Here is a 57,671-nt window from a genome sequence, read left to right on the forward strand (position 1 = left end):
CTCTAGCATCGCCACATCACGAATACCTTGCGGCTTACTGCGGTTCGGCGCTGTCAGTAAAGCTTCTATTTCTTCTATGGAAAGGATATTCGGAAGTTTTTGTTCAATCGTTGGCATTTCTAAATGGACTGTTGGATCTGATTCTGTTCGCTTTTCTCGAAGTAAAAATTGGTGGAAACTACGAATCGATGAAATATGGCGCGCAACAGTACGGCTTGTCTTCCCTTGCATACGCAGTTGTTCTAAATGACGTAATATAGTTGTCCGTTCAACATGCCGAAAATCAGTCATCCCTTCAGCTTCTTGCAAAAAATGTACATAGTTTTCTAAGTCTCGGCGATAGGATGCTAGTGTATTAACGGATAATTGCCGCTCTACCTGGATAAAATGGATATAATCCTCTATTGCATATTGAAATTCATTCATCACAACGCCCCCTCACTGTCAATTATTCTCTATTTTAGCACGCCTATAAAAAAAGTGCGAAAGGGCTCACTTCAATCGAATTGACTAGTTTAATAGAAAGTCCAAGCATACAAGTGAAAAAAACAAAAAACTGCCTAATGCAATCTATACGTAAGATTTCATCAGACAGTTTTTCGTTATTGTTCTTCATTCGTTTCGTCGGTTTTATCATGACAACGCCAGCAAATACCGTGGAAAGTTAGTCGGTGATCTTTTATAATAAAGTTCCAACGTTTCTCAACAACGGCTTCCACATCCTCAAGTAAATCTTCTTGAATTTCATCTACAGCACCGCACTCGATACAAACTAGATGATGGTGGAAATGTGCAGCTCCTTCTTGGCGCAAATCATAGCGTGATACGCCATCGCCAAAGTTGATTTTGTCGACGATTTTAAGCTCTGTTAGTAATTCTAATGTTCTATAAACAGTAGCCAGACCTATTTCAGGTGCCTTATCTTTTACTAAAAGATAGACATCCTCTGCACTTAAGTGGTCCTCTTCGTGCTCTAGCAAAACAGCAACTGTTGCTTCTCGCTGCGGCGTCAGCTTATAACTAGCACTATGCAACTGTTTTTTAATACGATCAATACGGCTTTCCATGTGACGCCCCCCTAAACTCATTTCATTATACCAAAGGAGTAAATCCTATTACAAGATAGTGAGTAGATTTCAAATGCATTTATGCTTTTAGCTGCTTCTTCACTTGAGTACATACGATATTACAATAAACTCAGCAACTATTATGATGAAAAAAGCGATAAAATTCAACAAAATTGTCCGTCCATTCATCTTTTTCCCGATTTTTCGCTTCGACCAGGCGGGTACAAGTAAATTACATAATACTAGCAACAATATACAATAGATAAGCTGAAATGGAAACCACCAAATCGTATATAGCCAAAACGCCTCAAGTTTTTGCAGTAAAAATACGGAGCTAAATCCAAAAAAAGTTGCGCGCATCGCGACTGTAACACGTACTAAAACTTTCAAGACACTATGTGTAGCAAGTAACAATACAATTCCGACTGAAGCGGCGACAGGTAGCACTAAACGAAAAATAGATTGCCTGTCCACATCTGCTAAACGAGGTTCTATAAATAAAATAAAAGGCTCTGCATTCGCCCCTCCAATAATATGAAAGCAGATGACGCCACAAACGAAGCTCACTGCAACAATTGATGCGTGATAAAATAGAGAAACCGTACGAGACATTAGCATGCTCCTTTTCTATCAAGGTTTGTACAGCTTATGCTCGTCCGCTTCTATTATGCTAAACTTTATTTATCTTGTTGCAATGCAAACCAAAGTACGGCAAACGCTGTCTTAGCGTCATATATACGCCCATCAGCGACCATCGCTTGTGCCTCTTCCAACGAAACTTCTAGTAATTCGACAAATTCATCTTCATCTAGTTCTGCTCTATTTTCAATCTGATATAAATCTGTTCCTACAAATAGATGAATCACTTCATCTGCAAAGCCCGGTGAAGTGGCAAACGCTTGTAAATACTCGAATTGATGTGCACCATAGCCTGTCTCTTCTTCTAGTTCTCGACGAGCAGTATAGATCGGTTCTTCACCTATTTCAAGTTTACCAGCAGGAATTTCTACAATAGAACGCTCAAGCGCTTTACGATATTGCTCAACCATAACGAGCTTGCCTTCGTTGGTAATGGCAATGATTGCTACCGCACCTGGATGCTTAATAATTTCACGCTTAGCCGACTTGCCATTTGGTAATGTGACATCATCGACCTGTAACTTAACGATTTTCCCATCATAAATTGATGTCGTTTGTGTCGTTTTTTCTTCAAACTTTTTCATTGCCCATAACCTCGCTTGTTCTTCAGATATGTTCATTGTACCATTACAAGTAGAGAAATCGAAGGAGGGCATTCGTATGAAAAAAAGACAGCTCGGCTCAAGTAATTTATTTATTTCAGAAATCAGCTTAGGAGGTATGTCTCTTTCGACAAACAAAAATAATGCAGCAGCCATTATCGATATGGCACTAGATGCTGGCATTAATTACATTGACACAGCAGATTTATATGATTTTGGTGCCAACGAACAAATTATTGGTACCGTTTTGGGCAAACGTCGACAAGATATGATCGTCGCAACTAAAGTAGGCAATCGTTGGTCACAAGGTGTGGACGGCTGGCATTGGGATGCCTCCCCTACATATATTAAAGAAGCCGTGCATCAAAGCCTGAAAAGACTAGGTACAGATTACATTGATGTCTATCAACTACATGGTGGTACGATAGAGGACGATTGGGATGGCATTATTGATACATTTGAAAACTTGAAAAAAGACGGTGTAATTCGAGAATATGGCATTTCCTCGATTCGACCTAATGTACTAAAACGTTTTTTACCAGCCAGCTCTGCAAAAAGTGTCATGATGCAGTATAGTGCGTTAGATCGTCGCCCCGAAGAATGGCTAGATTTTATTGCCAGTGAAGGTGCTTCGGTAGTAACACGCGGCACCGTTGCAAAGGGCTTATTAACAAATACTTGGAAAGAGCGCTTGCAACGTGTTAACGGTTATCAAACCTATACACTAGATGAATTAACCATGACATTAACAGACTTAGCAAAACACTATGAAGATTTACATGCATTAGGGCTTGCCTTTAATTTGAAGGAACCTACTATTGCTTCAACTGTGATTGGTGCTAGTTCACAGGAACAACTTGTCCAAACACTTACAGCCTACGAAAAAGTCAATTCCATTACTAACTTTGACGTAGCTAACACACTAACAAAAGCAGAACAATACGCAGACCACCGATGAAAAAATGGCTAATTTTACTGCTCCTTTTAGTTATTCTCGCCATTTCCTCTAGCATGAGCTACGAACAACAGTCTATTATTCCTGAGCTTGAGGAACTTTTGGTCAATAAACCTTTTGAAGCACAACTGTCAGTATTAAAAATTCCATATTGGGATACAGTCGTGTCTGTTGAGGAGCGGGGCTACTTTGAATTTGTAGAATTTCTAATTCGAAAGTTTACGCATTTTATAGGTTTTGGATGTATTGCACTCGGAGTCTACTTTGCATGGGGAAAACGGCGTTTTGGCGCGGGCGTCGCCATTGCCCTTACGGCAGTGATTGCGATGCTAGATGAATTCCGCCAAAGCTTTACACCTGGACGAACAATGAACGGGCAAGATGTCTTAGTAGATACAGCTGGTGCTATTATTTTTATTAGCATCGCCTTAGCCGTGAAGAAAATACGGATGTTTAGAAAATAAATATTTATCGTATATAAGCAAGGGATTTCTATCGGCGATTCTCACGAGTCTACCGGCGATTCCAGGCACTCTATCGGCGATTAACAAAAAAACAGTGAATCTCTCATACGAGATTCACTGTTTTTACTAATCTAAGACTAAAACTTAGAGCCTTTATCACCGTACTCGTTTAATAATTCTTCAAACGATTTGTTTTTCTCACGCTGCTTGCGCTCAAAGGCTAGCTGTGCTTGACGCTCTTCCTCTGCCGCCTGCTCTTTCGCTGATAAATCTTGTTTTGCAGCTTTTAACTTCGCTAACACATCGCCACCAAGCTGGTCGGCTAATGTCACAGCTTCTTGCTTTGGTAAACTAGCTGTGAAACTATCATCTACACGCTGCTGTTGTTGTTTTCGTTTTTTTCCCATTACTTCACCTTCTTACTAACATTAAGGGCGTTGAACAACTGTTGCTACACCTTGTCCACCACCGATACATAATGTGGCAAGGCCCGTTTTTGCATCACGCTTCTCCATCTCATGTAGAAGTGTGACTAAAATTCGCGCCCCGCTTGCACCAATTGGGTGACCAAGAGCAATTGCTCCCCCGTTTACATTTAGTTTATCATGATTGAAGCTTAGTTCGCGATCTACAGCAATTGATTGTGCCGCAAACGCTTCATTCGCTTCAATTAAATCTACATCTACTAAAGATACATTCGCCTTTGCTAACGCTTTTTTCACCGCAGTTACTGGACCAGTCCCCATAATTGAAGGATCTACGCCAGAGCTCGCATTTGCTGAAATTTGTGCCATTGGCTTAATCCTTAACTCTAACGCCTTCGCTTTTGACATCACGACAACTGCTGCTGCACCATCGTTAATACCAGAAGCGTTCGCTGCAGTTACTGAGCCGTCCTTTTTAAATGCAGGGCGCAGCTTTGATAAGGATTCCGCTGTAACGCCTGCACGTGGAAACTCATCTTGATTAAAAATAATAGCATCGCCTTTTCGTTGAGGAATCTCTACAGCAACGATTTCATCATTAAATTTACCAGCAGCAATAGCCGCTTCTGCACGTTGTTGTGAACGTGCTGCAAAAGTATCTTGCTCCTCACGTGTAATTTCATACGCATCACATAAATTTTCCGCAGTAATGCCCATATGATAATCATTAAATGCACACCATAAACCATCATGAATCATCGTATCCACGACTTTTTGATCTCCCATGCGGAAGCCTTCACGTGCATTTTTTAATACATACGGTGCTTGGCTCATATTTTCAAAGCCACCAGCTACAATGATGTCAGCATCCCCTGCTACAATTGCCTGTGCTGCTAAATGCACTGCTTTTAAGCCTGAGCCACATACTTTATTAATTGTTAAAGCAGGCACTGTATTTGGTAATCCCGCTGCAATCGATGCTTGACGAGCCGGATTTTGTCCTAGTCCAGCCGATAAAACATTCCCCATGATGACTTCATCGACTTGCTCACCTGCTACGCCTGCGCGCGCTAATGCTTCTTTAATAACGATACTTCCAAGAGTTGTTGCCGGCACATCCTTTAATGTTCCTTGGAATGAACCGATTGCAGTACGCACGGCACTAACAATCACTACCTCGTTTGTCATAATCATTCTCCCCTTTTCCCCGTTCAAAAATCAACACTGCATGCATATGCTACTAGCAGATAACTATATTTTAACAAATATTTTGACGATTTTCGATAACGGAAATAATCGAAGTATTTCAAAGGTTGTTGTAAAATGTTGTCGTGTTTTAAACAAATATAGTTGGGAACATTACAATTAAGAAACATGCATTTACCTTATGATAACTTAGGGACGAATGCCTAGACATACAAAGAAACAAGTCGTGGAGGTATTGAAGATGAAAAAGAAAATGCTTTTATTTTCAGGTATTACAACGACGCTCGCCGCTGCTGCAACGGGGCTGTTCGGCTTTGCGCTTTCTAATAAATTAATGTACATTCAGCAAAAAGACCCCGATTTTATTCGTGAACGCGAAACAACTGCCAAACGTTTTGACGAAGCTTGGTACAATAAAAATTTTAAATGCGAATTAAATATTGACTCTCCTAATGGCTACTCCATTCGCGGCATTATGTTCCAACCACTACAAACAAATAATACGATGATTATTTGCCATGGGGTTACAGAAAATAAAATCAACTCGGTCAAATATGCACGTCTTTTCGAACGACTAGGGTACAATGCCGTTATTTTTGACCATCGAAGACATGGGGAGTCAGGCGGCAAAACAACAAGCTATGGCTATTATGAAAAAAATGACTTAGATGCTGTTGTAAAAACCGTGAAAGCGATGATTGGTGACAATGCCATCCTCGGTATTCATGGAGAATCAATGGGTGCAGCTACAATGCTGTTGTATGCGGGAACGGTTGAAGATGGTGCCGATTTTTATATTGCTGATTGTGCCTTTTCAGATTTTTCAATGCTGCTTAAACAAATTGCAAAGACTGAATTTAAATATGGTTCTATCATTCCAATCCGTTTCGCTGATTTCTTTATACGACTACGTGATGGTTATTCATTTAAAAGTGTAACGCCCTCTGAAGCTGTCACACACATTGAAAAGCCAGTTCTCTTTATCCATAGTATTCCCGATACATTTATTCCAGCTTCCATGTCACTCGATTTATATAATAAAAAGACTGGACCGAAAAAGTTAAAACTTTTTGATAAAGGTGCACACGCTCAGTCCTTTAATGAAAATATGGCTGAATATGAAGATCTGATACATGACTTTTTAGAAAGTTTTATTTATCAAAAAATAAATCACGATTCTTCCTCATCCAATGTCATTCCTTTTCATCGTTAAATGAAAAACCTTGCAAGCAAAATGTCCATCTGACTTAAAGGACATTTTACAATTGCAAGGTTTTTTATTATTCTGCAAAAACGATATGCCATTCATCACGTTTTGCTAAAAATTCTTTTGCAAGTGCCTGTGCACCTTCAAGACTATGACTTGCTGCCCAGCCACATTGCACTTCATTACAAGCTGGTACTGCTGTTGCATTCGTGACATCTGTAAATGTTTTTTCTAGTATCGTTAGCAATTCATCATAATCATTATGATTAATCAACGATACATAAAAGCCTGTTTGACAACCCATTGGACTGAAATCGACAATATGGTCGGAATAATTGCGAATAATATCAGCCGATAAATGCTCTAAAGAATGGAGTGCTGGCATTTCCATATGCTCCTTATTAGGCTGTTTTAAGCGAATATCGTATTTATAGACTTCATCGCCACTTTTTCCTACTTTTACACCTGCTAAACGAACATAAGGTGCTTTAACTTTCGTATGGTCTAAATCAAAACTTTCCACATTTGTTTTTTCACGTTCCATTGCTAACAGCTCCTTTTCTTACAATACTAACTATTATAACCGGTTTTCTATGAAATGTGTAAATTTTTAAAATAGAATGATAATTTAACTGTATCCTACACAAATTTTTAAAATAATAACAGTCTAAATCTTTCCCCTTTTGAAAAAATATTTTCGCACTTTTTATTCCTGTTATGCTGATACCCTAATTAATAAAGGTTTTATCAAGTAAAAAAATTTTTCTTCTCATTTGTCAAAAAAATTTTCTGTATTTACTAACTTTTCTTGAAATAGTAGTATCATAGCAGTTTCAACTTTCTAGATCGCTGAAACCAATGGATGCGGGGGAACCAAATTTTTTGGATGAACATTCAATCCAAGGGGTGAATCCTTGTTAAGGTAGGGCTACTCAAAGGCCCGAATCCGTCAGCTAACCTCGTAAGCGTTAAATGAGAAGGAAGATGGAGCTTGTACTATTTGAAAATGATGTATCTACAAGTCTTAGGGCTTTAAACATACTTATGATCAATACAACCTCCAAAACTCCCCATCATTACTTTTTATTGAATTAGAAAGCGTGATGAAACGATCGTGGGTAACACCATTTATTATGTTAGAGATATTTGAAAACGGATTCAACACCACTTATCTCCATCGTATTGCCCTGATTATTAAGTGAAAACGGAGGAAACCAATATGACTACTCAACAAGGAAAAAAAGGCATCTTTTATGGATGGTGGATTGTAGTGGCATGCGTCATGATTATGACATTTTTGTATGCACCAATTATTAATTTAGTGTCACTTTATACTGTCCCTGTAACAGAAGATTTGGGAATTGGAAGAACTGAATTTATGACGTATTATACGATTATGGCTTTAGTATCAATGATTTTCTGTCCAATTGCAGGAAAAGTGATGAGGAAAATGGACATTCGTCTTTACTTGACGATATTTACAACACTAGGCACCATTTCATATGTAGGATTTTCATTTGCAACGACTGCGATGCACTTTTATTTATTCGCAGTGCTAATGGGGGCTTCATTAGCAGGAGCTGCTCTTATTCCTGCACCAGTATTAATAACAAATTGGTTTAACGAAAAGCGTGGATTATGTTTAGGGATCGCACTAGCAGGTAGTGGTCTTGGCGGTGTCATCCTTAGCCCTGTCCTAAACTGGCTTATTACAGATTATGGTTGGAGAAGTGCTTACCTCATTACGGGCATTTCAATGTTTGTGTTAATCGTACCTATGGCATTATTTGTTATTCGACTTAAACCTGCAGATAAAGGTCTTGTTCCGCTAGGTGAAATAAAAAATATAACGACTTCTTCACAAACAGTAGAAGGGCTTTCACAAAGGGAGGCATTTAGATCCGTATCATTTTGGGCACTTTGTGCGGCAATTGTTGTCGGTGGTATTGTCGTGAATGGTATGATCATTAACCTCGCACCTTATTTAAAGGATATTGGTGGCACACCTCAACACGCTGCAATATTGCTTTCTTTAGGTTCAGCAATGGTCATCGTCGGAAAGTTATTAGTCGGTCGCTTATACGATAAATTAGGTACCATCACAACATTACTTATTATTTGTGGCTCTGGTTTAGTAAGCTTTTTATTTTTGATGAGAGGCGACCTATTAATACCTGGTATCCTGTATACGATATTTACTGGATTTGGTGCGACGGCCGTTACAGTTACACCTGCTTACTTAACTTCATCACTATTTGGGGAAAAAGAATATAGCGCGAAATTCGGGATTGTCTCATTATTTTCATCACTAGGCGCTGCACTAACACCAATTGTTTCTGGCGCAATTTATAATATAAATCATTCCTATGGATTACTGTTAAATGTCTTAATTGTACTTTCAATCGTGTTATTTGGATTGTTTGTCATTGCCATTAAAACAAAACCTAAATTTAATACAACTTCAGATATGGAATATTCATTAGACTAGAGAGGTGTATTCATATGACTAAACATGAAACATTAATATTGGCGGAAAATTTTCAAGAAGAATTCATTCATCATCGCAGACATTTACACCAACATCCTGAAATTGGATTTGAACTACCGAATACAGTCGCATACGTTGAAAAAACATTACTTTCCATGGGCCTAACACCTCAAAAAGTAGGACAAGCAGGGCTAGTTGTAACGATTGGTAATGGCAATGGGAAAACAATTTTACTAAGAGGCGATATGGACGCATTACCAATGGAAGAAAACACGGATTTACCGTTTAAATCAACAAATGGATTTGCACATACTTGCGGCCATGACATCCATACGACGTTCATGCTCGGCGCAGCAAAGCTTTTAAAAGAGAAAGAAAAAGATATTCATGGTACTGTCAAAATTATGTTCCAGCCCGCCGAGGAAATTGGTCTTGGCGCAAAGGATATGATAGAAAATGGCTTACTCGAAAATCCAAAAGTTGATGCTGCCCTTGCCCTCCATGTCACTCCAGATTTAGAAGTAGGGAAATTTGGTTACAAACCTGGCATCGCCGCTTCATCATTAGATGGCTTCTTCCTAAAAGTGCAAGGCAAAGGCGGGCACAGTTCTGAGCCTCAAAATGCCATTGATCCTTTAATGATTGTCAATGCGATATACAATCAAATGAATACATTAGTCAGCAAAGAAATTGATCCTAAAGAAAGAGCCGTTCTCGTTATTGGTAAAATGGGTGGCGGCACAGTAGCAAATATAATTCCAGATACAGCACATTTAGAGGCTACACTACGCTCTTTCAAACCAGAAGTTAGGGATCATCTATTTAATAGAGTTCAAGAAATTATAAATGCGACAGTGAAAATGATGCGTGGAACATATGAATTAAAGACTATCTCTACCCCATCACTTTATAATAATGAAACACTGTGCAAACAAGTCGTACCTTTTGTGAAAGAAATTTTAGGGGAAAACAATTTACAAATTGACGCTGAACCATTAGCAGGCACCGAAGATTTCTCTTACATTAGCCAACAAGTGCCAACAATGTTTATGTGGGCTGGCTCCAACGGATTAGGTGACAACAACTACCCACTACACAACCCAAATATTATGTTAGACGAAGGTGTTATTCCATTAGGGGTAGCGGTCGTTGTGCATAGTGCTATTAGTTGGTTAAATCAGGCTTAGCCTTTCTAAAGTCCAGAAGGTAGAAGAACTCTAAAATTTGAGTTCTTCTACCTTCTTATTTACTGTTCCTATTAAAGCTTATATCATCTACTGACATTTAGCCTCTACAACAAATTTACCGGTATCAATATCCTCTTAAGTAAATGACATAGCAAAACATGCGCTCTATTGTTTCATCTTTCATTATAACGAACGCTACCTTTTCTTCAGCTCTATACAGGAATTTTCCAATCTCGGTTCACAGAAGTTCCTAAATATTCATCTGAGTAATTTGAAACTACTTCTTTTTGCGGGAATTTATTCAAATACCATCGTTTCATTAGTATATAGTAAATGAAAACAGATATAGGGAAACCTACGAAATACATGTAATCTATGAACACTATAGCGAGTACACTACTAATGAGCCACGCTAGCATACCTGCCAAGTTTACCCCACGATTGTATGTAAATTGCCCCTCCTGCCTGTATAAATCTGTCACATGTAAACGACGCTTACGAATTATGTAGTAATCACAAATGATTACACCCGCTAATGCTGACATTGTTGCACCATAATATCCTAAGAAAACAAATAATTTATCTAAAACTAACCATGGTTGAAAAACTGTACCAATAATTCCTGCCAAAATAATGCCCCATGCATAAGATAAATTAAATTTAGCTCCTGCATTTACAAATGTTAAAGATGCGGGTATTAGATTTGCGGCAGAATTGGTTGACCATTGTGCTAAGACAACTAGTAATAAAATGATTACCATAATCCAACCAGTTGCAAGCTGTTGCACTACTTCAATAGGATTCCAGTTGCCAGTAGCTAAAAAACTTACTGCTCCAATTATACCGATAAATGTTTGGACGGTTGGCAAGGCTAACAAATGAGGGATGTAACTATTTGTATTTCTCCGGAACCAATTGCGCTCATTTCTTGGTGCTTTCACATAACGCGTTAGATTTGGTATATCCACTGCAAGTAAAGACCAGAAGCCCATATTAGCAGCCATAATAAGCAACCATGTTGTTTCAGCTGAACTGCCCTCATACGTAAAAATATTTATCCCTTCTACTGTAGCTATACTTGAAATCTTCACAAAAATCCAAATTGAAATCAAAATAATGGAAGGTGCTGCAATAACGGCAAATCGATCGATTGCCTTAATACCAAAGGCGGTATTCGCTATTTGAACACCCGCAAACACAACATACCATACAAACCAAAAATCAAATCCCGTTAAATTTGCCACAATATAGTTAATGGCCGTTGCGCCAAGATATGTTTGAATACCGAACCAAACACAAGCGACTATACCTCTTATTAACGATGGAATATGCACACCTACAGTGCCAAAAGGTGCTCTTAAATAAGCTGCAAACGATAAACCATGCTCAATACCAATATCTCCGGTTAAACTCGCGACAATCGCTATTAGTACATTGGCAACAAAAATTGCGCCCGCTAATTGCCAAAGCGTCATCGATTCAATACCATTTGCGCCAATTTGGAATGTTGCAATAATGACCGCCATTCCGACCCAAATATTAAAAAAACCTAGACCTGTAATAATGCGATGCCTTCTTAAAGTGGGCACGATATCCTTGGTAATTAATGTGTTGCGTTTCATAATTCTCCCCCCTGATTAAAACTTTATTCGCTTGGATGAAAAACGGCTTTATTTAAATCTCTTAAATAAGGTACTTCTCTTCGTTGTTGAATGACTCGTTGTAAATTGATTGTTGCTACAATGCATTCATCCTCCTGTACAGCTTCGGCTAGGACATTGCCTTGTGGATCAATAATTCTACTTTTCCCACCAAAATGTGTTGACTGTTTTTCACTTCCTGAACGATTGGCCGCAATAACAAAACAACCATTTTCGATAGCCCTTGCTCTACTCGCTATGTCCCACACATAGTAACGCTTTTCGCCAAATGCTGAAGGGTATACGAGAATATTAGCTCCTTGTAATGTTAAAATTCTGGCTCCCTCTGGAAATCCAATTTCATAGCAAATTTGTAAACCTATTTTCAAATCATCTTTATGGATAACTGACAGTGCATCTCCTCTATTAAATCTAATATTTTCTTGATCCCAAAGATGTGTTTTTCGATATTTGCCCAATATGCCATTTTTTGCTATGACGAAAGCGGTATCAAAAATTGTACCTTCGATTTCCCCTCGTTCTAAAATACAGCCGATTATTGTAACATCGTGTTGAGTCGCAATACGCTGTAAATAGTCGGTCGTTTCCCCTGGAATCGTCTCAGCATATTGCCAATCTTGTTCTTCAACCCGATAACCCGTATTAAATAATTCAGGTAATACAATGAGTGTTGCCTGTTGTTCAAGCGCTTGTTCAATTAACATTTGCGCCTTTTGTAAATTGCCAGCTTTATTACATAATTCACAATTCATTTGTACAGCTGCTACTACATGTTTCAAAGTCATCACTCCCCATGCTTTAGTAAATTAATGACTGCCTATATCCACTACATACAATAGTCCTCCTTTCCTTTATAATTTTTCTTAGCAAAAATCGTGCCAACTTTTCAAGGTTTAAAATATTGTTAGAAACCCACTTATATTGCCAATTTTTTAAAGGGAAAAATGAAAACTTTGTAGCAAAGTTATGCGTTTTGGCATAGTAGCAATGCAATTTAGTGTTTATACTAGTAGAATTTCTTGAATCGCCGGTAAAACTCGTGTTATCGCCGGTAGAACCATATAAATAGCCGGTAAAACTCGTGTTATCGCCGGTAGAATCATATAAATAGCTGGTAAAACTCGTGTTATCGCCGGTAGAATAACGTGTATCCTGCACTATGCGGAAAGTGACTGACATAAGAGAGACCATCAGAACAACAAAAAAGTGTTAGATTGATTGCAGTCAATCTAACACTTTTCCCCTAACTATAAAATTCATTCTATAAATTTCAAAAATCTGTTACTCCATATATTTTCATAAAAATCAATTGTCTCTTGCGCTGACATAAATGGGTTATGGATGGTAGAAGTCGCTTTACGTACCATAAAGTTTTCATATCCCAAGCCATGGGCGAATTTAATCGTTGCATCCATACAGTATTCTGTTTGAGCGCCGCAAAATTCAATTCGCTGCACAGCTAATTCGTCTAAAATTGTTTTTAAGCTTGTTTCGTAAAAAGAATTTGCATGTTCTTTTCTAACCAAGTAATCTTGCTTTTGCACATCTAGATCGACATGAATCGCCCAAAGCTCCTCTTCTGGTACGAGTTCTTCATCACAATGTTGAACAAAAATAATTGGTTTTTGGTGTTCTCGATATAAAGCGATTCGATTATTTACTTTTGTGAGTAAATTTTGTAAATCAAATAAATGTTCGTTACTGAAACACACGCCATTTTGTAAATCGATAACGATTAAAACATCTGCACTAGTCTTCATTATCTTGCCTCCTCTATTTATACAAAAATTCTATCATTTGAAAACGGTATAAAGATATAGCATGACATTCAATTAGTTATGCTACATTATAATATACATCAGTTAATTTTAATCAGAGGAGGTATTTACTTGAAATTCATTAAAATTAGCCTTACATGTCTTATCGTTTTCATATTTGTGTATAGCCTCATTAAAAATGATTTTTTATATAGTCCAATATCCTCGCTATTACTCGGCTGCTTATTAGCAATTGTAGGATTAGAACAATTTAAAAAAAGACGCAATTGGGGTTATTTATTTTCAGCAGTATCTTTGCTAGTAATCGTAGTAAGTATTTACTCATTTTAACCCCAACTACTAGTCATTTATTATTTCATAAAAAAAGAGAAAATACCTTGCTCGACGTAACGCAAGAGGTATTTTCTCTATATTTTTTACTCGAAGCTTTGTATCTGCATATTAGGACAGCGTTTTCTTAATTCTGCAATGAACTCCGTTTTATTGTCTGGTGAAATCTTTATACTACTAAAACTTGTAGATTCCACACATAATTCGAGTCCTTGATCTGTTGGTGAAATTTTATAACCAGTGAATTCATCTGTTGTCGGAGAAACCTTTGTTATATTTTGATAAAGGATTCGACGTTTGAATGGTCCACCTTTAATACATAAATACTCTTTATAGAAAACATATTGTATCGAAGTGCCATACCACCAAACAAAACCTCCAGCAACAAGAAAGAGAACAGCAATCAGCAGTAAAACTGCAAACGGTAATTGTTTATACAAAGGAAGCAATGGGATTGAACCCATAATGACAACGACTAAAAATATACCGGTTAACAAAAACATGTTTACCTTCGTGCGAAAAACCATTCGTCCATCACCCTTTCTTATATACTTACATTATAAGCAACAATCCACAAAATTGTAATTATTTTCAAAGATGCACTTTGTAATCGAGTCTGAATTACGCTTTTTTATCGAATATTATATTTAGCAATTTTTCTACTAATTGTTGATTGATTCACTTCTAATAATTTTGCCATTTCCACAGTTGTTTTACATGTTTCAAATGCCATCTGCAATAATTCTTTTTCTGCAAATTCTACACACTCTTTTAAGGGCATAATTTCTTTTACGAGTACAGACTTGCTCTTCTTAGTTTCATTCAGTGCAATTGCGAGTGTTTCGCTTGTCAAATCATCTGAGTCGCTTATAACATAACTTCGTTCAACTACATTTTGTAATTCTCTAATATTACCAGGCCACTCATACTCGGTTAACTTTTCGGTAAAGGTTGAATTGAATGTTTTGGATGTATGGTATTTGTTATTTAATGTAGTTAAAAAATGCTTCGCTAAAGAAAGTATATCTTCCTTGCGTTCACGTAACGGGGGTAAATGAATTGGAATAACATTTAAACGGTAATATAAATCTTGTCTAAACTTTCCTATATCAACCTCTTCAGCAAGATCTCGATGTGTTGCTGCTATAAACCGCACATTGATATGGATTGCTTTAGTACTACCAATACGTTGTAGCGTTCTTTCTTGTATTACTCTAAGTAATTTTATTTGAAGTGAAAGAGGCATATCCCCAATTTCATCTAATAACAAAGTGCCGTGATTAGCAAGCTCTAGTAACCCTTTTTTCCCCTCTCTATTTGCTCCAGTAAATGCACCTTTTTCATAGCCAAATAACTCAGATTCTAATAAGTTTTCGGGTATAGCACTACAATTGATTTTAATAAAAGGCTTATTTTTCCGATAGCTCATTTCATGAATAAAATTGGCAAAAACCTCTTTGCCAACACCGGTTTCTCCTAAAATTAAGACGGTCGAATCTACTGCTGCTACACGTTTTGCAAGCTTAACTGCTGCCTCTAGTTTTTTACTTTTATAAACGAGCGAACTCGAAGGGGCCTTCCTATCGTTTTGTAATTTTGACAATTCACGTTGATATTCATTTATTAAACATTTCAACTGTTGTATTTCTTGTTGTAGGTTACTAATATCTGTAATATCCCTCGAAGCATTTACAACCCTTATTATTTCTCCCTGCTTATTTTTTATAGGGGTCCCTACTACTAATAACCTTTTGTTGTTTTTAGTTGATTGGACCGTTGATATTTTCTTTTTATTTTCTAAAACTAGTCTTGTTATTGAAGGTTGGTATACCCCTTCCTTTTCCAACTCTAAAACATTTTTCCCAATAAGCTGTTCTTCACTTACACCCCATATATGCTTGCATGCTGCACTAACTCTTAATGTATTTCCTTTGTGATCGGATACATACAGAACGTCATAAGAAGATTCAAATATCGCTTTTAAATCTTCACTTTCTTCCTTACACCGTTCATAATCTTGTTGCAATGGCCATGACGAATTAATAGAAACTAATATGTAGTTTTTGTCTTTCTCACTTATTCTAGAGAAGAAAAATTGATATGCTTTGTCACCGCAACAAAAACTTTTCATTAATGGAATGTCAGTGGCAAAAGCTTTTTTCAATAGCGGTGCTAATTTTCGATGATTAATAATTTCACGGTTAAGTTGAATGGCTTTTTGTGCTTTGGTATTTAGCATTTTAATAGAAAAATTTTCATCGTAAATAATTGATGCTAATGGTAGCTTTTCGATTGTTTCAGAAGAAATTTTAGTATTTCCAAGCATAGTACCTCTCCATTCTTTAATTTTTTCAGCATTATAACATAAGCTTTATGCAATTGTGCATATTTTCTAAATTATTTAAAAAATTTATTACAAGAATCATTTTTTTCGCTAGACTAATGATAAAAAATCATTAAAGGGATGGATGATAGATGCAACGAGAGATTTTAGTAGCATATGGTATTGACGTTGATGCAGTAGCAGGTTGGCTTGGGTCTTACGGAGGCGAAGATTCACCTGATGATATTTCACGTGGTTTATTTGCAGGTGAAGTTGGAACTCCTAGACTTTTAGATTTATTCGACAAACATAATATTAAAACAACTTGGTTTATTCCTGGTCATTCGATTGAAACGTTCCCAATTGAAATGAAAGATGTTTTTAAACGAGGTCATGAAATTGGAGCACACGGATATTCTCATGAAAATCCTATTGCGATGACACCGAAACAAGAAGAACAGGTTTTGCTCAAATCGATTCAACTTATTGAAGATTTAACGGGCAAAAAACCGACTGGCTATGTTGCACCTTGGTGGGAGTTTTCCAATGTAACGAATGAATTATTAATTAAACATGGCATTAAATACGATCACAGTTTAATGCATAATGATTTTACACCTTACTATGTACGTGTCGGGGATAAATGGACAAAAATTGATTATAGCAAGCAAGCTGAAGAATGGATGAAGCCTTTAGAAAGGGGCGAAGAAACCGATTTAATTGAAATTCCAGCAAACTGGTATTTAGATGATTTACCTCCAATGATGTTTATTAAAAAATCTCCAAATAGTCATGGTTTTGTTAATCCTCGCGATATCGAACAAATGTGGAAAGATCAATTCGATTGGGTTTACGAAAATATGGATTATGCTGTATTTACGATGACAATCCATCCAGATGTCAGTGGTCGTCCTCAAGTATTACAAATGCATCATCGCCTTATAAAGTATATTAACTCCCATGAACATATTCGTTGGGTAACATTTAATGAAATTGCCAACGATTTCGCAAAACGTTATCCACGCACATAAGGGGGCATCCTATGTGTATTTTTTGTGGTGATTTCATTGCGAACGTACATTGGACAGAGTTTAAAGAAGATGCTACATCTGAAATTATTGTTGGTGACTTACAACGTTCTAGACAGCAATCGAGAATTGAGCGCGTTCAATTCATCAACAAAATTTTAGTTTTATATCAATTAAAACTTACTGAATGGAATGGCAGTAAATTTATTCTTAGCGATTTCAAAGGGAATACATCAATCATCCATGATTTAGGGACTTTATGGGCTGAAGTAGAAAAGCTTAACAGCTACGCTATTGATCCACTGAGCGCGGACGTAATGGAAAAAATAACGATAGCGAATTGAGTGAAAGTATATGCCATCTAGAAAAAAAGCGATTACGATTTTAACTGGTAGCTTAGGTAGCGGTAAAACAACACTGCTTCAAAGCTTATTAACGCATCATCAACTAACTGAAAACATTGCGATTATAGTCAATGAGTTTGGCAAAATCGGCTTAGATCATCATTTACTAAGACAAGCAGAAGAAAAAACGACCTTACTACAAGGCGGTTGTATTTGTTGTCATGCGCGTGAAGATTTAGAGGAAGAACTAAAAAACTTGTTATTTAGTTCTGAACAGGGTGAAATTGATTTTGATCGTATTATTATCGAAACAACTGGCTTAGCTGACCCCGCTCCGATTTTATTTACCATCATGACAAATCCCCTTTTACAACATCGTTTTGTTATTGATGGGATAATAACAACCGTCGATGCTAAAAATGGCGCTATGCAAATAAAAAATCATGAAGAAACAGTCAAGCAAATCTCGGCAGCTGATATCGTTGCGCTAACGAAAGTAGATATAGTAACGACAGAAGAACTTGATTTGATTTGTGCAGAAATAATAAGAATTAACCCAACATGTAAAATTTTTCATGTTGAAAATGGCAATGTGAACCCATCTATTTTAAATGTTGAAAGGAAACTTTATAACAATCGTCTACCTAGCAACTATCAGCTACCTCCTCACAACAATACATCGCATATTCATTCAATTTCTTTTGCATTTTTGCAACCGTTAAATTGGAATAGTTTCGGTGTATGGCTTAGCTTATTACTATATGCAAAAGGAGAAAACATACTGCGCGTCAAAGGAATACTCGATGTCGGTGAAGCAGGGCCGATCATCTTAAATGGTGTACAGCATATTATTCGCCCTCCTATCCATTTAAGTGAATGGCCAGAAAATACAAAGGTTTCACATATTGTCTTTATTATGAAAGATATCCCACCTACGTTATTACACCAATCATTATTCTCCTTTCAAACATTTCTTGGTACGGAAATCAATTTACTGCATGTTCATTGCATTTAGGAAACATTGTCGAAAGCTTAATATGAATACGTGCTTAGATGAATCCATTCTTTCCTCGCATCTAAGCACGTTTTTTTATGCATTACTTTAAAAGACCTTCCCTCTATATTCAATTGTTTCATCCATAAACTATCATTTAACATCCATATTTGCCCTCTATTTCCTATCTCTAATTTCTTCTAAAATTTCGATTACTCGATTGTTTTGTTTTTCAATATTTATCAAACTTCGGTAAACCGCTACTGCTTATGAATGCACATGTGCAGAGTAATTTTAACAACGAAAAAAGCAACCGGTTTACAAAACCAGCTGCTCCTTAAAAACTCCAATTATTTCTGGAATTTATTCATTTGAGTCATCATTTGGCGTACTTGCTTTTCAGACGGCGTACGACCCATTTGTGCCATCATCATTCGAATCATTTGTTCGTTAATTGGTGGGTTTTCTTTTAAATATTTCATCATAGCTTGACGTGCAAAATAGAAACCAAGTGCTGCGCCAGCTGCTAATGCGATAATTACAATAATAATCCAGCCCCATGTAGGCATACAACCAACCTCCTCCACTACAATATACCGAGAAAAAAACTCTCCACGCTCCATTATACACCAAATAGTAGCGTGTTACTATATATTATAGTGAAAATTCCTAGTGCATTGTATACTTCATCGGCTTTAACCAACCACACTCATTATCTTGTTTATTAAAGGCAATAAAACGCTCACTCATTTTTGCTAGCATTTGAAATAAATCCAAATCAAGCATTCGCGACCCTTCACAATAGACACAGATTTTACGATCTACTAAATAAATCGCCATCTTTCCTTTTATCGGATGTTCTAAAAATAAAGCATTCCGCGCTCTTTCTAAATGAGCATATTTGGAATCTAGCTGTGCTTCTAGCATTGCAGCAATTTCATCGAAGCGGACAGTTTCACATATATACGCGAGTTCTTTTAAGGATTTCTCATTGGCATCTTCACAGCCCTGCATCATTTCTAATAACTTACGCTCTCTACCGAAAATAAACGTTAAATGCTCTTCTTTTATTTTATATATGGAATAGGTTCTCACCAGAAATCCCCCTTCGCTCAGTTTCTTTAACGTAAGTATAGCTGATTGGAACATGTTAATTTGTCAAACGAAGGAGGGAACCATCTTCTATTTTTGTCGAAAAGCTTCTAGTTTCAGCTTATAAAATAATGCTCAGCCTCAAGACCTAGATGAAAATCCATTTCCAGTCCGTTTTAGATGATCTTTCAAACAGGTAACATAAAGGTACAAACGAAAGGAGCTAAAACAAATGAAAAAATTTCTTTTATTAACTGGAGGTATTATTGCAGCATGTGTCGCACTTGCATTAATTGGTCCAATTACAGGTTTATTATTTTCAGGTGTACTCGTTGCACTAGGCATGCACTTCTACATTGGCAGTAAATCGACATTTGCAAAAATCATTTGGTTTACAGTTGGTCTAATTGGTGTGCTTTCAGCTGTTTCTAATATTCCAGCAATGATTGGTCTTGCAGCAATCGCCATTATTTATGTTATCTACAAAAAATGGAATGGCGAAGACGTTAAAATCCCAACAGTGGAAGCGAAAGAAGAAGATCCGTTTACAAACTTTGAAAAAGAATGGTCAAATTTAACAAAATAAAAGGAGCGAATTAAAAATGAACTTATTCCAACGTTTTAGATACACAATTGAGGCAGATTTACATCAAGTATTTGATAAAAAGGAACAAAAAAATCCTATCGCCATGTTAAATCAATATATTCGCGAAGCAGAGAAGCAAACAGAACAAACAGGCAAATTATTAGAACGTCAAGGCAAGCTAAAAGAAAAAATGGAACTTGAGCTAAAACAAAATGCCGAATTACTAGCTAAACGTGAAGCGCAACTTCAATTAGCATTAGGTAGTGGCGAACAAGACTTAATCGATTTCGCTTCTGACGAAGTAGCAGCTTATACAACTCGCAATCATACGTTGCAATCAAGTATTGAAGCGAGCACGCAAGAATACTTTGAGCTAGAGCGTAAATTTGAAACAATGAAGCACAAAATTAAAGATATGAAAGTTCGTCAATTACAGTTAATGGGGAAAGAAAATGTCACACGTGCACACCATCAAATGGACGGCATGCTTGCCAACAACAACAAGGCGAATTTCGAGGATTTAGAATCTTATATCGATAAGCTTGCTTACCGTATCGACAAAGATCACGAAGTAACAACTTTTGAGGCACGCCTTGCAGCGCTTGAAAAAAATACAGCCGAAGCTACTTCACCTCTACTCATTGAAAAGAAATAACATGTTATAATGGAAAGAAATAAGGGATGCCTCAATTATTGAAGCATCCCATTTCTTTGAGTATAGGGGGAATAAAAAGAGATAAAGGATAATGATCGATGAAAAATAATAAAAGAAGGAAACGGTTTAATCTATTGATTACTATATGTATTTTTGCTTTTCTTATACTTATGTTTCTAACAATCCTATTATTTAGTTATCGTTTTATCGCACAACAACACATTCAACAAAAAAGTAGTGATCTAAACGCCAATGGTGGCATTAGTGAGCTTAAAGAATTAAATGTAAATGGAGACAAACAGTTTCTATTAATTGAAGGTAAAGATAAGAACAAACCATTTTGTTTATTTTTACATGGTGGACCAGGCTCGCCGTTCCCATATGGCGTAAGCGCTCGAACATTGTTTCCGGAAATAACCGATCATTGTGTTGCTGTGTATTATGATCAAAGGGGTTCAGGTAAAAGTTATACTAAAGATTTATCTATTTCTACAATGAACCTTAGTCAATTCACAGATGATGCGAATGTTATCGTTGATTATATTAGAGAAACTTATCATCAAGAAAAAATATTTGTCATTGGTCAATCTTTTGGTACAGTGATTGGAACTCAATTAGTAGCCAACTATCCAGAGAAAATTCATGCCTATATGGGCATAGCACAATTAACGAGCAGTAGTAAAGGGCAAGAACTTGGTTATAATTGGTTAAAGGGTGAAGCTATTGCTAATGATGATAAGAAGACACTCCAAGTATTAGAGACTTTAGGAGAAGGACCGTATTTTGCAGAAGATGAAGATCGATTTAGCGATCTTATCAATCAATATAAAGGCATGAATTATTATGATAATACAATAAAAAAAGTGAATGTCATTAATTTAATAAAAGGGGCGTTTACTTCCCCTGATTACTCACTACAGGATTTATATAAATCATTTATTTCAGGTCCACAATTTAGCCTTATCAAAAGCACCGAACTAAAAAAAGAAATCATTAAGACAGATTTTTTTGAGTCTGTAAAGCGTATCGATGTCCCTGTATATTTTATTCAAGGTAAATACGATAAACAGACTAATTATGAATTAGCACAACAATACTATGAATTTATAGATGCACCAAACGGTAAACAATTTATCACATTAGAGCACTCTGCCCATTATCCGAATGCACTTGATGCTGCTATAATACCAAACGCCATCAAAACGATGGTAGAAGCTCATTACTAGGAATCTGACATTCCTCAGAAATAAATTTAGTAGAAAGAAGGGTGACCCTCTTGCAAAACTTTACAACAAATAAACTTACATTTTGGGTACTATGCTTCTTTTTACTCGTTTTTGTAGAGCTCACAATTTTCAATAATGGTGGCGCTTTTTGTTTAATAATTGGAGCTGTATTGCTCTATTTAAGCTTTTCGAAAAACATACGATTTTTAAAATGGACTGGAATTTTCTTTATCGCCATCTCCCTCTTTACGATGTGGAGTTTGCGCCTATTTATCGTTATTTTGCTCTTATACATGCTCTATCAATACTTACAACGAGAAAATGAACCGAAAATCGTTACATTAGAATTCGAAAAGCTTCCAGCAAATAAAAATGAACTATTTGGTACAATACCTGCACCTGTCGATGCCTATAAATGGCAAGATGTACAAATCCAACGTCTTGCTGGTGACATTACAATCGATACAACCCAAACGATTTTACCTGCTGGCCCAAGTCTAGTTACAATACGACAAGGAATTGGCAAAGTGCAAATATATGTTCCTTATGAAATTCCATTTCGATTACACTACACGACGTTATTTGGTGAATTTACGTGTCTACAAGGCGGTCCACAGCGGCTCCTGAATGAAAGCATTGTGTTCTCAGATGGCAACCATGAAGATGCAAAGCGTACCCTCGTTATACACGTTGCTACATGGCTAGGAGATTTGGAGGTGCTACGTAAATGATTGCATTTCTTTCAAGAGTATTTACTTTATTTTTCATATTAATTGGTGCAGCATTCGGCCTTCTCTTTGCTGTCTGGGGCGAACCAAATGAAAAAGTTTGGCAACCTTTATGGCAACAAAATTATGATAATATGCCGCTAGGTGGCGTAATTTTAATAAGTCTGTTTGCTCTTAGTTTCATCATTTCATGCTGGATTAGTATGACAGCTCGAGCGCGAGAGGCACAAGCTACTCGCTTTGTGAAGGAATTAATCGAGCCAGATTTCGTTCTTCCAAAAAAACAGGCATTACCGAAACCGTTGAAAAAAGCACTTGTTCAAACGAGCGAGCTAATCGATACACAGCGAAAAAGTTTACAGCGACTTTCCAATGAACGCGCGGAAGCGAATGATAAAGTCATCCAAGAGCGCATTATTGCCGAACGTCAACGTCTTGCACGTGAACTGCATGACTCCGTTTCACAGCAATTATTTGCCGCTTCCATGTTACTTTCTGCTCTAACAGAAAGCGATGAAAATGCTAAAAGCTTAAAGCAAGTAGAAAAAATTGTACAGCAGGCACAGCTTGAAATGCGGGCATTATTATTACATTTACGTCCTGTTGCACTGCACAATAAAACACTCGCCCAAGGCTTAGAGGAATTAATTATCGAGCTTCAACAAAAAGTATATTTTCATATTGAATATGAGCTAGAGGAAATGTCTTTATCGAAGGCAGAGGAAGATCATTTGTTCCGCATTGCGCAAGAAGCTTTATCAAATACGTTGCGTCATTCTAAAGCAACTGAGGTTGAACTACTTCTTGTTGCTCGAGATGGTTTAGCGATATTACGTATTCAGGATAATGGCCTCGGCTTTGATGTGGAAGCTGATAAATCGACTTCCTATGGACTACAAAATATAGCCGAGCGAGCGGTTGAAATTGGCTGTACGTATAAAATTGTTTCTGTTCCTGGAGAAGGTACAATTGTAGAGGTAAAAGTTCCCCTACAGAAGGAGGTTGTTGAAGTTGATACAAGTATTAATAGTGGATGACCACGAGATGGTCAGAATTGGCGTATCTGCCTACTTGTCAGCACAGCCTGATATTACCGTTGTTGGTGAAGCAGAAAATGGTGCAGAGGCTGTAGAACGTGCCCTCGCCCTTCGCCCCCATATTATTTTAATGGACAATGTCATGCCTGTAATGACAGGAGCAGAAGCGACTGCCAAAATATTAGAAGCCTGGCCAGAAGCGAAAATTATGATGGTCACAAGCTTTTTAGATGATGACAAAGTATATCCGGCTTTGGAGGCTGGCGCGGTCAGCTATATTTTAAAAACATCCAACGCTAAGCAAATTGCTGACGCCATCCGTAAAACAATCGGTGGGGAAACCGTTTTGGAGCCAGAAGTCACAACTAAAATGATGCACCGTATGCGCTACGGTTCGAACACACCACTGTATGAACAATTAACTGACCGGGAAATGGAAGTGCTTCTATTAATGGCAAAGGGCAAAGCAAATCAAGAAATTGCCGACGACTTATACATCGCATTAAAAACTGTGAAAACCCATGTCAGCAATATTTTAGCCAAATTAGATGTTCAAGATCGTACACAAGCCGTCGTCTACGCCTTCCAAAATGGATTGGCCAAGTAATATTATGAGTGTCACGAGATTACCTGCGATTTGTGCTGTTTCATTGGCGATTCTCTGAGTTTTATCGGCGATTCGCCACGTTCTATCGGCGATTTCCCTCGTGCTATCGGCGATTCATGCCCTTATATCGGCGATTACTCATAAATTACTCAAAAAAATACCGCAGCGCTCAATTAGAGCGTTGCGGTATTTTGTATTATAGCCAAATCTTATAGCGCTTTTACTTTCGTTACAACATTTTCTACTGTGAAACCGTATTTTTCCATTACTAATTCACCTGGTGCAGAAGCGCCGAACTTGTCGATAGCAAGAACGTCTCCTTCAAAGCCAGTGTATTTATGCCAACCGAATGATGCACCCATTTCGATTGCAAGACGTTTAGTCACAGCTTTTGGAAGAACTGATTCTTTATAAGCTGCATCTTGTTTTTCGAAGCGATCCATTGACGGCATTGACACAACTGCTACATCCATACCATCAGCTTTTAATGCTTTTTGTGCTTCGATAGCAAGTGAAACTTCAGAACCTGTTGCAATTATAATTGCATCTGCTACTTCTTTAGAAGCAGGTGATACAGTGTAAGCACCTTTTGTAACACCTTCGCGAACTGTTTCAATTGACGCGTCAAGCACTGGTAAGTTTTGACGAGATAATACTAATACAGTTGGTGTGTTTTCAGAAGATACAGCAAGCTCCCATGCAACTGCAGATTCATTTGCATCTGCTGGACGTACAACAGAAAGATTTGGCATTGCACGTAATGAAGCTAAATGTTCGATAGGTTCATGTGTTGGGCCATCTTCCCCTACAGCGATTGAGTCATGTGTGAATACATATGTTACAGGAAGACCCATTAATGCAGAAAGACGAACAGCCGGACGTACGTAATCTGAGAATACGAAGAATGTACCACCAAAGACGTTTAGACCACCGTGAAGAGCCATACCGTTCATTGCTGCGCCCATTGCAAATTCACGCACACCGAACCAAATATTGCGACCAGCATAATCGTCTGCTGAGAAATCGCCTGCGCCTTTCATCGTCGTTTTGTTCGAGCCTGCAAGGTCAGCTGAACCACCAAAGAATGATGGAGTTTTCTTCGCAATCGCATTAATAGCATCACCTGAAGAAGAACGTGTTGCTACAGATTTACCTGCTTCATATACTGGCAATTCTGCTGCAAAATCTTCTGGTAACTTACCATTCATAGCATTTTCGAATTGAGTTGCTAATTCAGGGAACTCAGCTTTGTATGCTTCAAATTTCGTATTCCAAGCCGCTTCTGATTGTGCACCTTGCACTTCAGCAGCTGCATTGAACGTATCATATACTTCAGCAGGAATTTGGAATGGTTCATGCGCCCATTCGTATGCTGCTTTTGTTAATACAACTTCATCAGTACCTAGTGGAGCACCGTGAGAATCAGATTTACCTGACTTGTTTGGAGAACCGAAACCAATTACTGTTTTCACTTCAATAAGTGTTGGCTTGCCAGTAGATTTTTTCGCTTCCTCGATTGCTTTGTTAACAGCTTCTACTTCTGTGCCATCAGCAACTTTTAAATAGTTCCAGCCATATGACTCAAAGCGTTTTTGTACGTTTTCAGAGAATGATTTTTCTAAATCACCATCTAATGAAATATCGTTTGAATCGTATAATACGATTAATTTTTCAAGTTTTAAGTGACCAGCTAATGAAATCGCTTCAGCTGCAACACCTTCCATTAAGTCGCCATCGCCACAAAGTGCAAATGTATAGTGATCGACAATATCATGTCCTGGTTTATTATAAGTAGCAGCTAAATGACTCTCTGCCATTGCCATACCAACTGACATGGCAATACCTTGTCCAAGAGGACCTGTAGTTGCCTCTACTCCAACAGTATGACCGTATTCTGGATGTCCTGGAGTTAATGAATCCCATTGACGGAAGTTTTGAATTTCTTCCATTGGAAGGCCGTAACCTCCAAGGTGAAGTAGGCTATATAAAAGCATAGAGCCGTGACCTGCTGAAAGTACGAAACGATCGCGGTTATACCACTTTGGATTAGCCGGATTGTGGCGAAGTTGTTTTGTCCAAAGCGTATAAGCCATTGGCGCTGCCCCCATCGGTAAGCCTGGGTGACCTGAATTTGCTTTTTCAATTGCATCAATTGACAATGTTCGGATAGCATTAATCGCTAGTTGATCCGCATGTTGAGTCATTATGTTGTGACATCCTTTCTCGTCCTATATATTGTTCTACTACAGTTTAGTCAACATTGTCCTAGAAAACAATGCTTTTGTTATACTATTTAAGATTTATGTCATACTTTATCATCATTTTGTAACTTGCCATTTAAAATGTAAGAATTGAATGATGAATATTATCCAGCTATAACAATAGAAAATCCAAATGTTCTAGTACTGGATTAAATGTGACATATTAATTTAAAAATTTATTTTTTTTCGCTTGTTTTACCTTCTCAGGTGTAACGTCATTACCTTCTTCATCGACAACTTTAACATTTTCAATCGTATCGCGCATTGACGCTCTAAATGTATCTAAATATTCTTTGCGAAGAGAAGTACGCTCTTTCGCTTCTTCCTCTGTTAAGTTGCCCGCTTTTGCTTTTGCTGCTAATTCATTAATTCGATTAATTTTTTCTTTTGATAACATTGTTACACACCTTTCAATACCTTTATCACTTCAGTATGCAAAGTATAGCATGGTTTCCCTTAAAATGCAGTTATACCAACCCTTAAAAACACTTCTTAGCCATAATTTACATGACTTCCAGATGTTAGTCGTGTATAACTAATTATACAAGGAAAAAATTTATACTTTATTGGAGGAAATAAGGTGAACATCACAACACAACGATTACATATCCGAAAATTTGAAGAACAAGATTTGCAAGCTGTTTATAGTTATATGTCTGATAAATCGGTGATGCACTATATGCCAGAAGGTGTTTTAACTGTAGAACAGGTACAAAAATTTATAACAGATAATAGCGGTGAGCAAGCACAACATTTTGCTATTGTTTTACATGATCAGCAACAAGTCATTGGTCATCTAGTTTTCCATCCCTACTTTGGCGAACATACATATGAAATTGGATGGGTGTTGAATCCTGCATATTATCGTCAAGGCTATGCTTCAGAAGCAGCGCACGCCCTATTGGATTACGGGTTTACGAAAATGAAGCTTCATAGAATTATCGCTACATGCCAGCCTGAAAATATTGCCTCCTACCGAGTGATGGAAAAAATCGGTATGCAACGTGAAGGATTTTTTAAAAAATGCATACCATATGGTGACGGTTGGTGGGATGAATACTATTACGCTATTTTGCAAGAGGAATGGGTAGCTTTAACATGAAATTAATCTTGCCCTCCTACCTACTTGGACAGCTTATTTTCCAATCAGGAGTGTTTTTAAACATGAAAAAAGATTAGCAGGGCAAATTAATTGCCCGCTAACCTTTCTTGATGTTCTTGATAACGCCTATGTACGGTTGCCTTACTTACATCGAAGCCAAGACCTCTTAGTGTCGTAGCAATTTCCTCATAGGTAAAGCCCCGATTTCGTAGCTTCACAATTTCTTCTATAGGCACTTCCTTACGCTCCTGACCATTTGGATTACCACGATTGGAAAGGTTATGTTCAGGACGATAGCCATTTTCTACTGCACGGCGCATACCACGACGAATTTTCGCATTATGGATTTTACGTTGATATTCCTCAACAATAGCTAAAATTTCGAGCAACATCGTATCCATCTCATTCAATTGTACAGGCCCTGCATCACGCATGGAAAAAACATCTGTTTCCGTTTTTTGCAATAAATGAAGTACAGCCATTCGTGCATTACCACGCCCTAAACGCGTTTCATCTTGCACAAATAATGCGTGTATCTCTTTTTCTTTAATATAATCGAGCATTTCAAGTAATCCTTCGCGCTCAACATCATACCCACTATGCTTATCCAAAAAAACATTTTTCACATCGTAGTTTTGTTCCTTAGCATAACGAAGTAATTCTTCTTGTTGACGCTCCAATGAAGAACTTTGTGTCTCTTTTTCGGTGCTCACACGGCAGTAAATTACAGCCGTTCGTTGTTTATTCATCATCTTTCACTTCTCGCAATTTCAATTGAATTGGTGGGTGTCTGATTGTCACCCACTACTGGTATAACGAGTGATTTTCCAGCAACTATTTTTACGCTATGTAATTCGTTCTCGGCTTTCACAAGTTTTATCCAGTCGTCCATACCCATTTTACCACGGTATTGCTCAGCTAACGACCATAAGCTATCGCCATGTTCGATATAAATTTCAGTGTAAGTAATGTCTCCAGGATCAGTTATAACAAGATAACCTGCAAATAGTAAAAATGCGCCTAATAAAATTGAAATATGTGTATTTTTTTTAAACCAATTCATTCATCATATCCCCTTTTAAGAATGTTTGTTCGGAATGTATGTTCTTATGATAAAGCGAACAGACGTTTTTGTCAAACACTTTTCGAACCTATGTTTGCATAAGTGTTCGCATTCTGCTATACTATCTAGTAAGAAGATAGTAAGAAGAATGATATAAAAAAAGAGGTGAGCAATCATGAAAAAAGTTTCGAAAAGACAAGAGGATATACTAGCGTTTATCAAAGAAGAAGTACGTGCAAAAGGGTATCCGCCATCTGTACGTGAGATTGGGGAAGCAGTTGGACTTGCATCAAGCTCAACGGTTCATGGACATTTAGCTCGTTTAGAGCAAAAGGGCTTTATTCGACGAGACCCTACTAAGCCACGTGCCATTGAAATTTTAGAGCCAGAAGATTCAATTCAAAAGCAAAGCGTCATCCATGTACCGCTTGTTGGTAAGGTAACAGCTGGATCACCGATTACTGCCATCGAAAATATCGACGAATATTTCCCATTACCTGATATTTACGGTACAAGTGAAGATCAACTATTTATGTTAGAAATCATGGGTGAATCGATGATCGAGGCGGGTATTTTTGATGGTGATTTAGTCATCGTTAAGCAAAAAGCAACAGCTGATAATGGTGATATTGTCGTTGCAATGACAGAAGAAGATGAAGCAACAGTTAAACGCTTCTTCAAAGAAAAAAATCATTTCCGCTTACAGCCAGAAAACGCTACAATGGAACCGATTATTGTAGACCAAGTTTCAATTTTAGGACAAGTAGTCGGCTTATATCGCCGTGTACACTAATGCATTCTCATACTTATCAAACAAAAAAGAGAAGCACTCATGCTTCTCTTTTATATTTTAAGCTCTCCTCAGTAAAGGCTGTAAAAAGCTTCTGTGCAGCTAAATCCCCTACAACTGCTTGTTCTTCTGGGTGCCACTGCACTGCTAAACAAAACGGATAGTCTTCGTGCACGAACGCTTCAACTAGACCATCACTCGATTTCGCTGCAACGATTAGCTTCTCTGCTAATACATTTACAGCTTGATGGTGAAATGAATTCACAGCAATTTTTTCTTCCTCGATAATTGATTTTAACAACGTATCTGGCGTAATTTGTACATAATGTGTAGCAACACCCCGAGCTGCTTGTTGCGTATGCTTTAACAGCTTACTACTATGATATTCGCTATCAATATCTTGGTATAAAGTTCCACCTAACGCAACATTAAGTATTTGCATGCCACGGCAAATCCCCAAAATTGGCATTTTCCTTGTAAAAGCCGCATGAATTAAGGCAAGTTCCACCTTATCTCGTTCTGGATGTATTTGTCCTAGCTTCGGTAGAGGCTCCGCTCCAAATTCAAATGGATGCACATCATGACCACCAGATAATAATAAGCCGTCCGTCAACGATAAAATTTGTGCTACATCTTCCTCTACCCCTAGTGGAATAATAAGTGGAATGCCACCAGCCTCAATGACACTTTTACTATAGGCTACATTCAATCTTGACGATAAATCGTCCTCTGCAAATGCTGTAATACCAATAATCGGTTTCATCCATATACCCCCTTACCATAATCCTACATACCAATCAATTATGACATCCCCATAGAAATACACGATAATTGCAGCTAAAGCAATGGATGGTCCAAAAGGAATCGGCGTTTTTCGACCTTGTTGCCGTACTTTGAGCACGATTATCCCGACAATCATACCAATTACCGCCGCTACAAATAATGTCAATAATGTATTTATTGTACCAAGTACAAGTCCAAGTAAAAAGAATAATTTAATATCGCCACCGCCCATACCACCACGTGATACAACAGCGATACCATATAATATGCCAAAGCCAACGACGGCACCTACGATACTATCCCACCAAGGCGTTAATGGCGATAGCATACGTCCAATAGCTAATAATGGCAAAAAAAACAAAAGCACTTTATCAGGAATAAGCATATATGCAAAGTCCGATACGACAAGGATTACTAATAATGAAATTAATAATATCGCTACGATAAACTCTTCACTAAAGCCCAATTGCCAATATGAAAAGGCGAATAATACACCTGTTAACAACTCCATTAGTGGATAAATCCACGAAATTTTTTGTCCACAGCTGCGACATTTACCTGCTAAAAAAACATAGGACAAAACGGGCACTAAATCAATTGCCGTTAATTGTCTTTGACAGCTCGTACAATGAGAAGGCGGCTTAACAATTGACTCCTTTAGCGGCACACGTAAGCCTACAACATTAAAAAACGATCCAAAAACTAGTCCAAATACAAATACTAGTATTGTATAAGCCATTTCCATTTTTATTGCCTCCTAAACTAACATAGCGCCCATACATTGGAGTATGCGCGCCTTTACTTCATTGTTCTCCTTCATAATAGAAGGTTGTTACCTGAACGGTAGCTTTAATGGATGAATCTGCATCCTCCTCGAATACGGCCTCTTCCCCAGTTAATGTAATATCTAATGTGTCGATTTTCATCACACGTTCAATTTTTTCAATTTCCTTTAAAAATTCAAGCATTGCCTTCGTATCTATAGCAACAACATCAATACTAAACGTCACTAATTTCAATTCTGCTGGTAATGATTCTTTAGCAATAGTAGACGTTGGTAATGCATTATCCCCTTCTTCACTATCTGCTTGCTCGCTATTTTCAGTAGGTTGTTGTGCTGTGACCGCTTGCTCCTCATTTGCTGGTGAGTTTGGGTCAATAATCGAAGAATCCATCACGAGTGAATCATAATTATTAAATTCTACAGCTTCAACCCGTGTTCCTGTTACTGCTTCTATTTCTTCGATATTTCGAATAACGCCTTCAATGGCACGTGTTTGAGGCACTTTTTTTCGCAAAGAAAGCACACTTACACCATGTGATTGCTGTACCATATCTAATGCAGCAATTTGCTCTTGAATTGATGCAATTTCTTGTTGAAGTGCACTAACGTCTCGTTCCTTCGCTTCTACCTCTTCCAATTTAGGAGTTAATAAGTAGTAATAGAGTGCAAATAACAATGCTGCGACTAATGCGGTAAGCAGAAGAATCGCTGAGTTTTTGCTGCTTGTCATGATTCTCTACCTCCAGCCAAATAAATAAAATCAATTGCCAACGTAATGGTTACCGAATAACGCGGTAATTCCTGATATTTATCCTTCAAATTTACTTCGCTCTGCTCCCCAATCGATAACTCAAAATTTTCTATTGTTCCAACTTGAATATCAGTGAAATAAGGGCTTACGTTTAGTTTATCAAGATAGTTTGAAATAGCTGACATCGTTTCAAAATCAGCGGTAATTTCTATATTTGTTTCACCAAATTTATAATTCCGTAAATACGTCTGCTCTGGTAATAATGCTTGCGTCTCATCTATTAATGGTGTCACAGGGTAAGCTACATGATTGACAAATTGAACCGATTGCTCAAGTGACCCTGCATTCATATTTCGTATACCATCTAATTCTATTTGTAGCTGCTCTTGCTGTGACGTCAACTCTATTTCCTGTGCATTTAATTTCGTAATCTCGCCTCTCGCCTGGAAATATTGGATTATCATGAATGCTAAAACGATACCAACGAGTACAATAATTAATATATATAAGAGTATTGGTGCTGATTTCTGTTTTTCTAAATTCGGTAAGAGGTTAATTTCAGGTACCATCAGTGTACCTCCTTCAAAGCCAGCCCTATTAGACTCGCAAACTTCTCAGAAAATTGAGGGAATGATTTTTGTACCATGGCATCATTCAACACCGTAATGGGCGTCGTGAAATTATTACTTAGAAACTCAGTAATCGTAGGCAATAAAGGATTATCACCTAAAAGGAAAATATCATCTACACTTTTCTCACCTTTATGTAACGAGAATTTAAAAAAGTTCATAATACGATCAATTTCAAGAATTTGATCCGTTAGTGTCAATTGATAATTATCTTGATCATCTATTAAATGGAAAGAGTAATTAAACTCTTCCTGCTCTTTTGGTTGCCATTTTGCTAAGTTTGTTTCAAACGATTGATAGCGTAAAAACTCTAGTTGACCGTACGAATAAATACTAATCGACAATTCGTTTATAGACCAATCTGCTATTAAATATGTTTTGTCTATTTCTAGTAATTGCATATGCTCTAATAGACGAATATTACATAACGCTCGAATATCGGCAGCTTGCGGTTCTAGCGAAGCATCGAGCAACATCCCGATTGTTTTATTTACTTCTTCTGATGGAGCCGCAAATAACATCGCTTGTCCATCATTCGGTGTTGGATCATAAACATCTATAAGTGGCTCATGAAATGGTAAATGAATCGTTTGCCCAAGCTCCATTTCAGCGTAGCTTTTTAACTCTTTTGATTCAACATTATGCGGATGCTCAAAGCTCTTTAGCAACACGGATGTATCCGGTACAAAAATACGAGCATTTTGCTTCTTGCCTGCCCATTTGGCAACATGATTTTTCATCATCTCAAACAATACGATTTCATCATTGATTATTGAACCTTCGACTATTCCTTGCGCCAATGGCAACTCATAGCCCTTCCACTGCGATGGATCAGCACCTTTTGCCACAAGCGCACGCAAAACATAATCCTTAATTTCAATCGACACATGCGAATTTTTTTTCTTTTTAAACATGTGAAAAGATGCCTCCTTTTGACTGAATGAAGTGTCTAAACATTAACCATCCATTTCCCAACCAGAAGCGCAGTATTGGCTACGCTTCTGAGTGAGTTGGGAGGGTTAATTCTATTTATCTAAACTATTTTTTAATGCTGTTTCTGTAAATGTACCTGTTTTGTTAAAAGGATATTTTGTAGTATCTTTAATCTCTAATTCACTCCAAGTTATTTCCCAATTATTACCATTTAATTGAATTGTAAATGTACCTTCTATTCCCTCTATATACTTATTAATATCTGTTGTCTTGTCTGTACATGCTTTATCTGATTCTCCACAAACATCATCTATTTTCGCTAATTTAGCACCAGAAATATAATTTAATGCTTCAGACACTGTCGCTTTATCACGTGAATTGTTAATAATATTCCCTATAGCAGGAATCGCAATGGCTGCTACGATCGCTAAAATCACGATTACAGCTAGTAACTCAATAAGTGTTAAACCTTTTTGGTTTTTTAATAGTTTTTTGTTCAGTAATTTTTTGAACATGGTGTGTTCCTCCTTTAATAATGTTTTTATAATTAGTGCGAAAACACGTACACCCGTAACGACGCTAGTTATTTTCTACATCACCTCCTTTAAATCATCAATTGTTTACATACTTTCATAGAGTGCGAACATCGGTAGGAAGATTGCTGCTACGATTACACCAACTACTCCTGCTAAAACGAGTATCATTAATGGTTCGATTAACGATTTTAATGTATCGACTGAGCGATCGACTTCGTCCTCATAGAAATCGGCTATTTTTTCTAACATATAATCGAGCGAACCTGTTGTTTCGCCGATCGATGTCATTTGCGTTACTAAAGGTGGAAATAGCCAGCTTTTTTCTAATGGCTCTGATAATGTGCCACCCTTTTCAAGATTTTCGCGTGCCTCTAAAACAACCTTTCCTACAACTGGATTGCCTACAACTTTTTCAACAATCGTGAGTGCATGTAATATTGGCACTGCACTACTAAACAAGGAGGATAATGTTCTTGTCATCCGAGCAATTACATTTTTTTGCATTAAAACGCCAAATACAGGGATTCGTAATAACACATAATTTACATTGTAATGAAAGAGCTTATTATGGTTATAAAAATACCTAAACAGGATGACTGCTAACAAGAACATGCCAATCACTATATACCAAAATTTAACTAACCAATCTGACACGCTGACAACAATAACCGTTAATAGTGGCATTTCTAAATCCATATCCTCAAAAGTTGCCATAAATGTTGGGACGATAAAGATCATTAAAAACATCCCTACTGCTATTGTCAGCACCGATAAAATAGCTGGATAAGTTAATGCCGATTGCACTTTTTTCTTAATTTTAAATTGCTTTTCTAACGTACCTGCTAGCCGCTCTAAAGTGTCATCTACATTACCTGTCGCCTCTCCAGAACGCATCATATTAACGAACATCACTGGAAAAACTTTTGGATGCTTTGCCGCAGCATCTGAAAATGAAGTACCGCTACGGATGTCCTCTTCTACTTGCTCCAAAGCCTTTTTTAGTGGCTTACTTTTCGTTTGCACACCTAAAATATGTGTTGCTTCAACGATTGACACCCCAGCGCGAATGAGTGTTGCATATTGACGGCAGTAAATAACGAAATCTTGATGCTTCACTTTACCGCCGAGATTTAATTCTTTATGCAAAAGACTTTTCGACTCTTCCAGTTCTCGCGCATTAATGCCTTGCGTGCGTAATTTTTCGAGTGCTGCCTTTTTATTGACTGCATCAATAATTCCTTTTTTGTGTGTACCAGTTTTAGTACGTCCGCTGTAGCGAAAAACGGTCACTGATACTCACCCGCATTCATATATGGTCTTGCATCCTCCAACGAAATTTTCCCCATTGCAATTAGCTGCTGCATGGATGACTCCAATGTGTGCATACCAAGCGCACGGCTTGTCTGCATTACACTTGGGATTTGGTGTACCTTTTCATTGCGGATTAAGTTAGCAATAGACGGTGCCTGTACTAATATTTCCGTTGCTGCAATTCGCCCCTTTGCATCTTTTCGAATAAATAAACGCTGTGAAATAATCCCTACTAATACATTCGCTAACTGCACACGAATTTGACCTTGCTGATGTGGTGGAAAGACATCAATAATACGATCAATCGTCGTTGGTGCACTACTTGTATGCAATGTCGCCATCACTAAGTGACCTGTTTCAGCGGCTGTAATGGCTGTTGAAATCGTTTCATAGTCACGCATCTCACCGACTAATATCATGTCAGGGTCCTGACGTAGCGCAGCACGTAAACCATTGGCAAAGCTTTGTGTATCCACACCTACTTCTCGTTGATTGATGACCGACTTTTTATGTGTATGTAAATACTCAATTGGGTCTTCAAGTGTAATAATATGCTTTGCTTTCGTTTCATTAATGTAGTCAATCATCGCAGCTAGTGTCGTCGATTTCCCAGAACCTGTTGGACCTGTTACTAAAATAAGTCCTTGTGGTTTTTCAGCTAGCTGATACAACACCTGAGGCATATTTAACGATTCAATGGACGGAATTTTTGCTTCAATTAAACGTGCCGCGATTGTCATTTCATTTCGCTGATGATAGGCGTTTACACGAAAGCGACATTTCCCGGGCAATGAATAGTTAAAATCCGTTTCACCTTTATCATGAAATTCTTGGAGTTTATGGTCAGGTAAAATAGCTTTCACCATCGTTTGTAATTCTTCTGAAGTAAGCGGTTCAGTCCCGTAATGCTCCAACTGACCATGGATGCGATATACAGGTGGAATCCCCTTTGTTAAATGTAAGTCTGACGCCTTTTCCTCAAATGAACGTGTTAAAAGCTCTTCTATATTTCTCGATGTTGTCATCATACAGTTCACATCCTAGTCTACATTTGCTACACGTAATACTTCTGAAGTAGTCGTTTGTCCTTCAACAACTTTTAACAATCCATCTACTAGTAACGTGTAATAGCCTTCTTGTTTCATATAGTCGCGAATAGCACTATCTCCACTACGATTTAAAATCAAATCTTTAATCGTCCGATCGATTGGTAAAATTTCATGGATGGCCATACGCCCTCGATACCCCGTTTGATTGCATGAAGGACAGCCCCTTCCACGTCTGCCATGTGTTACCCCTTCAATGCCGTTTTTCTGCATGATTTCTAGTTCGTGATTCGTAAATGCATAGGTTTCTCCACAATCACGACATACTTTACGCACTAAGCGTTGTGCCATAATACCTACTAATGAAGAAGATAGTAAAAATGGCTCTACCCCCATGTCCTGCAAACGAGAAATAGATTCCACCGCACTATTTGTATGCAATGTACTTAACACTAGATGCCCTGTTAAGGAGGCACGCACAGCAATTTGCGCAGTTTCCAAATCTCTTATTTCCCCAATCATTACTATATCTGGGTCTTGTCGCAAAATAGAGCGTAATCCAGTTGCAAATGTTAACCCAACTTCTTCTTTCACTTGAATTTGGTTAATGCCATCGAGCTGATACTCCACAGGATCTTCTACTGTAATAATATTGACGCCCTCTTCGTTCAAGTTACTTAAAGCCGCGTACAATGTAGAGGACTTACCTGAACCAGTAGGGCCAGTAATGAGCATAATGCCATTCGGGTGCGCAATCATTTTACGGAAAAATGCTTCATTGCGCTCTGTAAAGCCAAGCTGATCTATCGCATTCGCTACATTGCTTAAATCCAAAATACGCATGACAACTTTTTCTCCATAAACAGTTGGTAGCGTAGAAAGTCGAATATCCACTGGCTTGAAATTGACATTTGTTTTAATACGTCCATCTTGTGGAATACGATTTTCTGTAATATTTAAGTTGCCCATAATTTTAATACGAGCAAGTACAATACTTTGCATGTGCTTAGGCAAAGAACGTTCAGTTTTCAGCACACCGTCTACACGATATCGAACCCGTAAATCCGTTTCTTGTGGGTCAAAGTGAATATCACTCGCACGTTGCGCAACACCGTTCGCAATAATTTGATTGACGAGTCGCACAATCGGTGAATCTTCACGTTCGATTTCTACTTGTGTTTCTCCAGCAGTTGCCCCAATATCTTGCAATGCCGCTTCCATTGATTCCTGTAAATCATAATATTTCGTAAGTGTTCGATATAAATCATCTTTTGCGGCTATACTTGTTTCGATTTGACAGCCTGTCGCCATGCGGACTTCTTCGATTGCGAAATAATCCATCGGGTCTGCCATCGCGATAAATAGCTTGTTTTTCTCACGTCGAATCGGAATAATATTTGCACGTTTTGCTAGCTCCGCAGGAACGAGTTGAAGTAAATCCGGGCTTATTGAGTATTGATTTAAATGAATATGTGGGATGCCTAATTGAAACTCCAGCACCTCAATTAATTGTTGCTCTGTTAAGATATTTTCTTTAATTAGAAAATCGCCTAACTTTTCTTCTTTTGTTTTAGTCATAAGAGCATACTCTAGCTGCTCATTCGTAATAACTCCCGATTCAACAAGTAAATCCCCTAAACGCTTACGCCCAGTTCTTACAGCCATTTGCATATGCTCCTCTCATTACGGACTTGTTTGTACAAAATTACCGCCTTTATCGTAGTAACCATAAACAATTTCCGGATCATTCGACGATGTTGTATTTGAAGATCCACTTGTATTCGAAGTGTTACTATTGGTAGATGGATTTTTAGAAGGTTGTTCTGGCGAATCCGCTAATCCGTCCCCATCTAAATCAAGCTGTAAATCCGCATCATTTGAAGTATCTCCTGTACCATCACTTACTGCAGGCTGTCTTGAAGATTGAACGACAATTCTATTGATTGGTGCGTAGTAATCACGGCTCACCAATTCTTCTCTAGAACTACCGTTTTCCATTATCGATCGATACACTTCTACTCGCACACCTTCTTGTCCATTTTGTATAATCTCTTCTTGTCCAATGGCTAAATCTTTTGAATAGCGAGTAATGATTCGCGGCTGTACGATTTTATCTTTACTTACACGAACGGTAATTTCTTTTTCTTTGTTTTGAGCTAATAATTCTACTTTTAATGAGTCGTTTTCAATCATTAGTTTTAACTTACTCGGTTGATCGGCATCATTGATAAATTGCAAATCTTTATTTAATGCACGATTGACTGCTGCATCCAAACCTTGTTGTAAATACTCAATCTTTTTGTCTTGTGAATGGCGCTCTAAAATCTCAAATTCTGTTTGCAGTACCGTATGATAAATTAAAGAAGCTACAAAATTTAACCCTTCACTATTGGCTTCCTCTGCCTTTTCTCCTATAACGCTTATCAAGGAGAACGGCTCATTCGGAGCGATAATGTAGTCATTTAACGTATTTACTAGTGCTAAAACACCTTTTGCATTTGTCGGTATTTGCTCGATTGATAATGCTAATCGCTCTGCTTCCATAGAAGTCGTATTTGCAACGGTTGCTTCAATGCTATGTTTATTTAAATAAGATGCTTGCGCTATAACTTCATTTAAAGTTGTTTCTGCCTCCCATACCCCCATAGATTCAAGCTGTTTTGTCAGTTGCTCGTCCCCTATGACTTGTAAAGGAATATGAACTGTTCGTTTTCCCTCCCAAAAGGCAAACCAAGGCTTATCCGTTAAATTGCGATATTCAGCCACCGAACTTGCGACGTCAAATACTAACAATTTTGGATCGAGTGATGTTGTTACACCTGCACCTTCTACAGTAATTGGCGTATCTTGCCAAACACGAATAGCTTCTTGCAAAGCTACCTCTATTGCATCCTCTTCTAAATCTTTTACTAAAACGCCTCCAATTGTGGAGCCATCACCTTTTGCTAGCGCACGATCTATGATTAGATTCGGAAGCCATAAAGCTAACAGCACAACTAAACCTACTATAATCGCACCCAACTTCAAATATAATTTCATAGCCTCACAACCTTTACTAATTTATTGAAAAAATGAATGTCTATTATATTATTTAAAATCGTTACTATATATCTATATTTTTATAATACTACAAAGGTATCTCGTTTGAATATACCTTTTTACCCAAACTTTGGCATGTTTCAGAATTCCGACATCATTTTTTATGCTATATTATTCAATTAATTAATAATTAATAGGAGAATAATAGGTTAGCCAAAACGAAAAAAAGGCCAAAACCCGTATAATCTCGAGTTCAGACCTTAATTGCTTAATGAAATTAATAACAGAGTACCTCACTTTTAGCGATTATTTTCACCTATTAATCTACTTCAAGCATACTATTAGAAATGGTTAAATTATCATTTTCTTCATACTTTATCTCTTCTCCAGAAGTGATGTCAGAACTTGAATTCTTTTGATAAGTAACAGTAGGATTACCACTACTTTTCACATTATAGGCCATTATCCCCCCAATCACTGTACCTGACCCACTTAATTTCACTTCAGCATTCGGTGCATAAATATACGTATTATGATTAAAGGATCCCCCACCTATTGAAATACTTGGCCCACCTGAATAAATACTTCCTTGTATGCTACCTGAACCATCAATCTTAATTGATGCAGTTTTAACGTAAATAGACGCCTTCGTTCTAGAATCACCAGCAAACTCCATATTGGATGACCCGTTATAATATAAATTTAGGTTTTCAAAACTCCCACTGTTATTCATAGTTGAACTACCCATAAATTTAAAACTATCTTTTATATAAATGTTCAGTTTGCCTGAACCTATTATGTTAAAATTCCCCTGTTCATTAAATGCAAAATTATCGATGTATAAATTCTTATCTGAATCCCCTACATCTATTGTCAATACTCTATTAGATGCAACTGTGAAATTTTTTAAATACATATCTTGAGTAAGAGGAAGAACTCCACTGAATTTTGCAACTCCGTTTATATTTCCATTACCACCACCATCAATTTTAATTGAATTATTATCTAAATTAAGTTGCGTTTTTTTCCCATCAATCGTTACTTGTATGGACTTAGTATGCGGTTTTGAACTTAAATTAGAAAACAGACTTTCCGGAAAAGCCGGTAATATGTTTTCAGGAAATGCAATATTCCCAATAAACTCATTTGAAATATTCATCCAACTTGGCTTTGAAAAATTTTCTGGTGTCACTCCAATTTTGCCTTTAATATTTGTTCCACCTTGGGTAATACTGATTTTTCCGCTATCGGAGACTACATCCCCATTAAATGTACCCCCACCAAGTTCTATATTTTTTATAGCATGGATTGCAGAGGTATTGGTAAACGTCGATCCAGTCGAAGTTCCATTGCCCAAATCAATTGTTATCGTTTGTGCAACAATTCTATTTTTGTTTCCTAATGTCCCTACGGAATTTATCTTATATTGCAATGGCTCCAAATTCACTTGGTCGACTGTAATCTCAGCAATAGGATTTTGTTTAAATTGTTCCTCATAAGTTACTGAACTAGGGAGCGTATTTAAACTACTATCAAATGCATTAACAAAATGCGCTTTGAATTTTTCAGGTGTTCTCTCTTTAGCTGGTAATTTGTTGAATATTAAACGAGTTTCATCATATGTAGTTAATACAAGTTGCTCAAAATTCTTTTTTGTTTTGTTTAAGCCACCCTCTGCAATATAAAACACCGATTGATCGTCGCGTTCACTGGTAGAAATTTTTAACGAATTAGATGTTAATGTCAAAAGGGAGATACCAAGAATGGATATTAAAGCAACTAATAAAACGACTAAAATTAGAGAATAGCCCTTTTCTTGTTTAATATATTTAAGCATTAAATCCCTCCTCTAAAATAAATAGTTGATAAAAAGGGTTTATTACCTGGTTGCGTAATTTCAATCGTAATATAGTTCCCCATGTTATCAATCTTAAAATTTAAAACATTCGAAGCTATAACTTCCGTATTTCTTGTTAGTATTTGATCCTCACGATTAAATTTATAAATATATTCTTCCGAGTTTTGATTGTTTTTTAATGTATATTCATCACCACTGGATTTTAATTGTGTAGATTTACGTGCATCTTTAGTAATGACTTTTAAAGCATAGCTTGCATCAGTTAATTGCATGCTCGATTTCATTTGTTTATTACTAGTATTATTACTATTTATTAAAATGCTTAGTAGAAATACCGAAATGATTGTTACTATTATGGTCGCAGCTAGCACTTCTAGTAGGGTCATACCTTTTTCATTTTGAAGTTTCGACATAAGATTCTACCTCTTTTCCACAAAACTAAAAATGTTCTCTACTTTAGCCTTTAAGACCTTACCACTAGAATCATAAACCTCAATGATAATTCTCACTGTATTATCTGGTGATAAGTCTTTTGCTTTCACTATTATTTGTTCTTTGTTTTTAGCATACGAAGGTATCGTTGGATTGTATAAAGTAAGATTGTTTGTTGAATTCGCTTCATCCTTTGTGTAAGGAAATGCTGTTTCCCATGTATCTTTAGTAGCATATTTGAAATAGCTATACATTTTCTCCATTTCTTGCTGCGCTAAATAAGTTGCGTCTATAATTTGTTCAGAGCTTTTTCCCGTTTTATTTGATTGAATAAGCAGACCGAAAAATGATAATAAAATTAAAGTTATGATGACGATTGAAGCAACGACTTCAACTAATGAAAAACCCAGGTTATTATTGTATAATCCCCTTTTTTTAAGCTGCATTTTCCTCTCTCCCTATTTTTCAAATTAATTATGTAAACCACAAAAATTAATGGAATTTATTAGTATGAAACATCCTGATAGCATTCAATAAATTTCCTTTACAGTATGCTATTTATACTATTTCATATATACTCAATAATTACAATACTCCTTATCAATATGATATTTTATTTATTTAATTTATTCTTCAATTTTAAAATGAATACAAAGAACCAAATCCAAATATTTTCCTATAACGTAAAAGACCGTTTACTAGTAAAAATTAGTAAACGGTCTTTATAAAAAATATAGATTTTCACATAACATTTTATTTCCTCAACAACCGCCCCGACAGCAGCATGCCAATCCCACCAATTGCAATGAAAAGTACTGCTCTTATTAATAAATCGAGTGCCGATAAATCGAAGAATATAAGCTTTACAAATGCGATGGCTAGTATGGCAAAGCCAGAAAGCCGAAGTATTCGTAAATGTCGTACTGAGCCGAGCCATAGTGATAAACTTGCCGACAAGAATAGTGTTATTGTCGTGAATGCAATACTGAGTTTCCAATCCAGTAGATTATTGTAAGCTAGCTGTGACACTAGACCGCATAGTGCAATCATCGTGAATACTACGCTTGCGCTGACAATTGGATCTAAAAATTTCGTCATATGTTGTTGATAAATTTGATAAATACGCCCCTTCATCAGTAAATCAAGGATGATAGCTACAAATACTGCAATATAAACTAATCTAGTACCAATATTCAACCATACAATTCCTTGTACATTATATGGGATCACACTGAGCATGAGCGTAACAAGAAGGAAAAACAGACCGACAACTGGCGTTAATGCACGGCCTTTATATTTTTCAGGTAGCAACAGCGAGCCCACAAACAGTATCACTATACCGATACTCATCAAATGCGGGAAATTGCTAGCACTTGTAACATAAACACTATCAAGCTTAGCAATATAGGCAAGGAAGTATCCAGCTGTAATAACAGCTAAAATATCTGTCACATATAAATCCTTCATTATTTTCTCAAAAGCATTCAATGTTTCCTTCTGACGTATTGTATACATATAAATAATTAACAAGTATACGCCAGGCAGTATTAAGCTAATATGTCCTATGCTAAAAAATGGGGTCGGCTCATGTACGATATAGCTTAAAATAAGTGCAATTGAAAACCCGAATGAACTAACAACCTTCATTAAACTTGCTCGTAGTCGTAAGCTCATCATAACACCTGCAAATGTCATGAATGGTAAAAGTAAATCATCAACCTTTTCTGGTATATTCATAATCAATACTGTATTACAAAGTGTAATAAATGCGAGTGTTACAGCACTATCAAATGCCTCCTGCCATTTTTGCTTATAGCTATAACCCGCTACAGTTACAAACAAAATACATAGTCCAAGCAATAGTACCTCATTATATTCAAGCCGACTACTTACGAGGTTCATAAGGAGTAAACTAAAGATCCCTAAACTAAATTGTAGTCCAGCATGAATATGCTTCGATTTAGATTCAGCATTATATAAGCGACACCAACTCGTGTAAAAGATTGCAAGTGTAATGAGCAATCCTATTGCAAAAACAACTCGATTGTCACTATTCATAAACGCTACAATACTTACTGCCATAATAGAGAAAAAGGTTGTGACATAGAGCGCAATTTTTTGTTTATGTTGAAGAATAACAAATTGCAACATCGTAAACAGGACGATCACAAAAATTAATATAATGAACGCGCTAAAATCCATATACTCTAGTAAATAAGGTAGTAACAACGAGGTAAAAGCAACAAATAAAGTAAGCACTTCGTTTTTCTTTAAATAGCTAATGGCTATACCATAGACAATAAACCCAAAGGCAATGAACAATGCTAAAGTTAAGCCTAATACCTCGTATAAAATAGCACCAGCCGCAGTTGTTAAAATTCCTACGATAAATGCCCCACCGTATAAGGAAATGGTTACAGCTGGAGATGCCATCTTTTTCTGCTCTAAAACATAAGCTATAGCCCCTAATGCGATTGATAATAAATAAGCGAGGATGATTTTCACCTCGTTCGATAAGTAGCCATAATCACTAACTAGCTTTAGCCCCCATAACACTCCCAGCACTAAAATAACCATAAAGACTTTCGGGAGCGCCCACATAATTTGCTCCTCAAATGAACGCTGTGGCTGAGCATTAGTTTTCGGTGTTGATTTTTGTATTGGTGTTGGTGTTGGCTTTGGTAATGCAGGTTGTACAGTAATGGATCGGTTAACATTTTTTACAGTTGTCTTTTGTTGTGACTGTTGTTGCTTTAACACATCCATTTCCTGCCGTAACTCTTCCATCTCCTTTTCAAGCTTAGCGATTCGCTGCTCCATTTCAAGCGACAATCAATCATCCCCCTAGCTATTAGAATTTTCTTACATTATATCATATTCATTCTATTGTAAAATTACACTTTTTTAAATGTAATGAAATGTTTATCTTGGTCTGCGATACATTAAAGCACGTTCACTATCACTGGTGCCACTTGTAGTCGGATCAACAACAACCCCCATTAATACAAGAATCGATAACACTGTATTCAAAATGGACGTTAGTTGCTCGCTCATTCCGCTTGTTAAATCAAAGCCGAACATAGCTCCCACTTGCTGAGCGAGTAGTAGCAGCATGGAAAACAACGCTAATACAAACGGCTTATGCATGAATCGAACTTTCCAGTTAATTCTCATATTTGCTCACCTCCCCCCTTCCTCACTACAGTATATGCGCCTTACGACTTGGCACATATGCAAAAATATAGCTTTACAAAGAGGAATTTATAATTTCTTCCCAATAAAATTGTCGTTTCAATTTCTATTAACGATAGTTACAGTTTTATCGGCGATTGGAACTAGCTTATCAGCGATTTACATTGTTTTATCGGCGATTGGAACTAGTTAATCGGCGATTCACGCCGACTTACCGGCGATGACCACCTTTTCTATGAACTAAAATTTACAACATTACATAATATAGAAATGAACTAATGAATAAAGGGTGATGTAGAAAATGTCTTACAGAGAAAGACCTGATGTGTGGGACGAAGATGGAAGGGATATTGATCGTTGGGAAAATGACGGTGGTAGAAGTCATTTAATAAGACAGAGAATTTCCGCTTAGCCACTTGTCTGCTTTACAGAAGTATTGTAAATACAAATGGGCTGTCTATTACTTAAGATAGCCTATTTGTATTTGTTTCGAATATGTGTGTTATGTAAAAAAAGGAGATGAACTATTGATACATAGCTTCATCCCCTCTAATTCTAAGCTTATCATTTACGTCAATAATTTGTAAAATCCTCCCTATTTGTGTTTAAACAAGTACTCCTAATGACAGGACTATTAACCACAATGGAAAGTCTACAAATGACCTTAGTGGTAATAATTACGCGCGCCAGTAAGCAGAAAGATTATTTTTTAATACTTTCTTTTCGCCTTGTTCAAAAGACTCTAAAATTAAATTTTTTTCAAATTCATTGATATTTAAAAGCGATACTTTATTCTCTTTTAAAAGGTCTAAAATGTTTTTGTTTTTTTGAAGATATTGAGTAATTTCTAACATGTCCTTCACCTCATCTAAATATATTGTTTGAATATTTCAACATTTTGTGTTGGATATACTTCTTTTAATAAGTCTAGTGCAAGATTAAGATATTTAGATTGTATTAGATGCACGTAAACGTGTAATCCAGAATCTACAATCTGCTGTTTAGTAATACAAATCTTCGTAGTTGCATTCCCTTGCTGTCTATAATACAATCGCAATTCGTCAAATGCCGAATCCTCGAATTGTAATAAATATAGTAAAGGCAAGGTTCTTTTTTTAACTTGTAAATCTCTTTGTAAATTTAATAAGTCGTTATAATCATTTTTAAGTTGAGCGACAATTGCGATATAGTGCGCACTCATTTCAAGCATTGTTGTATACTTTCCAGTCGCTAACACTGCGCCAAGCGTGGATGAAAGTGCTATTAATGAACCTGATTTCTTTTTAACAACATCTATATACATTTCTTCAGATGTTATCTTGTTCATTAAGTCATGATGCTGTCCGTCAACCGCTTGTAGTAAGAAATGGCAAAATAAACGAGTAACCTCACTTTTATAAGGTATCTCTAGCTTTTCTAGCTCCAACAATACGATACTAACTAAAGCTGTAGAAGCATTCAACAATATGTTCCCATCTATTCCCCACTTTGATTCATCACCGTCTTCAATATCATCAACGATATCCGTAAAAAGAATCCATAATTCTAGAAGATTAAAAACTTCTTCTATAGATTTCGTTAATGTGCCACCATTCATTTGAAAATGCAATTTACTTAAACCACTAAAATCACCACCTTCATGTTGATCTAATAAGTCGTTTAAACAGCGATTAAACTCATCTGATAGTTGATAATTACCTGCAATTATCTTTAATGATTGCTTAATTCCCTCCATCATTCACCCTACCAATTATTTATTTTATTGAGATTTCACCTTACAGCTTTCTAACGATTAAAATGGACTGTTAACAATGCGCAATATTTTGGATGTTCGACTCTGGTATATCAAATACAATTTAACCTCACATCAATGAAAGCGCTTACTGAAATGACTTAAAAAGTTCTAACCATTTATTACATTGGACTTACATATGTATCATACTCTCTAAACAAACTAGAGGTAAAAAAATAAAAATGTCTGCTGGTTCTACAACTATTTTTCCTATTACTTACTAGTATATCATCTATCCTTAAAATGTAAATATATACATATTTTAAACTATTAACACTTTTAAACCAATTAATAATAAAAATTATGTATTATTATTACAATTATCTTTCTAAAATCTATATTAGTGATATTAAATTTTTTAGAGCCGTAGAATATGAGTAAAAAGTCATTAATAAAGCGTTTCAACAAAATTGTTGAAACGCTTTATATTTGTACTTCGTCGTAAATTAGTAAGCTCGTGCAAACCAAACTGTATGTTTTGCTTCATGCCCACAATGAATGCAAGTATCCTTTGTAACTGGTGGGTTAAATGGAATGTTACGTGTTGTGAATTTTGTCTCTTCTTTTACCTTTTCTTCACATGCATCGTCTCCACACCAACCTGCTAAAATCCAACCTGGTATTGTTTCATTCTGTTCAGCTTGAGTTAAATGTTGTTGTAACTGCTCCATTGAATCAATATGTGTATGCGAGTTATTCGCACGGAAAGCTTTTGCTTTTTCGAAAAGACGTGTTTGCATTGTTTCAAGTTCTGTTTCAATGCTTTCAACAATTGTTTCTAAAGATACAGAAACTTTTTCTTCTTCATCACGGGCTTTCATTAAACCTTGTTGATTCTCTAAATCACGTGGTCCCAACTCAATACGTACCGGTACACCTTTTAACTCCCACTCATTAAATTTATAGCCTGGCGATTGATCCGAGTCATCAAGGCGAACACGAATTCCTTTTGCTTTTAACGCTGCAAAAATTTCATCTAATTTCTCGATAATAGCAGGGTTCTTTTTCCATGGTCCAACAGGGATTAACACAACTTGAGTCGGTGCAATCTTTGGTGGTAAAACAAGACCTTGCTCATCGCCATGCACCATGATGACAGACCCGATTAATCGTGTCGATGTACCCCAAGAAGTTGTATGCACATAAACATGTTTATTTTCTTTATTTAAATATTTTATATCAAATGCTTCAGCAAATTTTGTACCTAAGTAATGGGATGTACCCGCTTGCACAGCTTTTCCATCCTTCATCATCGCTTCAATAGAGAATGTATCAACCGCTCCAGCAAAACGTTCAGATGGTGTCTTTTGTCCATCATATACTGGAATCGCTAGCAAGCCTTCTACTACTTCTTTGTAAATTGCTAACATTTGCATTGTCTCTTTACGTGCATCTTCTTCATCGACATGGGCAGTATGACCTTCTTGCCATAAAAATTCAGAAGTACGGATAAACGGTAGCGTTTTCTTCTCCCAACGGAATACATTTGCCCATTGATTAATTAAAACTGGAAGATCACGATAACTTTTAATCCAATTTGAATATAAATGTCCAATCATTGTTTCAGAAGTTGGACGTAATGCTAAGCGCTCCTCTAACTTCTCACCCGCCGCTTCTGTAACCCATGGAAGCTCTGGTGAAAATCCTTCAATATGATCTTTTTCCTTTTGAAAAAATGATTCTGGTATTAACATCGGGAAGTAAGCATTGCGGTGACCTGTTTCCTTAAACCGCTTATCCATCTCAGCTTGAATGTGCTCCCATAATTCATAGCCGTCTGGTTTAAAAGCAATACAGCCACGAACTGGCGTATAATCCATTAAATCCGCTTTTTGAATCGTATCCACATACCATTTTGAAAAATCGTTTATTTTTTGAGCCATCTTCTTTTCCTCCTATGTTTTAAATAATAAAAAAAGCATAAAGCATCCTAATAAAGGACGTCTTTACGCTAATTGACGTGGTACCACCTTAGTTCGACTTAATAACTATATTAAGTCCTCTAAACGTTTGTAACGAAACGACTCGGTTAGTTGTTAACTGACATCTCCGTGGTAGGGTTCAATAAGAAGAGGTGATATAGCTTTCAGCCTAGGCTATACTTTCTGTTTCACAATACTTATTTACTTGATCACATCATCGATTTATTATTTATACATTAATATACCAATTTGCTAAATGTAATTCAATCATTACTGTCATACATCCCCACATATTACCCTACCCAACGAAGGAAATCCCGCTCGGCGTTTTAAAAATAGGGCAAGACCTTCTCATCTCTCCCAACTTACATTGTTTTATTTGTTTGTTTAGCTAAAATATCATAGAAATGTCGTTAATCAACATGTATGATGTTTATACTGTAATAAATTTAAACAATTGTTATGGGAAGGTGATTGTATGAAACGTCAACGAACTGAAAAATTATGGCGAGAAGAAAAGTATCGTGTCATGTTTCATAGCCAAAAGCATTACAATCAGCTTCGGCTGGCAATGCGCGATATACTGCCCCATGAACAAATTGAACAATTGATCGAAGATGCATTACAACAAATACCTACTGACGGCAGCATGCGCAATGCGTGCCAGCATATGTGGGGGTATTTCCGTAAAGTTGCTACATCCGAGGAAAAGCAAAAATATGAGAAATTGCTCATCACTGGTCAAATACAGGCGCTTCTTTGCTTTTTACAGCAATTATCCATACAATATAACATTACATATTTACGACAAAGTACTATTTTAAAAATACCGGAAGAGTAAGTCTAATTTTAAAGCAAGATATTACACTCCTTTAAAATCAACCTCTTAGGAGACCAACATGAACAAAAATCAGGACAATACAGAAGTTATCTACCTATCCAATCCATCCGAACGTTTAATGCATCCATTTTATAATAAACAAATCGTCTTTACAGGAGCCCTCTCCACAATGACACGCTCTGAAGCTGCAAAAAAGGCCCGAGCTTGTGGAGCTTTCATGCAAGGGGCTGTGACAAAAGAGACAGATTTCCTTATTCTTGGCAAAAACCGACGAGAAAAAAGCACAAAACATTTAAAGGCTGAGCAGTTAATTCAACTCGGTCACGACATTCAAATTATAGCTGAAGATGATTTTATTTGGCTTATTTCAATGCAAAAAGAGTATGTACCATCGTCTTTATAATTATGAAACCATAGATGATACACATATACATGTCCCAATCCAAGGCGATATTTTGATTTATTAGCATCCCTTGGATTAGGATTTAAGCTATTTATTAATCTTGTTAATTTTCTCCTAATGAAACCCTCCATTTAATAGGCACTAAATTAATTTTATTTGCTTCAATTAATTGATTAAAATTATTTATCTCTTTAATCTCTTTGCATTTTTTTTGCTCTAGGTCTATTCCTCTCACTAGAGCTATACAATATTGGTCTCCTAGCTTTTTTGCTTTTTCGAATTCGTTAATTGATATATAGAATTGTAATTGAGTTGATGTACTACCTTTAACTTCGATGTATTTTTCACTACCGTCTTCATAAAAAGAGATAATATCATAACCTTCACGGCAATTCTGAGGGGAAACACGTTTCACCTTTTCTGCTAAATTAGTGAATCCTTTAGAAATTAAAGAATTTTTTTCATATTCTTCAACTATTAATTCTCCAAGTTCCCCAATCTTTTTTTGTTTCTCCAATAAAGAATCTAATTGGTCTTGTGTAAAAACACCTTTAACAGTATCCTCTGACATTGCATGCTCGATATCGATATCAGAGTAACTATTAATAGCATTATCACCTAATTCCCATACTCCCCGATCACTATCATTCTTTAGAATTCCTTTATCAACTAATTGCTGTCTTGCCCACCTTACATTATTGTGCCATTTTAATTCTTTGGTATTTTCATTGACAGTTTTTTTCCTAAGATCATCACTTAATTCAAAATAATCTGCTAAAGGTTCATATATTTCATTTGCTTTAGCTTTTCCACCCCTTTTATAAAGTTCTAATACTAATGGATAGTGAATAAGTGATTGATTAGGATAAACATCATTAAATTTTTTGTATTTCATATTGCATTTCCCCCATATAACAAGATTTATTATAATTTACATCTAAAATACAACATTTTCCATATTAAATCTATATTATTCTCAATAAAATTTAATTGTTAATTCAAAGTGGACCTTGCTTTTTTCTATATTTTTTAAAGTGCAATATTTTAAAGCTCCATTTCTAACTTCAACTATTTTTTATGTTACGATGCTAATCTAATTTTCTCATTAAATTTGTTACTCAATTTCTTAATTGTTTAATATTGGTTTTTAATGATATAATGTATCTACTTTTATTTATAGGAGAATAGTTATGATAATTCAACAAAACAAAGGCCTATTTACTCAAAACCGCTATAATTATGCGAATACTGAACTAAATAAAACCCTTAATAAATTATCTTCCGGTTATCAAATTAATAAAGCTGCCGATAATGCAGCTGGGCTTGGCATTAGCGAAAAAATGAGAGGTCAAATTCGCGGTCTCGAACAAGCAGAGCAAAATGGACTTGCAGGTATTTCACTTATTCAAACTGCTGAATCAGGGCTTGCACAAATACAAAATCCAAATTTAATTCGTTTGCGTGAACTTACACTACAAGCATGTAATGATACATTGACAGATCAAGATCGGGCACTTATTCAAAAAGAGATCGATGCTATAAAAAATGGTATTAACGACATCGCAAATAACACTGAATTTAATACTATTCATCCTTTACGTCAAGATAAATTATCTGGCTACTTTGAAATTGAAGGTGCCGAAAACTATACGATGAATAAATATCTTGCACTAAATGTTGCTCCAGATGGCAGCTTTGATTTGCGTACAAACCAAGGATATCCAGGTAGTGAAAATGATGATAATAAAATTTTAATTTATGGTTCGGGTAAGGAAACAACTAAACCTTCAATCTTAATAAATGGTAGTTCTAGCGATTTAAAAGCAAATATACTGCATCCTACTACTTTTTCAAACGGTACGTTTAAAACGGTATATTCCATTAATGGCATACAAGTAACACAATATGTAAAATTAGTTGAAGATCAATATGAATTTAAATATAGTATTGAAAATACAAGCAACAGTTCACAAAATGTTGGTTTCTATTTCCATATGGATACAATGCTAGATAACGATGATAGAGCACCAATTATTGTAGATAATCAACAATTGGCTAATGAAAAAAGTTATGTTGGAAGTGATGTCCCTAATTCATTTGAAGTATTTAATAATGCTGGAAATGCGGAATTAAAAGCGAAAGGAACAATCACAGGAAACAATATCCTTGTAGCTCCAGACGAATTTCGCGTTGGGCAATACTTAAATATCCAATCGCCCACTTGGACTGAAAATAATCGACCAGTTGGTGATAGCGGTTATGCATTGAAATGGAATGAACGTGCACTTGCACCAGGTGAAACTTTAGAAGTTAATACATTTTACGGATTAGGCGTACCGCCATCTGTAATAGAAAGCACGTGGACACCATCAACAGTTGATCCAGATTATTTAACGCTACAAATCGGTCCAAATTCTGGACACCATTTTAAAGTTGTATTAACGGATGCGCGAATAGATGCGTTAGGTATTGAGGGGCTAAACATATTAACTCGCGAAAATGCTGAACAATCACTTGCCTTCATTGATAATGCTAGCCTATATGTATCGAAAGAACGTTCAAAATACGGGGCTTATCAAAATGCGTTAGAACATATATTAAGTAATGTTCGTAATACAAATGAAAATCTAACTTCTGCTGAGTCCAAATTACGTGATACAGATATGGCAAAGGAGATTTCTAAATTACAAAGAGATCAAGTTTTATTACAGTCATCCCAATCCATGATGGCTCAAATTAATCAAATGAGCCAAGGTGTTTTAGAATTACTGAAATAAAAAAATAAGGAGCAAAATGATCTTTGTTTCTCCAAAGAAAAGCACGTTGACCAGCCGCAATACTGCGGTCAATCAACGTGCTTTTAAATTTTAGTAGTATGTCTAATACTATTTTTGCACTACTGGTGCAGGATAGTCAAAGCCCTTTGTATCCACTTCGACTTTTTTCATGATTTGATCTTCGAACGGCTTATCTGTAGCATCTCGATCAACTGCAACAATCTCATCTACCGTTTCCATACCTTCGATGACTTTTCCAAATGCAGCATAATCACCATCAAGATGGGACGCTTCTTCAGTCATAATAAAAAATTGTGAGCCCGCAGAATTTGGATTGTCATTCGTCCGTGCCATTGAAATAACACCGCGCTCATGTTTTAAATTATTTTCAAAGCCATTATTCGTAAACTCACCGTTAATCGAGTACTCTGGTCCACCAGATCCATTTCCAGCAGGATCTCCACCTTGAACCATAAAGCCAGGAATTACACGATGAAAAATAAGCCCATCATAAAAACCATCTTTTACTAAAGAAATAAAATTAGCAACTGTATTCGGTGCTACTTTAGGCTCTAGTTCAATAACAATTTTTTTATCGTCATTCATCGTAATTGTCACAATTGGATTTTCTTTCACTGCAGATGCATAATCTACTTTTTCTTCCACTGTCTTATCCTCTTTTGATGTTCCACAACCTGTCAGAACAAAAGCTAGTGCCATCAGACTAAAGACAAAATACAATACTTTAGATTGTGCCAACATTCTTTCAACTCCCTATATAATCAGTTTATTAAAGTATATAACTATAAGATTATTTAAGACAACTTATATATAATCTTACAAATGAATATTAAAAACGGAGATTTCAGGTGGGACCATAAAACGAGCTGGAATTCTAGATGTCCCTATTCCGGTATTTACATAAAGCTGCATCCCATTGCTTTTATTAATAGTATAAAATCCATCACTATATTTTTCAGCTAAGGAAGTAGTCATTGTTTTCATAAATGGAATTTTTATTTGTCCTCCATGACTATGCCCAGCTAACAGCAAATTAATTGAAGTATCTTTTAATAAGTCTGCCATATCTGGTTCATGCATAAGTACAATTTTATAATCAAAACTATCATCCAATTGCGATAACAATTGGTCTATATCTGGATTTCCAAGCAAACCATCATCCAATCCTCCGATAAATAGCTTCTTATCATTTAATACAGTAACATTTACTCCACTATTTTTTAATAAAGTAAAACCTGAATTCGTTAATAAATCTTCATATATTTTAAAAGCACCACCACCGTAATCGCGGTTTCCCCAAACTGCATATTTCCCCACGGTAGCTTTAAGCTTTGATAAATTTTCAGTTACTTGTTGTTTCTGTTGAAATGTAGAAAAATTTTCGAATAAATCCCCTGTAAAAACAATAATATCAGGTGATAATTGATTAATCTTTTCTACTAAACGGTTTAATTGTTTTATTGTGTAAGTTTCACTAACTTGAATATCAGATATTTGAACTACTTTGACTGATTCACCTTTGTCTTCATTTAAATCATACGAATGAATGACAAGCCTTGTTGGTTCAACTTTAAAAGCGTACCCTACAAATAAACCTATTAATACCATCAGTAATAAAACTATTTTTACAATCCTTTTAAAACTCTTCATTCCAATATAAATGCCCCTTTCAAATCTATAACCATTATTATAAAGGTGCTATGTTACAGTAATATGTACTTTTTATGATTGTTAGAAAAAGGCACTCAATAAATGAAAAAAACGTGCACCAAATAGATGCCCGTTCTTTGTTTTATTTTGATTCAACTAAATCAAACCATATCGTAAAACGAATATACGAGTCTACTAACACCACTTCATACTGTAAATCATTTTTAGTTAAGATGCTAGCAACAATCGACAATCCTAAGCCTGTCCCGCTAATTTCTTTGTTCCTCGATTCTTCTGCTACATAAAATGCATCCCAAATAAAAGGAAGATGCTCTTGTTGCAAACTTGTCGTTTTATTTCGTATCGAGAACTTTATTTTGTTTTTATCTTCATTTGTTAAGTTGATTTCGAAATACTGCTCTTCGCCATATTTAATGGCGTTGCTTATTAAATTATTCATTACAATCTCTATTTGATTACTATCTTCATAAATAAAGGAATGTTGTATTAAATCTAAATTTTGCACTACATGCACATTGTTATTTCTTAATGAAATATTATATTGTGTAATAATTTTTTGAATAAGATTCTTTAATTTGAATGGCTCTTTTTTCACTTCTAATTCGTGGATTTTAGATAATTTGATTAAATAATCCACCATTTCTGAAGTGTAATTTACTTGTTCTAAAATAATATCCGTATAGGAGCCATCATCAAAACCATCTTTAATACCAATTGTATATGCTTGTATTAATGACAAGGGTGTTTTTACTTCATGAGAGATACTTGAAATTAACGTATTTAAACTTTGATTTTTCTTTTCTAATTGTGAATGAACATTTTTCAAAGAATTACTCATTTCATTAATACTGTGTGACAACTCCTCAATTTCATCGCCTGAGGTTATCTCCACTTGTTTAAAGTTTAAATTTGTAATATCTTTTGCTACGTTTTTTAATTTTTCTAAAGGAGTAATAATTTTCTTAGAGAATAGTGCTACCAATAATATACTAATTATAATTCCTAGCAATAAGGAATATAAATATAATTGGTTTACTATTTTTAAAGCATCAGTATTATGAGCAACTACTGTTCCTACTAACACTAAATGTTGATCTTTCTCATACAGCACAGTTAGAAGGCTCGACTTTAGTTTTCCTTGATTAAATAATAGTCTTACTGTTTTTCCTTCCTTTATTTTTTCTAGAGAATTCTCCGTAATCCAAAATTTATTTAAAACAATTTTATCTTTCAACAATGCAAATTCGATATTTTCATTAATTTCATCGGTACTACCGCTATTTTGAATAATAACAATTGTAACGTTATTATCATTTTCAATTTTTTCTTGTGTTTCTATTAGTTGTGGAATTGTTAAATCCTTTAGCTCTTCATAAACGGCGTTAACATTATTTTTCATTTTAAATAAATAATAATTAGCCGAAAAGTAATTGTTTAACAAAAAGGAAACACCGAAAACGATGAGCATAATTACACTCACCATCAATAACAATTTCTTTCCAATTTTATTCAACTTTATCATTAAAGCTATACCCCATTCCTCTATGGGTTATAATATGGTCATCTCCAATCTTGTCACGCAGCCTATTAATGTGCGTATCGACTGTACGTTCCTCACCAAGATAGTCCAAGCCCCAAACCATTGATAACAAAGAATTTCTAGATAATACTTGCCCTTTATTTTCATATAAAATCTTCAATAAGTCATATTCTTTTTTAGAGAGTACTATGTCTTCTTCGTCCTTAAATACTTTCTTACTTTGTAAATTGATTTTCAAATTCCTTATTTCAGCCAACTTTTCTGTTCCGAGCATTTTTTTCACTCTTAAAATTAATATTCGCGGATCAAATGGCTTACGAATATATTCATCTGCCCCAATATCTAATGCCATAAATTCATCATCATTCGACGACTTTGCTGTTAACATGACCACTTTCGTTAAGCTTACTTTCTTTATTTCTCTGCATACTTCAATGCCACTTAACTTAGGCATCATCCAATCCAAAACTGCAAGATCGATTTTTTTTGAATAAAAAATTTCAAGTGCTTCTTCTCCTTCAAAAGCAATACTGACATTAAAACCTTCCTTTTCAAAATAGGTTTTCAAGATAGCAGTCATGTGTTTCTCATCATCAGCTATTAGTATATTCACTTTATATAAACTCCTTATCTGTCTTACCAGTAACACTTCTCATAATAAAAGGCAAAAGGTGAAAACCTTAAAAGAAGACTTCACCTTTTTTCTAACATTTATACGATAGCGTAGCATACGTATTTTTCTTTTCTAATCCATTTTTCAGGGCACCCCATAATGGATTACTTACTTCTACTTGTTCTCGATTTGGTAGCTCTCCTTTTTCAAATGCCTCCCAATATTTCCAATTTGGCGGTTGCTCTCCTAATTGATAATCCATGCCTTCCCATGTGTCTTCACGGAATGCATAGAACGCCCAATGCCAGCCATATTCATCAAAAATTGAAATAAGATCTGATAAATATTGATCAGCACCTTTGACCATTCGGTTAATGCCGAATTCTTCCGCAATGATTCGATTAGCAGGAATATTATTTTCTTTTGCCCACTTATCTACAGGTTGTAAAAAGTCTTGTAAAGTATCTTTATTAAACATTTTTTCCGTTTTCTGCTCTCCTACTTTCACCTTGCCAGGATAAGCATACTCGAATCCTCGTTTACGATTTTGACTTGTCATTTCATATGGCTCATACATATGAAATGCGTACAGTACATTATCATCCTGGATTGGTTTCAGATACTCAAATGACCAAGGAGTTGCATATAATCCAGAATTAAGAATAATCGGTGTATCTTTATCCACCAAGCGAATCGCTTCTACAATCGTTTCATACAATTTATTTAAATCGGCAGCTGTATTTTCCACTTGACTATACCAGTCACTATAATCTTGCGTCCAAAAATCATTAAATCCTGTAGCTGTTTCAGGGTGTGGCTCATTCACTAAATTATATCCAACAACAGCGGGATGATCCTTCAATCTAGTAGCAAGATCTTGCCAAAACTGCGCTGATTGCTGATGATAACTTAAATCCTGCCATATTCGATCATCGTTTTGACGATTATTAAA

Annotated in this window: 62 protein-coding genes, 1 riboswitch and 1 other annotated feature (2 of these 64 only partly in view); of the genes, 20 read left to right on the forward strand and 42 right to left on the reverse strand. The window is 36.2% G+C overall.

All coding sequences use genetic code 11. From position 1 onward, the window contains the following. The 4 genes from xerD to ACIP9G_RS09620 all read right to left on the reverse strand — a co-directional run. Window positions 1-426: the 5' portion of a site-specific tyrosine recombinase XerD gene (gene xerD / locus ACIP9G_RS09605; RefSeq protein ID WP_340825542.1), read on the reverse strand. Its footprint begins 477 nt before the window's first position; the window shows 426 of its 903 coding nt (coding positions 1-426); the start codon lies at window positions 424-426; the stop codon falls past the left edge of the window. Between the two features lie 176 nt (window positions 427-602). Next, entirely contained in the window at window positions 603-1,067 is a 465-nt protein-coding gene (fur, locus tag ACIP9G_RS09610) for a ferric iron uptake transcriptional regulator (protein WP_340825543.1), read from the reverse strand. A 99-nt stretch (window positions 1,068-1,166) separates the two neighbouring features. Further along, window positions 1,167-1,679: a hypothetical protein gene (locus tag ACIP9G_RS09615; protein ID WP_340825544.1), complete on the reverse strand. Its 513-nt coding sequence runs from the start codon at window positions 1,677-1,679 to the stop codon at window positions 1,167-1,169. Between the two features lie 65 nt (window positions 1,680-1,744). Beyond that, entirely contained in the window at window positions 1,745-2,290 is a 546-nt protein-coding gene (locus ACIP9G_RS09620) for an NUDIX domain-containing protein (RefSeq protein ID WP_401018977.1), read from the reverse strand. Window positions 2,291-2,366: 76 nt separating this feature from the next. On the opposite strand from ACIP9G_RS09620, the gene ACIP9G_RS09625 reads away from it, so the two are divergent. After that, the gene (locus ACIP9G_RS09625; RefSeq protein ID WP_401018978.1) at window positions 2,367-3,266 is read left to right on the forward strand and encodes an aldo/keto reductase; all 900 of its coding nucleotides are present in this window, start codon (window positions 2,367-2,369) and stop codon (window positions 3,264-3,266) included. Beyond that, window positions 3,263-3,727: a VanZ family protein gene (locus ACIP9G_RS09630; protein ID WP_401018979.1), complete on the forward strand. Its 465-nt coding sequence runs from the start codon at window positions 3,263-3,265 to the stop codon at window positions 3,725-3,727. Before ACIP9G_RS09625 ends, ACIP9G_RS09630 begins: the two co-directional genes overlap by 4 nt. 137 nt (window positions 3,728-3,864) lie before the next feature. On the opposite strand, the gene ACIP9G_RS09635 is transcribed toward ACIP9G_RS09630, so the two are convergent. Beyond that, complete coding sequence (locus tag ACIP9G_RS09635) at window positions 3,865-4,134, reverse strand: YqkE family protein (protein WP_340825550.1); 270 nt, start codon at window positions 4,132-4,134, stop codon at window positions 3,865-3,867. Between the two features lie 21 nt (window positions 4,135-4,155). Continuing rightward, window positions 4,156-5,340 (reverse strand): acetyl-CoA C-acetyltransferase, encoded by a 1,185-nt coding sequence (locus ACIP9G_RS09640; RefSeq protein ID WP_401018980.1) that lies wholly within the window; start codon window positions 5,338-5,340, stop codon window positions 4,156-4,158. A gap of 259 nt (window positions 5,341-5,599) precedes the next feature. Here ACIP9G_RS09640 and ACIP9G_RS09645 point away from each other — a divergent pair, with 259 nt between their 5' ends. Next, window positions 5,600-6,571 carry an alpha/beta hydrolase gene (locus tag ACIP9G_RS09645; RefSeq protein WP_401018981.1) on the forward strand — a complete coding sequence of 324 codons (972 nt, stop codon included), beginning with the start codon at window positions 5,600-5,602 and terminating at the stop codon, window positions 6,569-6,571. Between the two features lie 67 nt (window positions 6,572-6,638). On the opposite strand, the gene ACIP9G_RS09650 is transcribed toward ACIP9G_RS09645, so the two are convergent. Next, a complete protein-coding gene (locus ACIP9G_RS09650) occupies window positions 6,639-7,109 on the reverse strand; it encodes an S-ribosylhomocysteine lyase (protein ID WP_340825553.1) in 471 nt (156 codons plus the stop codon). Between the two features lie 293 nt (window positions 7,110-7,402). After that, a riboswitch (cyclic di-AMP (ydaO/yuaA leader) is annotated at window positions 7,403-7,549 on the forward strand. 235 nt (window positions 7,550-7,784) lie between these two features. Between ACIP9G_RS09650 and ACIP9G_RS09655 the strand changes: the two genes are divergently transcribed. Together ACIP9G_RS09655 and ACIP9G_RS09660 are read left to right on the forward strand one after the other, a co-directional pair. Next, window positions 7,785-9,053 carry an MFS transporter gene (locus ACIP9G_RS09655; protein ID WP_401018982.1) on the forward strand — a complete coding sequence of 423 codons (1,269 nt, stop codon included), beginning with the start codon at window positions 7,785-7,787 and terminating at the stop codon, window positions 9,051-9,053. A gap of 14 nt (window positions 9,054-9,067) precedes the next feature. Continuing rightward, complete coding sequence (locus tag ACIP9G_RS09660; RefSeq protein ID WP_401018984.1) at window positions 9,068-10,240, forward strand: M20 metallopeptidase family protein; 1,173 nt, start codon at window positions 9,068-9,070, stop codon at window positions 10,238-10,240. Between the two features lie 212 nt (window positions 10,241-10,452). Here ACIP9G_RS09660 and ACIP9G_RS09665 read toward each other — a convergent pair whose 3' ends face one another. The 3 genes from ACIP9G_RS09665 to ACIP9G_RS09675 form a co-directional block, all read right to left on the reverse strand. After that, window positions 10,453-11,862 carry an NCS1 family transporter gene (locus tag ACIP9G_RS09665; RefSeq protein ID WP_401018985.1) on the reverse strand — a complete coding sequence of 470 codons (1,410 nt, stop codon included), beginning with the start codon at window positions 11,860-11,862 and terminating at the stop codon, window positions 10,453-10,455. A gap of 23 nt (window positions 11,863-11,885) precedes the next feature. After that, a complete protein-coding gene (locus tag ACIP9G_RS09670; RefSeq protein WP_401018986.1) occupies window positions 11,886-12,686 on the reverse strand; it encodes a carbon-nitrogen hydrolase family protein in 801 nt (266 codons plus the stop codon). Window positions 12,687-13,157: 471 nt separating this feature from the next. After that, on the reverse strand, window positions 13,158-13,661 hold the full coding sequence (locus tag ACIP9G_RS09675) for a cysteine hydrolase family protein (protein ID WP_340825561.1): 504 nt from the start codon (window positions 13,659-13,661) through the stop codon (window positions 13,158-13,160). A 129-nt stretch (window positions 13,662-13,790) separates the two neighbouring features. Here ACIP9G_RS09675 and ACIP9G_RS09680 point away from each other — a divergent pair, with 129 nt between their 5' ends. Next, on the forward strand, window positions 13,791-14,009 hold the full coding sequence (locus ACIP9G_RS09680; RefSeq protein ID WP_401018987.1) for a DUF3953 domain-containing protein: 219 nt from the start codon (window positions 13,791-13,793) through the stop codon (window positions 14,007-14,009). Window positions 14,010-14,095: 86 nt separating this feature from the next. Here the strand turns inward: ACIP9G_RS09680 and ACIP9G_RS09685 are convergent, their stop codons facing one another. Together ACIP9G_RS09685 and ACIP9G_RS09690 are read right to left on the reverse strand one after the other, a co-directional pair. Continuing rightward, a complete protein-coding gene (locus ACIP9G_RS09685; RefSeq protein WP_401018989.1) occupies window positions 14,096-14,536 on the reverse strand; it encodes a PH domain-containing protein in 441 nt (146 codons plus the stop codon). Window positions 14,537-14,640: 104 nt separating this feature from the next. Next, complete coding sequence (locus ACIP9G_RS09690) at window positions 14,641-16,335, reverse strand: sigma-54 interaction domain-containing protein (protein WP_401018990.1); 1,695 nt, start codon at window positions 16,333-16,335, stop codon at window positions 14,641-14,643. A gap of 149 nt (window positions 16,336-16,484) precedes the next feature. On the opposite strand from ACIP9G_RS09690, the gene ACIP9G_RS09695 reads away from it, so the two are divergent. Genes ACIP9G_RS09695 through ACIP9G_RS09705 form a run of 3 tightly spaced genes read left to right on the forward strand, consistent with a single transcriptional unit; the run spans window position 16,485 to window position 18,719 of the window. Beyond that, entirely contained in the window at window positions 16,485-17,363 is an 879-nt protein-coding gene (locus ACIP9G_RS09695; RefSeq protein ID WP_340825566.1) for a polysaccharide deacetylase family protein, read from the forward strand. 11 nt (window positions 17,364-17,374) lie between these two features. Continuing rightward, on the forward strand, window positions 17,375-17,704 hold the full coding sequence (locus tag ACIP9G_RS09700; RefSeq protein ID WP_401018991.1) for a hypothetical protein: 330 nt from the start codon (window positions 17,375-17,377) through the stop codon (window positions 17,702-17,704). A gap of 10 nt (window positions 17,705-17,714) precedes the next feature. After that, window positions 17,715-18,719 carry a CobW family GTP-binding protein gene (locus ACIP9G_RS09705; RefSeq protein WP_401018992.1) on the forward strand — a complete coding sequence of 335 codons (1,005 nt, stop codon included), beginning with the start codon at window positions 17,715-17,717 and terminating at the stop codon, window positions 18,717-18,719. Between the two features lie 329 nt (window positions 18,720-19,048). Here the strand turns inward: ACIP9G_RS09705 and ACIP9G_RS09710 are convergent, their stop codons facing one another. Beyond that, on the reverse strand, window positions 19,049-19,267 hold the full coding sequence (locus tag ACIP9G_RS09710; RefSeq protein WP_024361518.1) for a YneF family protein: 219 nt from the start codon (window positions 19,265-19,267) through the stop codon (window positions 19,049-19,051). A gap of 100 nt (window positions 19,268-19,367) precedes the next feature. Beyond that, window positions 19,368-19,793 carry a sporulation inhibitor of replication protein SirA gene (gene sirA, locus ACIP9G_RS09715; protein WP_173478238.1) on the reverse strand — a complete coding sequence of 142 codons (426 nt, stop codon included), beginning with the start codon at window positions 19,791-19,793 and terminating at the stop codon, window positions 19,368-19,370. 229 nt (window positions 19,794-20,022) lie between these two features. Here sirA and ACIP9G_RS09720 point away from each other — a divergent pair, with 229 nt between their 5' ends. The 6 genes from ACIP9G_RS09720 to ACIP9G_RS09745 all read left to right on the forward strand — a co-directional run bounded on the left by ACIP9G_RS09720 (window position 20,023) and on the right by ACIP9G_RS09745 (window position 24,629). Further along, the gene (locus ACIP9G_RS09720) at window positions 20,023-20,376 is read left to right on the forward strand and encodes a lmo0954 family membrane protein (protein WP_173478237.1); all 354 of its coding nucleotides are present in this window, start codon (window positions 20,023-20,025) and stop codon (window positions 20,374-20,376) included. A gap of 16 nt (window positions 20,377-20,392) precedes the next feature. Further along, a complete protein-coding gene (locus ACIP9G_RS09725; protein ID WP_340825572.1) occupies window positions 20,393-21,031 on the forward strand; it encodes a PspA/IM30 family protein in 639 nt (212 codons plus the stop codon). A gap of 98 nt (window positions 21,032-21,129) precedes the next feature. After that, window positions 21,130-22,257: an alpha/beta fold hydrolase gene (locus ACIP9G_RS09730; RefSeq protein ID WP_401018993.1), complete on the forward strand. Its 1,128-nt coding sequence runs from the start codon at window positions 21,130-21,132 to the stop codon at window positions 22,255-22,257. Between the two features lie 41 nt (window positions 22,258-22,298). Beyond that, window positions 22,299-22,988: a cell wall-active antibiotics response protein LiaF gene (gene liaF / locus ACIP9G_RS09735; protein ID WP_340825574.1), complete on the forward strand. Its 690-nt coding sequence runs from the start codon at window positions 22,299-22,301 to the stop codon at window positions 22,986-22,988. Continuing rightward, on the forward strand, window positions 22,985-24,022 hold the full coding sequence (locus ACIP9G_RS09740) for a sensor histidine kinase (RefSeq protein WP_340825575.1): 1,038 nt from the start codon (window positions 22,985-22,987) through the stop codon (window positions 24,020-24,022). The genes liaF and ACIP9G_RS09740 overlap by 4 nt, the downstream gene beginning before the upstream one ends. Beyond that, complete coding sequence (locus ACIP9G_RS09745; RefSeq protein ID WP_340825576.1) at window positions 23,997-24,629, forward strand: response regulator transcription factor; 633 nt, start codon at window positions 23,997-23,999, stop codon at window positions 24,627-24,629. The genes ACIP9G_RS09740 and ACIP9G_RS09745 overlap by 26 nt, the downstream gene beginning before the upstream one ends. 209 nt (window positions 24,630-24,838) lie before the next feature. On the opposite strand, the gene tkt is transcribed toward ACIP9G_RS09745, so the two are convergent. Both tkt and ACIP9G_RS09755 read right to left on the reverse strand, forming a co-directional pair. Beyond that, window positions 24,839-26,833 (reverse strand): transketolase, encoded by a 1,995-nt coding sequence (gene tkt / locus ACIP9G_RS09750; RefSeq protein WP_401018995.1) that lies wholly within the window; start codon window positions 26,831-26,833, stop codon window positions 24,839-24,841. 220 nt (window positions 26,834-27,053) lie between these two features. Next, complete coding sequence (locus tag ACIP9G_RS09755; RefSeq protein ID WP_340825578.1) at window positions 27,054-27,287, reverse strand: DUF896 domain-containing protein; 234 nt, start codon at window positions 27,285-27,287, stop codon at window positions 27,054-27,056. A 183-nt stretch (window positions 27,288-27,470) separates the two neighbouring features. Between ACIP9G_RS09755 and ACIP9G_RS09760 the strand changes: the two genes are divergently transcribed. Further along, window positions 27,471-27,992: a GNAT family N-acetyltransferase gene (locus ACIP9G_RS09760; protein WP_401018997.1), complete on the forward strand. Its 522-nt coding sequence runs from the start codon at window positions 27,471-27,473 to the stop codon at window positions 27,990-27,992. 86 nt (window positions 27,993-28,078) lie between these two features. On the opposite strand, the gene ACIP9G_RS09765 is transcribed toward ACIP9G_RS09760, so the two are convergent. Continuing rightward, window positions 28,079-28,744: a YneB family resolvase-like protein gene (locus tag ACIP9G_RS09765; RefSeq protein WP_340825580.1), complete on the reverse strand. Its 666-nt coding sequence runs from the start codon at window positions 28,742-28,744 to the stop codon at window positions 28,079-28,081. Beyond that, window positions 28,741-29,055: a cell division suppressor protein YneA gene (yneA, locus tag ACIP9G_RS09770; RefSeq protein ID WP_340825581.1), complete on the reverse strand. Its 315-nt coding sequence runs from the start codon at window positions 29,053-29,055 to the stop codon at window positions 28,741-28,743. The genes ACIP9G_RS09765 and yneA overlap by 4 nt, the downstream gene beginning before the upstream one ends. A gap of 175 nt (window positions 29,056-29,230) precedes the next feature. On the opposite strand from yneA, the gene lexA reads away from it, so the two are divergent. Continuing rightward, on the forward strand, window positions 29,231-29,848 hold the full coding sequence (lexA, locus tag ACIP9G_RS09775; RefSeq protein WP_024361531.1) for a transcriptional repressor LexA: 618 nt from the start codon (window positions 29,231-29,233) through the stop codon (window positions 29,846-29,848). 37 nt (window positions 29,849-29,885) lie between these two features. On the opposite strand, the gene ACIP9G_RS09780 is transcribed toward lexA, so the two are convergent. From ACIP9G_RS09780 to proS, 18 genes are all read right to left on the reverse strand, one after another. Continuing rightward, window positions 29,886-30,608, reverse strand: a complete 723-nt coding sequence (locus ACIP9G_RS09780; RefSeq protein ID WP_340825583.1) for a gamma-glutamyl-gamma-aminobutyrate hydrolase family protein — start codon at window positions 30,606-30,608, stop codon at window positions 29,886-29,888. 12 nt (window positions 30,609-30,620) lie between these two features. Then, window positions 30,621-31,373 (reverse strand): prepilin peptidase, encoded by a 753-nt coding sequence (locus tag ACIP9G_RS09785; protein WP_401018998.1) that lies wholly within the window; start codon window positions 31,371-31,373, stop codon window positions 30,621-30,623. Between the two features lie 58 nt (window positions 31,374-31,431). Then, window positions 31,432-32,142, reverse strand: a complete 711-nt coding sequence (locus tag ACIP9G_RS09790) for a potassium transporter (RefSeq protein WP_401018999.1) — start codon at window positions 32,140-32,142, stop codon at window positions 31,432-31,434. Next, the gene (locus ACIP9G_RS09795; RefSeq protein WP_401019001.1) at window positions 32,139-32,732 is read right to left on the reverse strand and encodes a PilN domain-containing protein; all 594 of its coding nucleotides are present in this window, start codon (window positions 32,730-32,732) and stop codon (window positions 32,139-32,141) included. The genes ACIP9G_RS09790 and ACIP9G_RS09795 overlap by 4 nt, the downstream gene beginning before the upstream one ends. Then, window positions 32,732-33,706, reverse strand: a complete 975-nt coding sequence (pilM, locus tag ACIP9G_RS09800; protein ID WP_401019002.1) for a type IV pilus biogenesis protein PilM — start codon at window positions 33,704-33,706, stop codon at window positions 32,732-32,734. Before pilM ends, ACIP9G_RS09795 begins: the two co-directional genes overlap by 1 nt. A gap of 111 nt (window positions 33,707-33,817) precedes the next feature. After that, window positions 33,818-34,240 (reverse strand): prepilin-type N-terminal cleavage/methylation domain-containing protein, encoded by a 423-nt coding sequence (locus ACIP9G_RS09805; RefSeq protein WP_401019004.1) that lies wholly within the window; start codon window positions 34,238-34,240, stop codon window positions 33,818-33,820. 105 nt (window positions 34,241-34,345) lie between these two features. Beyond that, window positions 34,346-35,551, reverse strand: coding sequence for a type II secretion system F family protein (locus tag ACIP9G_RS09810; protein ID WP_401019005.1), 1,206 nt, complete (start codon window positions 35,549-35,551; stop codon window positions 34,346-34,348). Then, window positions 35,548-36,597 carry a type IV pilus twitching motility protein PilT gene (locus tag ACIP9G_RS09815; RefSeq protein WP_340826511.1) on the reverse strand — a complete coding sequence of 350 codons (1,050 nt, stop codon included), beginning with the start codon at window positions 36,595-36,597 and terminating at the stop codon, window positions 35,548-35,550. Before ACIP9G_RS09815 ends, ACIP9G_RS09810 begins: the two co-directional genes overlap by 4 nt. A gap of 15 nt (window positions 36,598-36,612) precedes the next feature. Further along, entirely contained in the window at window positions 36,613-38,283 is a 1,671-nt protein-coding gene (locus ACIP9G_RS09820; protein ID WP_401019006.1) for a GspE/PulE family protein, read from the reverse strand. 18 nt (window positions 38,284-38,301) lie between these two features. Continuing rightward, the gene (locus ACIP9G_RS09825; RefSeq protein ID WP_401019007.1) at window positions 38,302-39,657 is read right to left on the reverse strand and encodes a VanW family protein; all 1,356 of its coding nucleotides are present in this window, start codon (window positions 39,655-39,657) and stop codon (window positions 38,302-38,304) included. Window positions 39,658-39,976: 319 nt separating this feature from the next. Next, window positions 39,977-41,494: a DUF7305 domain-containing protein gene (locus ACIP9G_RS09830; RefSeq protein WP_401019008.1), complete on the reverse strand. Its 1,518-nt coding sequence runs from the start codon at window positions 41,492-41,494 to the stop codon at window positions 39,977-39,979. Then, a complete protein-coding gene (locus ACIP9G_RS09835; protein ID WP_401019009.1) occupies window positions 41,494-41,928 on the reverse strand; it encodes a PulJ/GspJ family protein in 435 nt (144 codons plus the stop codon). The genes ACIP9G_RS09830 and ACIP9G_RS09835 overlap by 1 nt, the downstream gene beginning before the upstream one ends. A gap of 6 nt (window positions 41,929-41,934) precedes the next feature. After that, window positions 41,935-42,393 carry a prepilin-type N-terminal cleavage/methylation domain-containing protein gene (locus ACIP9G_RS09840; RefSeq protein ID WP_401019010.1) on the reverse strand — a complete coding sequence of 153 codons (459 nt, stop codon included), beginning with the start codon at window positions 42,391-42,393 and terminating at the stop codon, window positions 41,935-41,937. Window positions 42,394-42,700: 307 nt separating this feature from the next. Further along, entirely contained in the window at window positions 42,701-44,779 is a 2,079-nt protein-coding gene (locus tag ACIP9G_RS09845; protein ID WP_401019011.1) for a DUF2339 domain-containing protein, read from the reverse strand. A gap of 90 nt (window positions 44,780-44,869) precedes the next feature. Further along, a complete protein-coding gene (locus ACIP9G_RS09850) occupies window positions 44,870-45,121 on the reverse strand; it encodes a phage holin (RefSeq protein ID WP_401019012.1) in 252 nt (83 codons plus the stop codon). Between the two features lie 695 nt (window positions 45,122-45,816). Then, complete coding sequence (locus ACIP9G_RS09855; RefSeq protein WP_340825597.1) at window positions 45,817-45,993, reverse strand: competence pheromone ComX; 177 nt, start codon at window positions 45,991-45,993, stop codon at window positions 45,817-45,819. 14 nt (window positions 45,994-46,007) lie between these two features. After that, window positions 46,008-46,877, reverse strand: a complete 870-nt coding sequence (locus tag ACIP9G_RS09860; protein WP_401019013.1) for a class 1 isoprenoid biosynthesis enzyme — start codon at window positions 46,875-46,877, stop codon at window positions 46,008-46,010. A gap of 500 nt (window positions 46,878-47,377) precedes the next feature. After that, the gene (proS, locus tag ACIP9G_RS09865) at window positions 47,378-48,814 is read right to left on the reverse strand and encodes a proline--tRNA ligase (protein ID WP_401019015.1); all 1,437 of its coding nucleotides are present in this window, start codon (window positions 48,812-48,814) and stop codon (window positions 47,378-47,380) included. A gap of 50 nt (window positions 48,815-48,864) precedes the next feature. Continuing rightward, window positions 48,865-49,080 (reverse strand) — a binding site (T-box leader). A 251-nt stretch (window positions 49,081-49,331) separates the two neighbouring features. On the opposite strand from proS, the gene ACIP9G_RS09870 reads away from it, so the two are divergent. After that, window positions 49,332-49,694 carry a YbgA family protein gene (locus ACIP9G_RS09870; RefSeq protein ID WP_401019016.1) on the forward strand — a complete coding sequence of 121 codons (363 nt, stop codon included), beginning with the start codon at window positions 49,332-49,334 and terminating at the stop codon, window positions 49,692-49,694. Between the two features lie 58 nt (window positions 49,695-49,752). Continuing rightward, the gene (locus ACIP9G_RS09875) at window positions 49,753-50,097 is read left to right on the forward strand and encodes a BRCT domain-containing protein (protein WP_401019018.1); all 345 of its coding nucleotides are present in this window, start codon (window positions 49,753-49,755) and stop codon (window positions 50,095-50,097) included. Between the two features lie 103 nt (window positions 50,098-50,200). Here the strand turns inward: ACIP9G_RS09875 and ACIP9G_RS09880 are convergent, their stop codons facing one another. Next, window positions 50,201-50,992 (reverse strand): protein NO VEIN domain-containing protein, encoded by a 792-nt coding sequence (locus ACIP9G_RS09880; RefSeq protein ID WP_401019019.1) that lies wholly within the window; start codon window positions 50,990-50,992, stop codon window positions 50,201-50,203. A gap of 295 nt (window positions 50,993-51,287) precedes the next feature. Here ACIP9G_RS09880 and ACIP9G_RS09885 point away from each other — a divergent pair, with 295 nt between their 5' ends. Next, the gene (locus ACIP9G_RS09885; protein WP_401019020.1) at window positions 51,288-52,874 is read left to right on the forward strand and encodes a flagellin N-terminal helical domain-containing protein; all 1,587 of its coding nucleotides are present in this window, start codon (window positions 51,288-51,290) and stop codon (window positions 52,872-52,874) included. 108 nt (window positions 52,875-52,982) lie between these two features. On the opposite strand, the gene ACIP9G_RS09890 is transcribed toward ACIP9G_RS09885, so the two are convergent. From ACIP9G_RS09890 to ACIP9G_RS09910, 5 genes are all read right to left on the reverse strand, one after another. Then, window positions 52,983-53,636: a peptidylprolyl isomerase gene (locus ACIP9G_RS09890; RefSeq protein WP_401019021.1), complete on the reverse strand. Its 654-nt coding sequence runs from the start codon at window positions 53,634-53,636 to the stop codon at window positions 52,983-52,985. A 75-nt stretch (window positions 53,637-53,711) separates the two neighbouring features. Then, window positions 53,712-54,545, reverse strand: a complete 834-nt coding sequence (locus ACIP9G_RS09895) for a metallophosphoesterase (RefSeq protein WP_340825611.1) — start codon at window positions 54,543-54,545, stop codon at window positions 53,712-53,714. A gap of 142 nt (window positions 54,546-54,687) precedes the next feature. Continuing rightward, complete coding sequence (locus tag ACIP9G_RS09900; protein ID WP_401019023.1) at window positions 54,688-56,088, reverse strand: HAMP domain-containing sensor histidine kinase; 1,401 nt, start codon at window positions 56,086-56,088, stop codon at window positions 54,688-54,690. Beyond that, the gene (locus ACIP9G_RS09905; RefSeq protein ID WP_340825613.1) at window positions 56,072-56,719 is read right to left on the reverse strand and encodes a response regulator transcription factor; all 648 of its coding nucleotides are present in this window, start codon (window positions 56,717-56,719) and stop codon (window positions 56,072-56,074) included. The genes ACIP9G_RS09900 and ACIP9G_RS09905 overlap by 17 nt, the downstream gene beginning before the upstream one ends. A gap of 91 nt (window positions 56,720-56,810) precedes the next feature. Then, a protein-coding gene (locus tag ACIP9G_RS09910) for a glycoside hydrolase family 5 protein (protein WP_401019024.1) crosses the window boundary here: on the reverse strand, window positions 56,811-57,671 show its 3' portion. Its footprint extends 465 nt past the window's final position; only the last 861 of its 1,326 coding nucleotides appear in the window; its start codon lies off the right edge, out of view — the gene reads right to left on this strand; the stop codon is at window positions 56,811-56,813.

It is taken from the genome of Lysinibacillus sp. NPDC093197, assembly GCF_044754025.1.
Lineage (GTDB): Bacteria > Bacillota > Bacilli > Bacillales_A > Planococcaceae > Lysinibacillus.

Excerpts from the sequence above, each read along its gene's own strand:
- fur (WP_340825543.1), bottom strand. The coding sequence starts at position 1,067 with ATGGAAAGCCGTATTGATCGTATTAAAAAACAGTTGCATAGTGCTAGT.
- ACIP9G_RS09615 (WP_340825544.1), bottom strand. The coding sequence starts at position 1,679 with ATGTCTCGTACGGTTTCTCTATTTTATCACGCATCAATTGTTGCAGTG.
- ACIP9G_RS09620 (WP_401018977.1), bottom strand. The coding sequence starts at position 2,290 with ATGAAAAAGTTTGAAGAAAAAACGACACAAACGACATCAATTTATGAT.
- ACIP9G_RS09625 (WP_401018978.1), top strand. The coding sequence starts at position 2,367 with ATGAAAAAAAGACAGCTCGGCTCAAGTAATTTATTTATTTCAGAAATC.
- ACIP9G_RS09630 (WP_401018979.1), top strand. The coding sequence starts at position 3,263 with ATGAAAAAATGGCTAATTTTACTGCTCCTTTTAGTTATTCTCGCCATT.
- ACIP9G_RS09635 (WP_340825550.1), bottom strand. The coding sequence starts at position 4,134 with ATGGGAAAAAAACGAAAACAACAACAGCAGCGTGTAGATGATAGTTTC.
- ACIP9G_RS09640 (WP_401018980.1), bottom strand. The coding sequence starts at position 5,340 with ATGACAAACGAGGTAGTGATTGTTAGTGCCGTGCGTACTGCAATCGGT.
- ACIP9G_RS09645 (WP_401018981.1), top strand. The coding sequence starts at position 5,600 with ATGAAAAAGAAAATGCTTTTATTTTCAGGTATTACAACGACGCTCGCC.
- ACIP9G_RS09650 (WP_340825553.1), bottom strand. The coding sequence starts at position 7,109 with ATGGAACGTGAAAAAACAAATGTGGAAAGTTTTGATTTAGACCATACG.
- ACIP9G_RS09655 (WP_401018982.1), top strand. The coding sequence starts at position 7,785 with ATGACTACTCAACAAGGAAAAAAAGGCATCTTTTATGGATGGTGGATT.
- ACIP9G_RS09660 (WP_401018984.1), top strand. The coding sequence starts at position 9,068 with ATGACTAAACATGAAACATTAATATTGGCGGAAAATTTTCAAGAAGAA.
- ACIP9G_RS09665 (WP_401018985.1), bottom strand. The coding sequence starts at position 11,862 with ATGAAACGCAACACATTAATTACCAAGGATATCGTGCCCACTTTAAGA.
- ACIP9G_RS09670 (WP_401018986.1), bottom strand. The coding sequence starts at position 12,686 with ATGACTTTGAAACATGTAGTAGCAGCTGTACAAATGAATTGTGAATTA.
- ACIP9G_RS09675 (WP_340825561.1), bottom strand. The coding sequence starts at position 13,661 with ATGAAGACTAGTGCAGATGTTTTAATCGTTATCGATTTACAAAATGGC.
- ACIP9G_RS09685 (WP_401018989.1), bottom strand. The coding sequence starts at position 14,536 with ATGGTTTTTCGCACGAAGGTAAACATGTTTTTGTTAACCGGTATATTT.
- ACIP9G_RS09690 (WP_401018990.1), bottom strand. The coding sequence starts at position 16,335 with ATGCTTGGAAATACTAAAATTTCTTCTGAAACAATCGAAAAGCTACCA.
- ACIP9G_RS09695 (WP_340825566.1), top strand. The coding sequence starts at position 16,485 with ATGCAACGAGAGATTTTAGTAGCATATGGTATTGACGTTGATGCAGTA.
- ACIP9G_RS09700 (WP_401018991.1), top strand. The coding sequence starts at position 17,375 with ATGTGTATTTTTTGTGGTGATTTCATTGCGAACGTACATTGGACAGAG.
- ACIP9G_RS09705 (WP_401018992.1), top strand. The coding sequence starts at position 17,715 with ATGCCATCTAGAAAAAAAGCGATTACGATTTTAACTGGTAGCTTAGGT.
- ACIP9G_RS09710 (WP_024361518.1), bottom strand. The coding sequence starts at position 19,267 with ATGCCTACATGGGGCTGGATTATTATTGTAATTATCGCATTAGCAGCT.
- ACIP9G_RS09720 (WP_173478237.1), top strand. The coding sequence starts at position 20,023 with ATGAAAAAATTTCTTTTATTAACTGGAGGTATTATTGCAGCATGTGTC.
- ACIP9G_RS09725 (WP_340825572.1), top strand. The coding sequence starts at position 20,393 with ATGAACTTATTCCAACGTTTTAGATACACAATTGAGGCAGATTTACAT.
- ACIP9G_RS09730 (WP_401018993.1), top strand. The coding sequence starts at position 21,130 with ATGAAAAATAATAAAAGAAGGAAACGGTTTAATCTATTGATTACTATA.
- ACIP9G_RS09740 (WP_340825575.1), top strand. The coding sequence starts at position 22,985 with ATGATTGCATTTCTTTCAAGAGTATTTACTTTATTTTTCATATTAATT.
- tkt (WP_401018995.1), bottom strand. The coding sequence starts at position 26,833 with ATGACTCAACATGCGGATCAACTAGCGATTAATGCTATCCGAACATTG.
- ACIP9G_RS09755 (WP_340825578.1), bottom strand. The coding sequence starts at position 27,287 with ATGTTATCAAAAGAAAAAATTAATCGAATTAATGAATTAGCAGCAAAA.
- ACIP9G_RS09765 (WP_340825580.1), bottom strand. The coding sequence starts at position 28,744 with ATGATGAATAAACAACGAACGGCTGTAATTTACTGCCGTGTGAGCACC.
- yneA (WP_340825581.1), bottom strand. The coding sequence starts at position 29,055 with ATGAATTGGTTTAAAAAAAATACACATATTTCAATTTTATTAGGCGCA.
- lexA (WP_024361531.1), top strand. The coding sequence starts at position 29,231 with ATGAAAAAAGTTTCGAAAAGACAAGAGGATATACTAGCGTTTATCAAA.
- ACIP9G_RS09780 (WP_340825583.1), bottom strand. The coding sequence starts at position 30,608 with ATGAAACCGATTATTGGTATTACAGCATTTGCAGAGGACGATTTATCG.
- ACIP9G_RS09785 (WP_401018998.1), bottom strand. The coding sequence starts at position 31,373 with ATGGAAATGGCTTATACAATACTAGTATTTGTATTTGGACTAGTTTTT.
- ACIP9G_RS09790 (WP_401018999.1), bottom strand. The coding sequence starts at position 32,142 with ATGACAAGCAGCAAAAACTCAGCGATTCTTCTGCTTACCGCATTAGTC.
- ACIP9G_RS09795 (WP_401019001.1), bottom strand. The coding sequence starts at position 32,732 with ATGGTACCTGAAATTAACCTCTTACCGAATTTAGAAAAACAGAAATCA.
- pilM (WP_401019002.1), bottom strand. The coding sequence starts at position 33,706 with ATGTTTAAAAAGAAAAAAAATTCGCATGTGTCGATTGAAATTAAGGAT.
- ACIP9G_RS09805 (WP_401019004.1), bottom strand. The coding sequence starts at position 34,240 with ATGTTCAAAAAATTACTGAACAAAAAACTATTAAAAAACCAAAAAGGT.
- ACIP9G_RS09815 (WP_340826511.1), bottom strand. The coding sequence starts at position 36,597 with ATGACAACATCGAGAAATATAGAAGAGCTTTTAACACGTTCATTTGAG.
- ACIP9G_RS09820 (WP_401019006.1), bottom strand. The coding sequence starts at position 38,283 with ATGGCTGTAAGAACTGGGCGTAAGCGTTTAGGGGATTTACTTGTTGAA.
- ACIP9G_RS09825 (WP_401019007.1), bottom strand. The coding sequence starts at position 39,657 with ATGAAATTATATTTGAAGTTGGGTGCGATTATAGTAGGTTTAGTTGTG.
- ACIP9G_RS09830 (WP_401019008.1), bottom strand. The coding sequence starts at position 41,494 with ATGCTTAAATATATTAAACAAGAAAAGGGCTATTCTCTAATTTTAGTC.
- ACIP9G_RS09835 (WP_401019009.1), bottom strand. The coding sequence starts at position 41,928 with ATGTCGAAACTTCAAAATGAAAAAGGTATGACCCTACTAGAAGTGCTA.
- ACIP9G_RS09840 (WP_401019010.1), bottom strand. The coding sequence starts at position 42,393 with ATGCAGCTTAAAAAAAGGGGATTATACAATAATAACCTGGGTTTTTCA.
- ACIP9G_RS09850 (WP_401019012.1), bottom strand. The coding sequence starts at position 45,121 with ATGAGAATTAACTGGAAAGTTCGATTCATGCATAAGCCGTTTGTATTA.
- ACIP9G_RS09855 (WP_340825597.1), bottom strand. The coding sequence starts at position 45,993 with ATGTTAGAAATTACTCAATATCTTCAAAAAAACAAAAACATTTTAGAC.
- ACIP9G_RS09860 (WP_401019013.1), bottom strand. The coding sequence starts at position 46,877 with ATGATGGAGGGAATTAAGCAATCATTAAAGATAATTGCAGGTAATTAT.
- proS (WP_401019015.1), bottom strand. The coding sequence starts at position 48,814 with ATGGCTCAAAAAATAAACGATTTTTCAAAATGGTATGTGGATACGATT.
- ACIP9G_RS09870 (WP_401019016.1), top strand. The coding sequence starts at position 49,332 with ATGAAACGTCAACGAACTGAAAAATTATGGCGAGAAGAAAAGTATCGT.
- ACIP9G_RS09875 (WP_401019018.1), top strand. The coding sequence starts at position 49,753 with ATGAACAAAAATCAGGACAATACAGAAGTTATCTACCTATCCAATCCA.
- ACIP9G_RS09880 (WP_401019019.1), bottom strand. The coding sequence starts at position 50,992 with ATGAAATACAAAAAATTTAATGATGTTTATCCTAATCAATCACTTATT.
- ACIP9G_RS09885 (WP_401019020.1), top strand. The coding sequence starts at position 51,288 with ATGATAATTCAACAAAACAAAGGCCTATTTACTCAAAACCGCTATAAT.
- ACIP9G_RS09890 (WP_401019021.1), bottom strand. The coding sequence starts at position 53,636 with ATGTTGGCACAATCTAAAGTATTGTATTTTGTCTTTAGTCTGATGGCA.
- ACIP9G_RS09895 (WP_340825611.1), bottom strand. The coding sequence starts at position 54,545 with ATGAAGAGTTTTAAAAGGATTGTAAAAATAGTTTTATTACTGATGGTA.
- ACIP9G_RS09900 (WP_401019023.1), bottom strand. The coding sequence starts at position 56,088 with ATGATAAAGTTGAATAAAATTGGAAAGAAATTGTTATTGATGGTGAGT.